54 protein-coding genes and 2 tRNA genes (2 of these 56 running past the window's edge) are annotated in these 57,671 nt (G+C 47.6%); 25 read left to right on the plus strand and 31 right to left on the minus strand.

Annotated elements, in window-relative coordinates; all coding sequences use genetic code 11:
* The 3 genes in view from C943_RS03765 to C943_RS03775 are tightly spaced (at most 49 nt apart) and all read right to left on the minus strand, a layout consistent with a single transcriptional unit that may run on beyond the window.
* On the minus strand, positions 1-850 hold the 5' portion of the coding sequence (locus C943_RS03765; RefSeq protein ID WP_008624404.1) for a polysaccharide deacetylase family protein. It extends 89 nt beyond the left edge of the window; the window shows 850 of its 939 coding nt (coding positions 1-850); it begins with the start codon at positions 848-850; its stop codon lies off the left edge, out of view.
* A 3-nt stretch (positions 851-853) separates the two neighbouring features.
* Positions 854-1,906, minus strand: a complete 1,053-nt coding sequence (locus C943_RS03770; protein WP_008624406.1) for a CotH kinase family protein — start codon at positions 1,904-1,906, stop codon at positions 854-856.
* A 49-nt stretch (positions 1,907-1,955) separates the two neighbouring features.
* Positions 1,956-2,516 (minus strand): hypothetical protein, encoded by a 561-nt coding sequence (locus C943_RS03775; protein WP_008624409.1) that lies wholly within the window; start codon positions 2,514-2,516, stop codon positions 1,956-1,958.
* Between the two features lie 83 nt (positions 2,517-2,599).
* On the opposite strand from C943_RS03775, the gene C943_RS03780 reads away from it, so the two are divergent.
* The 3 genes from C943_RS03780 (at position 2,600) to C943_RS03790 (ending at position 6,566) form a co-directional block, all read left to right on the plus strand.
* On the plus strand, positions 2,600-4,027 hold the full coding sequence (locus tag C943_RS03780; RefSeq protein ID WP_040478898.1) for a DASH family cryptochrome: 1,428 nt from the start codon (positions 2,600-2,602) through the stop codon (positions 4,025-4,027).
* 119 nt (positions 4,028-4,146) lie between these two features.
* Complete coding sequence (locus C943_RS03785; RefSeq protein ID WP_008624425.1) at positions 4,147-5,115, plus strand: NAD(P)-dependent alcohol dehydrogenase; 969 nt, start codon at positions 4,147-4,149, stop codon at positions 5,113-5,115.
* A gap of 101 nt (positions 5,116-5,216) precedes the next feature.
* Positions 5,217-6,566, plus strand: a complete 1,350-nt coding sequence (locus C943_RS03790; protein ID WP_008624426.1) for a VOC family protein — start codon at positions 5,217-5,219, stop codon at positions 6,564-6,566.
* Positions 6,567-6,582: 16 nt separating this feature from the next.
* Here the strand turns inward: C943_RS03790 and C943_RS03795 are convergent, their stop codons facing one another.
* The 4 genes from C943_RS03795 to dxs form a co-directional block, all read right to left on the minus strand.
* Entirely contained in the window at positions 6,583-7,350 is a 768-nt protein-coding gene (locus tag C943_RS03795; protein ID WP_008624427.1) for an alpha/beta fold hydrolase, read from the minus strand.
* A gap of 258 nt (positions 7,351-7,608) precedes the next feature.
* Entirely contained in the window at positions 7,609-7,842 is a 234-nt protein-coding gene (locus C943_RS03800; protein ID WP_040478900.1) for a DUF2442 domain-containing protein, read from the minus strand.
* Positions 7,820-8,056, minus strand: a complete 237-nt coding sequence (locus C943_RS03805) for a DUF4160 domain-containing protein (RefSeq protein ID WP_008624428.1) — start codon at positions 8,054-8,056, stop codon at positions 7,820-7,822. The genes C943_RS03800 and C943_RS03805 overlap by 23 nt, the downstream gene beginning before the upstream one ends.
* A gap of 8 nt (positions 8,057-8,064) precedes the next feature.
* On the minus strand, positions 8,065-9,975 hold the full coding sequence (dxs, locus tag C943_RS03810) for a 1-deoxy-D-xylulose-5-phosphate synthase (RefSeq protein ID WP_008624430.1): 1,911 nt from the start codon (positions 9,973-9,975) through the stop codon (positions 8,065-8,067).
* 184 nt (positions 9,976-10,159) lie between these two features.
* On the opposite strand from dxs, the gene C943_RS03815 reads away from it, so the two are divergent.
* The 3 genes from C943_RS03815 to C943_RS03825 are packed head-to-tail and all read left to right on the plus strand — an operon-like array spanning position 10,160 to position 14,459.
* Positions 10,160-10,909, plus strand: coding sequence for a segregation and condensation protein A (locus tag C943_RS03815; RefSeq protein ID WP_008624432.1), 750 nt, complete (start codon positions 10,160-10,162; stop codon positions 10,907-10,909).
* A 2-nt stretch (positions 10,910-10,911) separates the two neighbouring features.
* Positions 10,912-11,967 carry a lysylphosphatidylglycerol synthase transmembrane domain-containing protein gene (locus tag C943_RS03820; RefSeq protein ID WP_008624433.1) on the plus strand — a complete coding sequence of 352 codons (1,056 nt, stop codon included), beginning with the start codon at positions 10,912-10,914 and terminating at the stop codon, positions 11,965-11,967.
* A 23-nt stretch (positions 11,968-11,990) separates the two neighbouring features.
* Positions 11,991-14,459, plus strand: a complete 2,469-nt coding sequence (locus C943_RS03825) for a bifunctional UDP-N-acetylmuramoyl-tripeptide:D-alanyl-D-alanine ligase/alanine racemase (protein WP_008624435.1) — start codon at positions 11,991-11,993, stop codon at positions 14,457-14,459.
* A 62-nt stretch (positions 14,460-14,521) separates the two neighbouring features.
* Here the strand turns inward: C943_RS03825 and C943_RS21265 are convergent, their stop codons facing one another.
* The 3 genes from C943_RS21265 to C943_RS03840 form a co-directional block, all read right to left on the minus strand.
* Positions 14,522-15,280, minus strand: a complete 759-nt coding sequence (locus tag C943_RS21265; protein ID WP_008624437.1) for an energy transducer TonB — start codon at positions 15,278-15,280, stop codon at positions 14,522-14,524.
* A 62-nt stretch (positions 15,281-15,342) separates the two neighbouring features.
* Positions 15,343-15,930, minus strand: a complete 588-nt coding sequence (locus C943_RS03835; protein ID WP_040478902.1) for a hypothetical protein — start codon at positions 15,928-15,930, stop codon at positions 15,343-15,345.
* A 135-nt stretch (positions 15,931-16,065) separates the two neighbouring features.
* Positions 16,066-17,289, minus strand: coding sequence for an MFS transporter (locus C943_RS03840; RefSeq protein ID WP_008624441.1), 1,224 nt, complete (start codon positions 17,287-17,289; stop codon positions 16,066-16,068).
* Between the two features lie 214 nt (positions 17,290-17,503).
* Here C943_RS03840 and C943_RS03845 point away from each other — a divergent pair, with 214 nt between their 5' ends.
* The 4 genes from C943_RS03845 (at position 17,504) to C943_RS03860 (ending at position 20,753) form a co-directional block, all read left to right on the plus strand.
* A complete protein-coding gene (locus C943_RS03845) occupies positions 17,504-18,436 on the plus strand; it encodes an aldo/keto reductase (protein ID WP_008624442.1) in 933 nt (310 codons plus the stop codon).
* 74 nt (positions 18,437-18,510) lie between these two features.
* Positions 18,511-19,539, plus strand: coding sequence for a zinc-binding alcohol dehydrogenase family protein (locus tag C943_RS03850; protein WP_008624444.1), 1,029 nt, complete (start codon positions 18,511-18,513; stop codon positions 19,537-19,539).
* Positions 19,536-20,351, plus strand: coding sequence for a sugar phosphate isomerase/epimerase family protein (locus tag C943_RS03855; RefSeq protein ID WP_008624446.1), 816 nt, complete (start codon positions 19,536-19,538; stop codon positions 20,349-20,351). The genes C943_RS03850 and C943_RS03855 overlap by 4 nt, the downstream gene beginning before the upstream one ends.
* A 60-nt stretch (positions 20,352-20,411) precedes the next feature.
* Positions 20,412-20,753: an L-rhamnose mutarotase gene (locus C943_RS03860; RefSeq protein ID WP_008624448.1), complete on the plus strand. Its 342-nt coding sequence runs from the start codon at positions 20,412-20,414 to the stop codon at positions 20,751-20,753.
* Between the two features lie 46 nt (positions 20,754-20,799).
* On the opposite strand, the gene C943_RS03865 is transcribed toward C943_RS03860, so the two are convergent.
* From C943_RS03865 to C943_RS03875, 3 genes are all read right to left on the minus strand, one after another.
* Positions 20,800-21,915, minus strand: coding sequence for a Gfo/Idh/MocA family protein (locus tag C943_RS03865; protein WP_008624450.1), 1,116 nt, complete (start codon positions 21,913-21,915; stop codon positions 20,800-20,802).
* A 236-nt stretch (positions 21,916-22,151) separates the two neighbouring features.
* Complete coding sequence (locus C943_RS03870; protein WP_008624452.1) at positions 22,152-23,015, minus strand: sugar phosphate isomerase/epimerase family protein; 864 nt, start codon at positions 23,013-23,015, stop codon at positions 22,152-22,154.
* Complete coding sequence (locus tag C943_RS03875; RefSeq protein WP_008624453.1) at positions 23,015-26,515, minus strand: PVC-type heme-binding CxxCH protein; 3,501 nt, start codon at positions 26,513-26,515, stop codon at positions 23,015-23,017. The genes C943_RS03870 and C943_RS03875 overlap by 1 nt, the downstream gene beginning before the upstream one ends.
* A 149-nt stretch (positions 26,516-26,664) precedes the next feature.
* Between C943_RS03875 and C943_RS03880 the strand changes: the two genes are divergently transcribed.
* Positions 26,665-27,540: an AraC family transcriptional regulator gene (locus C943_RS03880; protein WP_040478945.1), complete on the plus strand. Its 876-nt coding sequence runs from the start codon at positions 26,665-26,667 to the stop codon at positions 27,538-27,540.
* Between the two features lie 32 nt (positions 27,541-27,572).
* Here C943_RS03880 and C943_RS03885 read toward each other — a convergent pair.
* The 4 genes from C943_RS03885 to mutS all read right to left on the minus strand — a co-directional run bounded on the left by C943_RS03885 (position 27,573) and on the right by mutS (position 31,483).
* Positions 27,573-27,657 (minus strand) — tRNA-Leu (locus tag C943_RS03885).
* Between the two features lie 173 nt (positions 27,658-27,830).
* Positions 27,831-27,903 (minus strand) — tRNA-Gly (locus tag C943_RS03890).
* Positions 27,904-28,005: 102 nt separating this feature from the next.
* Entirely contained in the window at positions 28,006-28,806 is an 801-nt protein-coding gene (locus C943_RS03895) for a helix-turn-helix domain-containing protein (RefSeq protein ID WP_008624457.1), read from the minus strand.
* Between the two features lie 64 nt (positions 28,807-28,870).
* Positions 28,871-31,483: a DNA mismatch repair protein MutS gene (gene mutS / locus C943_RS03900; protein ID WP_008624459.1), complete on the minus strand. Its 2,613-nt coding sequence runs from the start codon at positions 31,481-31,483 to the stop codon at positions 28,871-28,873.
* 82 nt (positions 31,484-31,565) lie between these two features.
* On the opposite strand from mutS, the gene C943_RS03905 reads away from it, so the two are divergent.
* A complete protein-coding gene (locus C943_RS03905) occupies positions 31,566-32,105 on the plus strand; it encodes an RNA methyltransferase (protein WP_157198417.1) in 540 nt (179 codons plus the stop codon).
* A 58-nt stretch (positions 32,106-32,163) separates the two neighbouring features.
* Here C943_RS03905 and C943_RS03910 read toward each other — a convergent pair whose 3' ends face one another.
* The gene (locus C943_RS03910) at positions 32,164-32,508 is read right to left on the minus strand and encodes a hypothetical protein (protein WP_081610444.1); all 345 of its coding nucleotides are present in this window, start codon (positions 32,506-32,508) and stop codon (positions 32,164-32,166) included.
* Positions 32,509-32,583: 75 nt separating this feature from the next.
* On the opposite strand from C943_RS03910, the gene C943_RS03915 reads away from it, so the two are divergent.
* Positions 32,584-32,919 carry a tRNA-binding protein gene (locus C943_RS03915; protein WP_008624463.1) on the plus strand — a complete coding sequence of 112 codons (336 nt, stop codon included), beginning with the start codon at positions 32,584-32,586 and terminating at the stop codon, positions 32,917-32,919.
* On the opposite strand, the gene C943_RS03920 is transcribed toward C943_RS03915, so the two are convergent.
* Positions 32,913-33,242 carry a Rieske (2Fe-2S) protein gene (locus C943_RS03920; protein WP_040478905.1) on the minus strand — a complete coding sequence of 110 codons (330 nt, stop codon included), beginning with the start codon at positions 33,240-33,242 and terminating at the stop codon, positions 32,913-32,915. The genes C943_RS03915 and C943_RS03920 overlap by 7 nt on opposite strands.
* A 53-nt stretch (positions 33,243-33,295) precedes the next feature.
* Here C943_RS03920 and C943_RS03925 point away from each other — a divergent pair, with 53 nt between their 5' ends.
* Positions 33,296-34,039, plus strand: a complete 744-nt coding sequence (locus C943_RS03925; RefSeq protein ID WP_008624465.1) for a hypothetical protein — start codon at positions 33,296-33,298, stop codon at positions 34,037-34,039.
* Positions 34,040-34,086: 47 nt separating this feature from the next.
* Here the strand turns inward: C943_RS03925 and C943_RS03930 are convergent, their stop codons facing one another.
* Both C943_RS03930 and C943_RS03935 read right to left on the minus strand, forming a co-directional pair.
* Positions 34,087-35,190 carry a Gfo/Idh/MocA family protein gene (locus C943_RS03930; protein WP_008624466.1) on the minus strand — a complete coding sequence of 368 codons (1,104 nt, stop codon included), beginning with the start codon at positions 35,188-35,190 and terminating at the stop codon, positions 34,087-34,089.
* A gap of 358 nt (positions 35,191-35,548) precedes the next feature.
* The gene (locus tag C943_RS03935; protein WP_008624467.1) at positions 35,549-37,183 is read right to left on the minus strand and encodes a carboxylesterase/lipase family protein; all 1,635 of its coding nucleotides are present in this window, start codon (positions 37,181-37,183) and stop codon (positions 35,549-35,551) included.
* Between the two features lie 99 nt (positions 37,184-37,282).
* Between C943_RS03935 and C943_RS03940 the strand changes: the two genes are divergently transcribed.
* From C943_RS03940 to C943_RS03965, 6 genes are all read left to right on the plus strand, one after another.
* Entirely contained in the window at positions 37,283-37,984 is a 702-nt protein-coding gene (locus C943_RS03940; RefSeq protein WP_008624476.1) for an NUDIX hydrolase, read from the plus strand.
* Positions 37,985-38,187: 203 nt separating this feature from the next.
* A complete protein-coding gene (locus tag C943_RS03945) occupies positions 38,188-38,763 on the plus strand; it encodes a YceI family protein (protein WP_245545504.1) in 576 nt (191 codons plus the stop codon).
* A 570-nt stretch (positions 38,764-39,333) separates the two neighbouring features.
* A complete protein-coding gene (locus C943_RS03950; protein WP_157198418.1) occupies positions 39,334-40,128 on the plus strand; it encodes a TolB family protein in 795 nt (264 codons plus the stop codon).
* Between the two features lie 149 nt (positions 40,129-40,277).
* The gene (gene recJ / locus C943_RS03955) at positions 40,278-42,002 is read left to right on the plus strand and encodes a single-stranded-DNA-specific exonuclease RecJ (RefSeq protein ID WP_008624484.1); all 1,725 of its coding nucleotides are present in this window, start codon (positions 40,278-40,280) and stop codon (positions 42,000-42,002) included.
* 3 nt (positions 42,003-42,005) lie between these two features.
* On the plus strand, positions 42,006-42,743 hold the full coding sequence (gene lptB / locus C943_RS03960) for an LPS export ABC transporter ATP-binding protein (protein ID WP_008624485.1): 738 nt from the start codon (positions 42,006-42,008) through the stop codon (positions 42,741-42,743).
* Positions 42,743-44,260: a GH3 auxin-responsive promoter family protein gene (locus C943_RS03965; RefSeq protein ID WP_008624486.1), complete on the plus strand. Its 1,518-nt coding sequence runs from the start codon at positions 42,743-42,745 to the stop codon at positions 44,258-44,260. Before lptB ends, C943_RS03965 begins: the two co-directional genes overlap by 1 nt.
* Before the next feature lie 47 nt (positions 44,261-44,307).
* Here C943_RS03965 and C943_RS03970 read toward each other — a convergent pair whose 3' ends face one another.
* The 7 genes from C943_RS03970 to C943_RS04000 all read right to left on the minus strand — a co-directional run bounded on the left by C943_RS03970 (position 44,308) and on the right by C943_RS04000 (position 51,695).
* On the minus strand, positions 44,308-45,015 hold the full coding sequence (locus tag C943_RS03970) for an endonuclease/exonuclease/phosphatase family protein (RefSeq protein ID WP_008624487.1): 708 nt from the start codon (positions 45,013-45,015) through the stop codon (positions 44,308-44,310).
* A gap of 56 nt (positions 45,016-45,071) precedes the next feature.
* Positions 45,072-45,668 carry a hypothetical protein gene (locus C943_RS03975; protein WP_157198419.1) on the minus strand — a complete coding sequence of 199 codons (597 nt, stop codon included), beginning with the start codon at positions 45,666-45,668 and terminating at the stop codon, positions 45,072-45,074.
* Positions 45,669-45,851: 183 nt separating this feature from the next.
* Positions 45,852-46,256: a hypothetical protein gene (locus C943_RS03980; RefSeq protein ID WP_008624489.1), complete on the minus strand. Its 405-nt coding sequence runs from the start codon at positions 46,254-46,256 to the stop codon at positions 45,852-45,854.
* A gap of 210 nt (positions 46,257-46,466) precedes the next feature.
* Positions 46,467-47,162: a monofunctional biosynthetic peptidoglycan transglycosylase gene (gene mtgA / locus C943_RS03985; protein ID WP_008624490.1), complete on the minus strand. Its 696-nt coding sequence runs from the start codon at positions 47,160-47,162 to the stop codon at positions 46,467-46,469.
* A gap of 5 nt (positions 47,163-47,167) precedes the next feature.
* Positions 47,168-47,986 carry a class I SAM-dependent methyltransferase gene (locus tag C943_RS03990; RefSeq protein WP_008624491.1) on the minus strand — a complete coding sequence of 273 codons (819 nt, stop codon included), beginning with the start codon at positions 47,984-47,986 and terminating at the stop codon, positions 47,168-47,170.
* A 68-nt stretch (positions 47,987-48,054) separates the two neighbouring features.
* Positions 48,055-49,986, minus strand: a complete 1,932-nt coding sequence (locus C943_RS03995) for a DUF3857 domain-containing protein (protein WP_008624492.1) — start codon at positions 49,984-49,986, stop codon at positions 48,055-48,057.
* The gene (locus C943_RS04000; protein WP_169334601.1) at positions 49,983-51,695 is read right to left on the minus strand and encodes a transglutaminase-like domain-containing protein; all 1,713 of its coding nucleotides are present in this window, start codon (positions 51,693-51,695) and stop codon (positions 49,983-49,985) included. The genes C943_RS03995 and C943_RS04000 overlap by 4 nt, the downstream gene beginning before the upstream one ends.
* Before the next feature lie 306 nt (positions 51,696-52,001).
* On the opposite strand from C943_RS04000, the gene C943_RS04005 reads away from it, so the two are divergent.
* The 4 genes from C943_RS04005 to C943_RS04020 all read left to right on the plus strand — a co-directional run bounded on the left by C943_RS04005 (position 52,002) and on the right by C943_RS04020 (position 54,928).
* Entirely contained in the window at positions 52,002-52,469 is a 468-nt protein-coding gene (locus tag C943_RS04005) for a MaoC family dehydratase (protein ID WP_008624496.1), read from the plus strand.
* An 80-nt stretch (positions 52,470-52,549) separates the two neighbouring features.
* Entirely contained in the window at positions 52,550-53,311 is a 762-nt protein-coding gene (locus tag C943_RS04010; protein WP_008624498.1) for an SDR family NAD(P)-dependent oxidoreductase, read from the plus strand.
* A 4-nt stretch (positions 53,312-53,315) separates the two neighbouring features.
* Positions 53,316-54,068, plus strand: coding sequence for a M15 family metallopeptidase (locus C943_RS04015; protein WP_008624501.1), 753 nt, complete (start codon positions 53,316-53,318; stop codon positions 54,066-54,068).
* A 107-nt stretch (positions 54,069-54,175) separates the two neighbouring features.
* Positions 54,176-54,928, plus strand: coding sequence for a ThuA domain-containing protein (locus tag C943_RS04020; RefSeq protein WP_008624509.1), 753 nt, complete (start codon positions 54,176-54,178; stop codon positions 54,926-54,928).
* A gap of 59 nt (positions 54,929-54,987) precedes the next feature.
* On the opposite strand, the gene C943_RS04025 is transcribed toward C943_RS04020, so the two are convergent.
* From C943_RS04025 to C943_RS04035, 3 genes are all read right to left on the minus strand, one after another.
* Positions 54,988-55,752: a hypothetical protein gene (locus C943_RS04025; protein ID WP_008624510.1), complete on the minus strand. Its 765-nt coding sequence runs from the start codon at positions 55,750-55,752 to the stop codon at positions 54,988-54,990.
* The gene (locus C943_RS04030) at positions 55,749-56,189 is read right to left on the minus strand and encodes an ABA4-like family protein (RefSeq protein WP_008624511.1); all 441 of its coding nucleotides are present in this window, start codon (positions 56,187-56,189) and stop codon (positions 55,749-55,751) included. Before C943_RS04030 ends, C943_RS04025 begins: the two co-directional genes overlap by 4 nt.
* 81 nt (positions 56,190-56,270) lie before the next feature.
* On the minus strand, positions 56,271-57,467 hold the full coding sequence (locus C943_RS04035; RefSeq protein WP_008624512.1) for an RsmB/NOP family class I SAM-dependent RNA methyltransferase: 1,197 nt from the start codon (positions 57,465-57,467) through the stop codon (positions 56,271-56,273).
* Positions 57,468-57,574: 107 nt separating this feature from the next.
* Here C943_RS04035 and prfA point away from each other — a divergent pair, with 107 nt between their 5' ends.
* Positions 57,575-57,671, plus strand: partial view of a peptide chain release factor 1 gene (prfA, locus tag C943_RS04040; RefSeq protein WP_008624513.1) — the beginning only. The gene runs 977 nt beyond the window's last position; 97 of the gene's 1,074 nt are visible here — the first part of the coding sequence; the start codon lies at positions 57,575-57,577; its stop codon lies off the right edge, out of view.

The following is a 57,671-nucleotide window of genomic DNA, read 5'->3' on the forward strand; positions in this document are numbered from 1 at the left end:
CAAAGTCTTCCTGTCTCCAGCCGGCATGCCAATGGGTAAACTTGGTCGTCAGCGCCTGCATCTCGTCATCGTCAAAAGCAATATGGTTGAGCAGGACGGTGACGCCGGACGGTAGGTCCTTCAGCAATCGGGTGTAGTACTCATCCAAACCGATTTCATCATAGATCTTTTCGCTTGCGATAGCCACATGGTCAATGACCGGGATGTTGTCGATATCAATCCCCTTGAATAGGGCCGCATTGGGTCGGATGATGCCCTCCATCATTTGGGGATTGACCATGGCCGGAATGCCGTATTCCTTGGCAAGCTTGAGGTAGGACACCAAATACTCAGGCCTGCCATAAAACACACAGCCCATATGGGAATCCAAATGCGTCGGCTTGATGCCGATTTTCAACGCAGCTTCGATTTGGGCGCGCATTTCCTTCTCGACCTCCTCGGGACTGGCATTCTTGGCGACAGACGCACAATCCTTGTACATAAATCCATCCGGCCCCACCAATCCCGGCACTTCAGACTTGGAAGCAACAGGTCCCCATTTGTAAGTATGCCACTCATTGGTCAGGGTGATATGGACGCCGATGTCCAGATTGGGCATATCCTTGATGAGCTCACCAACCTCTGTCGACCAGGCACAAGGCATCATGATGCTGGTCGAATTGACTACACCCGTCTTGATGGCATGGATGGTGGCGACATTTTCGGAATGCGCCATCCCGATATCATCGGCATGGATGATGAGCAATTTGTCGGTTTTTGAATAACCCAGTCTTTCCGCCAAACTGAGCGGCTGCTGGGCCAAGGAAGGAAGCGTCACCAAAAACGCAATCAGGTAAAGCAGGTTTTTCATGGTTTATTGTTTGAGGCCTTTGATAATCACATTGCCGGTGTTGCCGGGTTGGCAGGGATACTTGAGCAGGGTTTCGATTTTTTTGGGTTGATCAAGGAGCTTGAAAAACTCGTCCAAATATTGGATGCTGAATTTAATGTCTTTTTCGTCCAAAATCGAACTTCCATTGTAAAGTGCATAAAACGCATCCCTATGCCCACGAAAGGTATCGAGCGTAGGCGCAAAATCGGCCATATTTTCCACACAAAAGCCCCGGTACCGCCGTTCTGTAACCGCAGACATCTCCAACTCCGGCGCGGGCTTGGCATAGGGCGCATTGACCATTCCTGCATGGTCAAAATCATAGGGAATCGGGATGGGGCGGTCATTTTCGGATTTCCTGAGCAAATAGATGTTTTGCCTGTACTCGATGGACCAATCCGTGTTGCCGATCATGAGTTGAAAAATGGACATCCGCAGATAAGCTTCCAAGTCTGTCTGATGCGGGCGAATCAAATCCCGCTCGACGAGTTCCAGTCCCGTCCTGTTGACCACTGCCCCCTCTTCTTCCAACAGAAAACCCGTCAAGGTCTCGATTTTCTCCTTTTTCCCTCCTGTATCCTCAAGGGTAAGCTTTACCAAGCGAACCCGAAGTCCATCCCGATTGAGGATTTGATAGGCTTTGTAGACGTAGTATTCCCGCAGCAGGTACCGCTCGCCCTTACAAGGCATGACGAGTTTCAGTTTGTCATAACCGTGGAAAATCCCGGGATTTTCCCCCTTTTCGGGAAAATTGAGCAACAAGGGCGGATAGCTGCATATACCCATTTCCCTACGAAAATGTCCCCGGGTGCGGACTTTGATTGGAAAGGCCTCGTTTCCGGAAGCTTGGTTTTCCAACAAAAGCTCAAAAGGAAGGTATTCGGGCTTGCCACTCAGGTCTTTGAAAAGTGTATTCACGTCGCCCTTTAAGCGGATCTCCAATACTGCTTCCGAATCAAACAACCCCTGCGCATGGATGGGAACAATACTCCAAACGACCAATGGGACAAGAAAAAAAAGGAAAGGGAAACGCATGTCTGTCCGATTTACATTCACAATTGGCTCAATTTTTTCAAAAATCCTGTTACCATCCCCATGGCCTCCCGGGATTCTCCACAGGCTTGGTCAAGTCGAACTTTACAGCTACCCATCTATCTGTACCGATTCTTCGGAGATTGTAGGTGAAACTGGTATCATCCACCGTAATCCACCACACGTTGTGCGCCGCATGGGGGATCAAATTGGCGGTCTCTTGGTCAGCTGGAAACATCTGGGTCGTCGCCGAACCCGTATTGCTGGCCAATCCACCGTATTGTGTCACCTTATCCGGCGATCCATCTTCGTGCCTGTGGTCATGCTTGAGTTGGATCAATTCGTTTTTCATCGTCAAAACCCAAGTTCTGGACTTGTCTTCGCCCACATAAAATGGGATGTGGAGGAAATCAGGCCCGCATTCCATGATGTACATAGTCAGCCTTTTGCCCAAAAATGGATCATTTTCCGCAGGGGGACTGATGAGTTGCCCTTCGAAGGCCTGCCCACAACGCGCACTTAAATTTTCCCAAAAAACCTTGTTGGGAGCCATTTCCTGAGCACATATGCCCAGCGAAATGGAAAAAAGAACCGCGGCAAAGATCGTTTTCATAAATAAATCTTGGGATAATGATTTACGAATTATTCCTGAGAAGCCCAAACACTTTTCTTGGACAGCCTGTTAGCCGATTGATTATGAAGTACAGGCGCATTATCGTTTGGTTTAGAAATGACCTCCGCATCCATGACAATGTCACGCTTTCCATGGCCTGCGAAAAAGCGGAAGAAGTAATACCCGTGTATTGCTTCGACCCGAGGCATTTTGGGGAGATTGATTTGGGGATGGAAAAGATGGGTAACTTGAGGGCGAAGTTCCTTAAGGAAACTGTTTCTGAACTGCGCCAAAATCTCCAAAAATTGGGGGCCGATCTAGTCGTGCTGCAGGGATTTCCAGAAAAGGAAATCCCCAATTTGGCCGTAAGCTTGCAAGCTGAAGCGATCTTTTTCTCAGAAGAAGTCACAGACGAAGAAAAACAGGTCGATGATGCACTCGAATCCACGGCTTGGAAAAAGGGGATCAAAACCCGCTCCTTTTGGCAGCATACGCTTTTTCATATTGACGACTTACCCTTCCCAATTGGGCAGACGCCGGAGGTTTTTACCCAATTCAGAAAAGAGTGCGAAAAATTCTGCAAAGTCCGGCTGCATGCTTCCACGCCGAATGCAATCAATTTTCCTAAGATAGAAATAGAAAAAGGGCAGATTCCTGCATTGTCGGAATTTGGTTTGGAGGAGCCTGAGGACACGGGAAGAGGCGTGTTGATGTTTAAAGGTGGTGAACAAGAAGGCCTCAGGCGACTTCAGACCTATTTTTGGAACCTTGATTGCCTCAAGGACTACAAGAATACACGCAATGGCTTGCTCGGAGCAAACTACAGCAGCAAATTCTCGCCCTGGTTGGCCCTCGGTTGCCTTTCCCCAAGGCAGATTTATTGGGAAGTGAAGCGCTATGAGAAGGAACGTGTCAAAAACGACTCGACCTATTGGCTGGTCTTTGAGCTGATTTGGCGGGACTATTTCCGCTTTATTGCCAAAAAACACGGCAACAAAATCTTCCAGCTCAAGGGAATCAAACCATTTGCAGACCGCTGGAGACGGGACGAAAGCCTGTTTTGGAAATGGGCAAACGGCCACACGGGCATTCCCTTCGTGGACGCCAATATGCGGGAACTCAACGGAACGGGCTTTATGTCCAACCGCGGCAGGCAAAACGTAGCCTCTTTTTTGGTCAATGACCTTGGCATCGACTGGCGCTGGGGCGCAGCCTATTTTGAAAGCAAATTGATCGATTACGATGTGTGCAGCAACTGGTGCAATTGGATGTATGTGGCTGGCGTAGGCAACGACCCGCGCGAAAACCGATACTTCAATATCCTCAAGCAGGGCAGCAACTATGACAAAAAAGGCGATTATGTGCGGCATTGGATCCCGGAACTGGGGAAGGTACCGGGCTTTGATATTCATAGGCCTTTTGAATTGAACGCCTCCGAACTCAAACGATACGGGGTGAGTCTCGGTGGAAACTATCCCCACCCAATCGTGTCGATGAAGGTTTTTACTTAGGCAACTGATCCCAAAAAACCTGCATTCAAGCCTCAAAAAAGGAGTCCACCATTTCCAAAAACAGGAAATGGTTTTTTTATGCTTATCTAGTATTGTTTTTTCATGAAAAATCCCAACCTATGAAAGCCGCTGTGTACAGGTCCTATGGTCCGCCGGAGGTGGTCCAAATCCAAGACATCCCAAATCCAAGCCCGAAAGCGGATGAGGTATTTATCAAGGTTTTTGCCAGCACGGTCAATCGGACGGATTGCGGATTCAGGAGTGCGGAATACTTCATCTCCCGGTTTTGGAGTGGACTTTTCCGTCCAAACGAGCCTGTATTGGGTTGTGAATTTGCGGGAGAAGTGGTGTCGGTGGGCGAAAAAGTCAAAAAATTCCAAATCGGTGATCGGGTATATGGCTTCGACGATGCCCGTTTTGGAGGCCACGCCCAATTCAAAACCATCTCTGAAAACGCAGGCATTGCCAAGATACCGAATGGCATTGATTATCCAACCGCGGCCATGTTGACTGAAGGTTCCCATTACGCACTCGGCAATATCCGTGCTGCAAAGACCCAGGCAGGACAGCAAGTGATGGTCTATGGCGCGACCGGCGCGATCGGTTCGGCAGCCGTACAACTGCTCAAATACTTCGGTGCGCATGTGACCGCGGTCTGTCCTTCCCCAAAGGTGGATTTGGTGAAATCGCTTGGAGCGGATGTGGTGATCGACTACACCCAGGAAGATATCTCCAACTTGGCGACGAGGTTTGACCTGATTTTCGATGCGGTGGGCAAAAGCTCTTGGGGCGCATGCAAACCGTTGTTGAAACCACAGGGAAAATACATGTCGACCGAATTGGGCAAAAATGGTGAAAACGTCTGGAAAGCGATCTTGCAGAGTAAATCCAAGGGAAAGCGACTGCTGTTCCCAATTCCCACCACTGAACAAGAGGATATCCGTTTCTTGGGGGAATTGGCGGCGAAGGGGTACTTCAAACCGGTATTGGACCGAACCTATGATTTGGAAAATATCGTCGAAGCCTATCGCTACGTCGAGACGGGACAAAAAACCGGAAACGTGGTCATTAACATTCCACAGAACTGATAGATTTTTTCGGTTGCCGGGATTTTTCGGATGGTATTTTGGCTTGGTTGATTTTGGCCTATATTGACGCTGTTTGGATATTTGCCAATTCAGCTTCACGTATGAAAAATCCCTGTTTCAAAACCATCCTAAGATCTTGGATGCTTGTTCAGCCATTGGTTGTTTTATTGATTTTTTCCTGCCAAAACAAAGACCAAACCCAACAAGCCGAACATTTGGGACAAATGGAAGCATTTGCCGAAATGGTCGCTGCAGGCGTCAAACCGATTGCCTTGAGTGCGCCACTCGCTCCCGAAGAGGCGAATGGTCTCTTTGAAAAAGCGGAGGAAATCGCCAAAAAGCATGGTGTATCCATCTACCGGGAAGCTGATTTGGTACAAACGCAATTGTTCCCAGCAGATGTCGCCAAAGGAAAGGAAGTGCTGATTTTCTATTCGGGCAACAGCTTGGACGCTTATCTTGACCTGAAAAAGACCCTGAGCGATGGAACCTCGGGAGAGGCAGAAGCACGCAGGTTCGGTCGGCTACTGGGCTACCCCGTCACGCATATCAATCGACTTTTGGCAAAAAATTCGGACTTCCGGACTTTGGCGGATTTTGGGATTTCCGCGACCAACCTTTTTTTGTACTATAAGGACTTGCCGCGGGCTAGGGATTTTTACCACCGTCTATTAGGGCTGGAGATCGTGTCGGATTATGGTTTTGCTGTGACGCTTCGGATTTCGCAGGACGCTTTCGTGACCTTGGTCGATGCTGCGGTGGGTCGACACAAGGCTGAGGAACCCAAAACCGTCGCAATTGCCCTCCTGACCGACCAATTGCCGGAATGGTACACCTACCTGCAGACCCACAATGTACAAATCAAATACGAGTACAAGCCAAAAACCAACAATGCCCACGACGGCTTTGTAGCTGTGGATCCTGAAGGCTACCTGCTGGAATTTGAGACATTCAAACAACATCCCGAAAATGAACGCCTGATGCCGCAGCTCCGGCGCTTTGCCGCCTTGCCAACGCAAAGTGACAGTGTGGCGGCTGGAATGGGATTTTATGGGGCAGTCACCTGGCTGTATTACCAGGATATGCAGGCTGCGCAACTTTTCTATGAGGAAAAAATGGGTTTTGAACTCATCGTGGACCAAGGCTGGGCCAAGGTGTACAGGGTTTCCGAAACGGGATATGTGGGATTGGTGGATGAGCGGCGCGGCATGCACCGGTACACCGAACTGAAAGGAACGAGTATATCATTCATTGTGAAAGACTGGGAAGGCTGGCATGGATATGCGCAAGCCAATCAGCCCCTGCCAATTATCAAGGAAAGATATACCGGAAAAGATGGGCGCTACGAAGCCTTTGTCGGCGAAGATCCCGGGAAGTATTTCTTGGAGTTCAACCAATTTTTGGAGCATCCAGACAATAAACGGCTGTTGGAGGTTTTGGGGGAAAAATAGCTGTCTGTCAGTGATATCAGGAAAGCGTCAATGAATCCAAAAACTCCCTGATCGCCTCCAAACTCTTTTCGGGCTCCTCAAACATCCCCATGTGCGCAGCGTCTTCCAATTCGAGGTAAATGTCCGCGAATGGCTGGAGCTGACGGCTGTTTTCAATTTTCACGGCTGTGTCCAAACGTCCAGAGATCAACAATTTTTTGCCCAAAAAATGCTTCCAAACATCCAACCTATCCTTCCTGTCCCGCATGGCCGCGGTATAAGCGATCAATGCGGCGGTACTGCTGCGCTTTCCTTCTTGGATCAACCATTGAATCCTGCTTTCGAGATGCACAGCCTTTGACGGAGCGAAAAGCCCTGGAACAAAGGATTCCAAAAACGGGTCAATGCCGTTCTTTTCCAAGAAAGCAATCACCTTATTGCGGGTGTGTTTTTTCTCCGCATCATCCGGCAAAGCCGTTGAGTGGAAAAGGCCGATCCCCTTCAATCTTGGTCCCAAAAGCTCCGCCAACGCGAGGGTCACATAACCGCCCAAGGAATGTCCAATCACAATAGGCGACTCGATCCGCTCTTTCTCCATCCAATCGGCCATGTCAGCGGCCAAACTTTCCATCGAGATTTCCTTTTTGGGTAGGGGATTGTCCCCAAAACCCGGCAGGTCAATGGCAAAAACGGTATGCGTGGCCGCCAAGGCTTCTGCCATTTCAAACCAGATTTCTTTGGATTCGCAGAATCCATGGATCAGGATCAGAGGCTGTCCTTGGCCGGTTTTGGTGAAGTGGGGCATAAAAACAATTTTTCTTTCAAGGCACTTTAATAACCCAAAAGTAACGATGAAGTATTGGTTATATAAAATGCATCGTCAATTTGATCGGTGATTTTAAAGGAGCTTTCAACCCCAAATGATGAACCTTTGATTTCTTAAAGTCAATGACCAAAATCGGCTCAACTCAAACAACATTAGTAGAACTTATCCGCTGATAGCTTAAGCTCGAGAAATATTACCTAGCTGCTACCCTAATCGTTAGACCAAAATTTGTTCTCCCTATAATAGGTTTGTTACTAAAATGTCTTCATCCAAGGACTCCCAATGAATACCTTCTCCTCCACCAATGAAACGAAAATTCAAAAGTGCATCTTGGTTTGCATCTCGTAGCTTTGGGAACCACTCCAAAGGAATACTAAGTTCCCGTCCATCCTCTAAAGAAATATACATTCTGGCCTCATCGAACCTGACGTCTATTGCTAAGGGTGATTTACTTATTGTCAAAATACTCATTCCAAGATCTTTCTAGTGTCAACTGATAAAGCTCAATAAATTTACGAATTTCTTTAAGGTCCTTTGCTCCAAATCCTTTCGATTTTACCAATTCAATAGGCCTGAGAAGAAATTTTGCCGTGGCATTTCCCTTTTCAACGTGGATATGCGGGGGATCATGGTCGTTAGAATAGAAAAAGAAGCGATACCCAAAGACATTCAGAACCGTCGGCATAGGCCCTACTAAACCTCAACCTCCACCATTTCCCGTACTGCGTTGGCAATTCCCTCGGGGTCGAAGCCACATTCGCGGTGAAGCTCGATCTGTTCGCCGTGCTCCACAATGCGGTCCGGAATCCCCAAGCGCCTTACCTGAGCGGCGTAACCGTGGTCTGACATCCACTCGATCACGGCAGAACCAAATCCACCCATGATACAGCCATCCTCCACAGTCAGGACTTTCTTGAATTTCCCAAAAACTTCCTGCAATAACTCCCTGTCAAGCGGCTTCACAAATCGCATGTCGTAGTGTGCGGGCTTCAATCCTTCTTTCGCAAGCATTGCACAAGCCTCGACGGCATAGTTCCCAATGTGTCCGATTGTCAAAATAGCCACTTCCTCACCTTCCTGCACGATGCGTCCCTGGCCGATCGGAATTTCTCGCATAGGCGTTCTCCATTCAGGCATCACGCCTTGGCCTCTAGGATAACGGATCGAGAACGGCCCTTCGAACTGCGTAGCTGTGAACATCAGGTTGCGGAGCTCCTCCTCATTCATGGGTGCGGAAACGACCATGTTGGGGATGCAACGGAAATAGGCCAAATCATAAGCCCCATGGTGCGTCGGCCCATCCGCTCCGGCAAAGCCGGCGCGATCCAGACAAAAAACTACCTGGAGATTTTGCAGCGCCACATCGTGCACAACCTGGTCGTAGGCACGCTGCATGAAGGATGAATAGATATTGCAGAAAGGAATTAGCCCTTGCGTGGCCAAGCCGGCAGAAAACGTGACAGCATGCTGCTCGGCAATACCCACGTCAAATGCACGGTCAGGCATTTCCTTCATCATGATATTCATGGAAGAACCGGAGGGCATCGCAGGTGTCACCCCCATGATCTTGGGATTCTGTTTTGCCAATTCCACAATGGTATGGCCAAACACATCCTGGTACTTGGGAGCCTGGGGTGCACTTGGGACCTTTTTGAAAATTTCTCCAGTGACCTTGTCGAATAGCCCCGGTGCGTGCCAAGTAGTCTTGTTGCCGTTTTCGGCAGGGCCATAGCCTTTGCCTTTGACGGTCACGCAGTGGAGTATTTTTGGACCTGGAATATCGCGAAGGTCGGAGATGATCTCTACCAAGTGGTTGACATCATGACCGTCGACAGGGCCAAAATAGCGCAGATTGAGCGATTCGAAGAGGTTGCTTTGCTTCAAAATCGCGGACTTGATGGCTCCTTCGATTTTGGAGATGATCTCTTGGGCTGATGAGCCAAATTTGGATATTTTACCCAAAAGGCTCCACACTTCGTCCTTTACCTTGTTGTAGGTATGGGAAGTGGTGATATCTGTGAGGTAGTCCTTGAGTGCCCCCACGTTGGGGTCGATGGACATGCAATTGTCGTTGAGAATAATGAGCAAGTTGGTATCGGAAACACCCGCATGGTTCATCGCCTCAAAGGCCATCCCACCAGTCATGGACCCGTCGCCGATGACGGCCACGTGCTGTTTGTTTTTTTCTCCCTTGTACTTGGAAGCAACTGCCATGCCCAAAGCGGCAGAAATGGAGGTGCTTGAATGGCCCACGCCAAATGTGTCAAACTCGCTCTCTTTCCTTTTCGGAAATCCCGAAAGACCGCCATATACCCTGTTGGTATGGAAATTATCCCTACGTCCTGTCAGTATTTTGTGTCCATAAGCTTGGTGCCCAACATCCCACACGAGCTGGTCTTCGGGCGTATTGAGCACATAGTGCAGGGCTACGGTCAGCTCCACTACGCCTAAGCTCGCGCCGAAATGTCCGCCATAAACCGACACGATATCCACGATGTACTGTCTCAGTTCATCACAAATTTGGACCAGTTGGTCTTTCGAAAATTTTTTGAGATCGTCGGGTGAGTCGATCTGTGCGAGCAATTTTCCAGGTTTGATGGTCATCAGCAATGTGTTACATGATAAAGGTAATAAACATCAGCATCCGCATAATGTTTTGAAAAAGATAATTTCGGGAGTGGTTTTCGATACAGGCTTGAATTTACCTGTAGGGTGTTTAATTTACCATTAAATGGATATCTTTGAAATCCGTTCGGGCGCAAAAATAATATAAATAATATAGTTTCCAGTGAGTTTCGAAATCAAATTGCCTCTCTTTGAGGGACCTTTCGACCTGATGCTCTTTTTCATCGAAAGAGATGAGCTGGATATCTATGACATTCCGATCGCCAAAATCACCCAGGACTTTTTGGAGTATATCCACCATTTGGAGAAGATGGAGATCGAGGTGGCGAGCGAATTTATCCTCTTTGCAGCCACACTGATGAAGATCAAATCACGTATGTTGCTGCCACGCCCAGAATTGGATGAGGAAGGAAAGGAAATCGATCCGCGGGAGGAATTGATCCGACACCTATTGGAGTACAAAAAATACAAATCGGTGATCCTCGAACTGGCAAGCCTCGAAGAGCAAAGACTCTCCAAGGAAAAAAGGGGCAATATCCAATGGGAATTGGAGCAGCTTTCCAAGGCTGAGGATGTGGATGCAGAGATGCAGGATTTGGACTTGTTCAAGCTTTTGAAGGTCTTCCAAAGGGTCATGTCCAAATATGCCAACCGGACTGACGAAACCAAACACACGGTTGTGCAGTATCCATATACCATTGAGCAACAAAAGGATTTTGTCTTGGAAAAAATCAGCTTTCGTGACCGGGTTCCCTTCACGGAGTTTGTGCAATACAAACCCGACAAAATATTCGTTATTTATACATTTTTGGCCATTTTGGACCTCCTGCAGCTTTCACTCGTGACAATCACGATCGGAGAAGGTTTCAACAATTTTTGGGTTGAGAAAAAAGAACCTGTTGCCGCTGCATAAGTATGAAGTTGGACAACAAGAAGATTTTCCAGACACTCAACCCCAATAAAGTATGGGTTCCAATCCTCATTGGTTTGGCGATCGTTTTTTACATGTTTTACACGGATCCCTCGATCAATGCCAATACCCTCAAAGGGGTTTTTGACGCATCTGTATGGTGGATATTGTTGGCTATTCTGGTCATTTTGGGACGAGATGTCGGCTATATTTTCAGGATAAGGGAAATCACGGATAGACAACTTACCTGGACACGTGCTCTGTATGTCATCATCCTTTGGGAGTTTGCGTCTGCTGTGACGCCATCTGTGGTCGGCGGTTCGGCAGTTGCCATTTTTATCCTAAACAGGGAAGGAATCAAACTTGGAAAGGCAATCGCTTACGTGATGGTCACAGCGATCCTAGATAACCTGTTTTTTGTCATTGGCGCCCCCATCATCCTGTATTTTGCCCAAGGGAACATTTTCCCTTCCGGAAGGATCATGGAAATGCGATTTGGTAGGAGTATCGAGGTCCTGTTTTGGATTTCCTATGGACTGTATGCCTCGTACTCACTCGTGATGGCATTGGCGCTTTTTTACAAGCCCCGGGTTTTCAAATGGGTGTTGTTAAAAATATATTCCATCAAATGGCTTCGGAAATGGAAGCATTCAGCCAACGAGTACGGCAACCAAATCATCGAAGCCTCGAAGGAACTCATAGGTAAAAACGCCAAATATTGGGTGACGATAATTGTTGCGACGATATTCATTTGGAGTTCCAGGTACTTGATGCTCAATGCACTAATTGGAGCTTATGCTGATTTGGATATCTATGAGCACATCACGATTTTTGCCCGACAGGTTATCATGTGGATCGTGATGATGATATCGCCAACCCCGGGCAGCAGTGGCACGGCAGAGTTTTTCTTTGCCCAGTTCTTTGCCGAGTTCCTCAATGGCTACACCTTCGTGACGAGTATCTTGTGGAGGTTGCTGACGTACTATCCCTATTTGTTTTTGGGTGCGATATTCTTACCTCGTTGGATCAAGCAAGTATTTTTTAAAAAGAAAGAGCATTGATCGACAATTGCTATTTTTAGGTTATGATCCAATCGCTCACGCCCCGACAGATTACCGATATTGTCCAAGGGCAATTGCTCGGACCCTCAGAGGACGCGCTTATCTCGATGGTATCCATCGATTCGAGGAGCATTCTGCAGCCAGAGTCCACGCTTTTTGTGGCGCTCAAAGGCGCCAAATTTGACGGTCACACGTTCGTTCCTTCTTTGTTGGATTTGGGAGTGAGCTGTTTTTTGGTGAAAAATGATTTCCCCGACGCTGCGTCTATTTCCCATCGGGCAAGTTTCATCCTGGTTGACAATACACATACCGCACTCCACCAACTGGCGGCATACCAGCGCAGTCTGTTTAAAAACCCACTCGTCGGCATCACCGGGAGCAACGGGAAGACCATCGTGAAGGAATGGTTGGGGCAGGTTTTGGGAAGAAAATTCCCCGTCGCCAAAAGCCCCAAGAGCTACAATAGTCAAGTCGGCGTACCACTTTCCGTATTTGGCATCCACGCCACCGACAAAGCCGCCATCATGGAAGCAGGTATCTCCAAACAGGGAGAAATGTCCAAATTGGAAGCGATCCTCAAACCCGAAATCGGGATTTTCACCAATATCGGTACCGCCCACGAGGAAGGTTTTCCTTCGATGGAGGATAAACTGAAGGAAAAAGCGCTGCTGTTTGACCACAGCAAATTTGTCATTTGCCGAAAAGAACATGCGGCAATCCACCAGCATTTATTGGACAAATTGGGAGAAGAGCGTCTGATTGTCTGGTCGGACGATGTCGGCTGCGACTATACCCTGACCGTTCGCAAGGATCCGGATCATGCCAAAATCCTGCTGATGCGGCCGGATTTGAGCATTTTTACCTTTTCGGTTCCCTTCTTGGACGAGGCATCGCTCGAAAACATTCGCCATGTAATTGTGGCCTCACTCACCTTGGGTTTGGAGCCGACAGATATCCAGGAAGGCATCAGCCACCTGAAAGCTGTGGAAATGCGGCTAACCTTGAAGCCAGGTATCAACGACTGCCTATTGATCGATGATACGTACAACAACGACTTGGCAGGGCTTAGGCTAGCATTAGACTTTATGAGCGCGCAGCGGCCCAAAGACAGGAAAGTGGTGATCCTCTCAGACATGTTGCAGGTGGGAAAGCCCCAGGAGGTTTACCAAAAAATCGCCGAGCTCCTCCAATACCACCGGGTTGACTTTCTGGTGGCGGTTGGACAGCATATTCGACAGGCACTTTCCCATTTTCAAGGCGAATCGCGCCATTTTGCGGACACCAAGTCATTGGTTGCCGGTATCTCCGATCTCAATTTCGAAAACGACCTGATCCTCATCACGGGTGCAAGGGAATTCCGCTTCGAGCAAGTCGTCGATCGGCTGCAGCAGCGGATACATGGTACCACCCTGGAGATCAACCTCAATGCGCTGACCCACAATTACAATTTTTACAAATCAAAAATCCTTCCCCATACCAAGATTATGGTCATGGTCAAAGCCTTCGCCTATGGAGGTGGGGCCGCCGAAATCGCCAATCACCTGCAGCAAATGGGGGCCGACTATCTCGCCGTCGCCTACACCGATGAAGGCGTCGCACTGCGGGAAGCAGGTATCAAGCTTCCGATTATGGTACTCAATCCGGTACAGGAGTCCTTCATCCACCTGCAGCAGTTCCACTTGGAACCTGTTGTGTATGGCCTGGATTTTTTCAAACAACTGGGAAAATACTGTCGCCACCAAGGCACCGACATGCATATCCACCTCGACTTTGACACGGGCATGCATCGCCTTGGTTTCGAAATGGAGCATTTGCAGGATTTGAAAACGCTGATCATTGATTTTCCCGAACTCAGAATAGCCAGTATGTACACCCACCTCGTAGGTGCCGACGAGGAGGCGCACCATGATTTCTCGATCCGCCAATTGGAGGATTTTCTGAAAATGTGCAGCACCTTGGAATCAGCGCTTAGCTACCGCCCACTCCGCCACGCACTCAACTCGGCAGGCATCGTCAGGTACCCCGAATACCAAATGGACATGGTGCGCTTGGGAATCGGGCTCTACGGCGTAGAGGTCAGTGGACTGTATGAGGGACACCTGAAACCAATCAGCAGCCTGAAAACCACTGTCTCCCAGGTAAAACACCTAAAAGCAGGAGAAACCATTGGCTACAGCAGAAAGGGAAAAATGGACCAAGACGGCCAAATCGCCACCATCGCAATCGGCTATGCGGACGGTTATGACAGGCGGTTCAGCAATGGCAGGGGCTTCGTGCTCATCCATGGACACCGTGCACCCGTGATCGGCAATGTCTGCATGGATATGACCATGCTGGACGTGACGGGCTTGGAGGTGCGTGAAGGCGATGAAGTTTTGATCTATGGACCCGGCATTTCGCTGAAGGAACTCGCCGAACGCATCGGGACCATTCCCTATGAACTGCTAACCAATATCAGCAGCCGGGTCAAGCGGGTGTATTATTTGGATTAAACTGTACGATTACTTCTAGGAGATGAAATTGCCGACTTCTGACTAACTTGGATCTGATGAGATCAAAGTTTGAAACGAATAGGCAGATACATTTCCGTCTTCACCGGGTTGCCGTTTTCGACTTTGGGAGAGAAATTTTTCTGATACTTTTTCATCACCCTCAAGGCTTCATTGGCCAACGCTGGATGCACGTCTTCGGGATTCATTACTTCAATCTCGGAAATTCTTCCTTCCTCGTCCAATTGGAACGCTAGATATACCATGCCCTCGGCTCGGTCGGACCGCGCTTCAGAGGGGTAATTCAGGTTACTAGCCAAGAAGTTGTCCCAGGCCTCCGGCCCGCCAACAATGGAAGCCTCTCGAAAGAGCCCGAGGTCTAAAGGATTGCCCGAGTTATCCCATCTTTTTTCCTCAACCAGTTGCCAATTCGCAGTTCTTTTGAGAGCCGCAAGTATCCCATTAGAATGAAACACAGAATCAACAGTAGACTTACTGGAATTATCTACTCGATAAACTCTGATAACGGCCCGGGAATTTTGATCAAAATCCTTTAACGAATATTGTAATACATTCCCTTTTTTCCCTAGATACTCGACCTTCTCTTGTACCAAAACACTGTCCAAGTTATAAGTCTTCGCAACTCGAATATTTGACTTGCTTTCCTCCGTAGTTTGGAAATAACGCGGCTCATACTTTGTTACATCCTTAATCGGACGCTTGTACTTATTGAGAAAAATAGTTCCCTGGGCAAAGCAGACCTGATGAAATATGCCAATAGAAAACAAAAGCATCAAAAGAAGATAAGACCGTTGATTTTTCATTTGACGGGTTTTGATTACGATGTGATTATTGCAGAGGAGAAATTTTGATCAATTGCTAACCCTTACTTTTTCTTCTTCAACGGCTTGCATTCTTTGCAAAAGTCAGGGTACTGCTCGAGCTCGAGAAGCACTTCCTTGTGCATGCGATCGAGCACTTCCCGGTTCATCCCGAGATCGGCTTCTTCCATGGATTGGGTGCTCCTATCGTTCCAATCCTTATTCACGCTTTCAAAGAAGGCCCCGAGCTTGTTGGGGTCAGAAAAAGCTTCCTTTTCGTCGTATATCTTTTTTCTGAACTTGCGCGCATACAACTCCGCCAAATCAAACTGAAAATCTGCCATGGCGACCATATTGTTGGCCATTTCCAAATTGGGGGCCTTGATGGTCGAGGCCGTTGGCTGAAATACGACGGTGACCTTTGAGTTAAAGTTTTTGGTAAACATGTACTCGTAGTTACTCATCGCGTAGTTGAAATCCATTTTGATCCCGGCGCCAAGGTAATATGAGCTAAGGGAAGGATCGATCTTGGTACCCTTGGATTTGAAGTCTTCCAAGGTAACTTCGTATTCGGGTGTCCACTCGATGGATTCTTGGGAAAATGCTTCAAAACACAAAAACGCGGCAAAACAGGTTAGTAGAAATTTACGCATAAGGATATAGATTAGGCGTCGAAAAATATCCAAAAAATCCCAACCAAAAATCGAACATCAAAAATAAATTTAGACATCTGACTATTTTGTTTCTTGATCCGCGAATGAATCCTTTGGTTTAACCATGGGTGGAAATCAAGCTTTGAACCGATGAAGTTTAGGCACTCTCATCCTAACCAAAATGACCCCTGCCGAAAGAATTGTCAACAAGCCAACCACCCAAATTGAAACGTTCATCCCAAAGGCATCCGCAAGAAATCCCGTCAATATTGCTCCGATGGCGTAACCCAAATCCCGCCAAAGCCTGAAAATTCCGATGCTCTTGGCCCGATCTCCCGGGTGGGTATTTTCAGCCACAGTTGCCAAAAATGTCGGATAAACCAAGGCCGTCCCAAATCCCAATACGGCGGATAAAGCGAGGTATTCCCACATTTCCTTAGCAACCACAAATACAAGCAGCGCCACACCCTGTAGCAACATTCCCCAAAACAGAAGCCACTTTTTCGGAAAAACGTCCGCTAACAATCCGGTAAACAACTGTCCTATTCCCCAAACCGCCGGATACACCGCGGTAACAATTCCTATCTGCGCCAAATCGAAGCCTTTACCAGACAAAAGAATGGGGAAAATCCCCCAAACCATGCCGTCATTCAGGTTATTTACCAAGCCCGCCTGTGTCACTGACCCAAGGTTGGGATTCCGCCAGGAAGTTTCCCAAAAAGGCTTGTGGAGACGCGGAACTTCCGAGACAGATTGCTCCTTTGCCACGTGGTGTTTTGTGTCTTTCACAAAGAACATCGAACCCAACAAACCCAAAACCGCCATCCCGATCCCGATGTAGAAAGGGTAAGGTCTAAGTCCATAGGCCGAGGCTATATATCCTGTCAAAAACGCCACCACAGCGACTGCCAAGTAGCCAGCAAACTCGTTGAGGCCCATCGCAAAGCCTCGCTGCTTTTCGCCGACCAAGTCGATCTTCATGACCACGGTGCTACTCCAAGCCAAACCTTGGTTGATGCCAAGCAGCACATTGGCCGCTACAATCCAATTCCAATCAGAGGCAAACATCAGGATGAACGGAACCGGCAAGCCAAAAAGCCAACCAAACACCAGCAGGTTTTTTCTCCCCACCCGATTGGCAAAAGCACCAGCAAAGTAATTTGTCAGCGCTTTGACGATACCAAAAACGAAGATAAAGGAGAGAATCGCGGTTTTTGCGGCAATTCCAAACTCTTCCTCCGCGATTTGGGGTAGGATGCTCCGCTCGAGCCCGACCATCCCGCCCACAAAAGCATTGACGATGACCAACAGGCTGAATTGCCTCCAATTTTCCTTGAGGCCAAGGTGGACGTTTTGCATAATGCAAAAATAGAACGACCCTAACGGCAGGTAAGTGATGATTATTACAAGAATATCATCGCAATGGGACTAGCAAGAGATTTCAACCAATACTTCCCCAAATTCAGTTGCTAAACAACATATTCCTTGATTTCTTCCATAGGCGGATCAAGGATTTTTCCCATTTTGCCCTATCTTGGGTCTTAGCTAATCTTAACGCGCTCCACCAAAAAACATGCAATTCAGAACCCTTGGCAAAACCGGATTAAATGTCTCCGTACTCGGCTTTGGCGCATCCCCGATGGGAAATGTCTTTGATCCAGTGGATGAAAATGAAGCCGTCAGCTCGGTGCACAAGGCCATCGATCGGGGCATTAATTTTTTCGATGTTTCGCCTTTTTACGGATTGACGCTTGCAGAATCCAGACTCGGAAAGGCACTCGGGGGCAAGCGGCAGGGAATTATCCTCGCCAGCAAGTGCGGCAGGTATGGATTGCAGGATTTTGATTTTTCCAGAAAAAAAATCCTCGCGAGCATCGATGAATCCTTGATGCGGCTGAAGACGGATTACCTGGATTTGTTCCAACTGCATGACATCGAGTTTGTGGACAAGCAGATTATCATAGAAGAAGCAGTGCCTGCAATAAAGGAAGTAGTCCAATCCGGAAAAGCGCGGTTTTGGGGAATCACAGGACTTCCCGTCCGGTATCTGGCGCATATAGCACGGGAGACCCAGCCCGATACGGTCTTGTCGTGGGCCCATTACAACCTGCTTGAGGACCAGATCAATGATGAACTGGTACCGCTTCCCAAGGAAAAGGGTTTCGGTTTGATGAATGCGGCACCACTGCTACAGCGGATTCTTTCTGAGGAGAAATTACCCCCGTGGCACCGTTCTCCGGAAGCCGTCAAGGCCACGCAGCCAAAATTGTCGGCGCTTTGTAAGCGATATGGTCTGCGCCTGAGTGATGTCGCTATTCGCTATGCTGTCGACCATGAAGCGATCGCTACGACGATCGTGGGCATGTGCGAAACACATATTGTTGACAAGAACATCGATGCTTTGGAAGTAAAAATCCCAAACGAGCTTATGCAGGAAATCCAGCAACTCGTCGCCCCAGTCAAGAACCAGATGTGGTATGAAGGAAGGCCCGAAAACAATATTTGATTGAAATGAAGCTGTTTGATTTCCTTCCCAAAAATATTGATTAGAAAAAGGAAAAAACGCCCAAAATGAATTAAATGAAAGCACTGTTTCTTACCGAAGTCGGAAAAACGGAAGTCCGGGAAATCGAAAAACCTACACCCAAGGCCGGTGAAGTCCTGCTCGAGGTAGGCATGGTTGGATTTTGCGGGGGAGACTTGAATGGTTTCAAAGGCCTTTTCCCGCTGCAGGAATACCCCAATGTCCTAGGACATGAAGTTGGAGCCACGATCGTGGAAATTGGCGCTAATGTCCCCTCCGAGGTTCGTCCTGGAGAAAAAGTAACGCTTTACCCCTATCTCGCCTGCGGGATATGTGTCGCCTGTCGCAAAGGCCGGCCCAATGCCTGCAAATTCAACAAGACGATGGGCGTCCGCCGTCCAGGGGCGATGACGAGGTACGTCACGGCACCTTGGCAGGATGTTTTTCCCTCCAAGAAACTCAGTCTCCGCGAACTCGCCTTGGTGGAGCCACTGACGGTGGGATTCCATGCCGTGAGCCGCGGACGGGTAGGTGCAGAGGACCGCGTTGCCGTGATCGGCTGCGGAATTGTGGGCCTGGGCGCTGTTGCATCTGCGGTGAATAAAGGTGCCAAAGTGATTGCCATCGATCTCGACGATTCCAAGCTGGAGATTGCGCACAAAATCGGTGTGGCTCACGCGATCAATCCGTCCAAAGTAGATTTACATCAAGCGCTGCACGAAATTACCGGAGGAGACGGGCCCGACGTAATCATCGAAGCAGTCGGCAGTCCAGCTACCTACCAAGCAGCTGTGGACGAAGTGGCGTTTCTCGGTCGGGTAGTTTGCATCGGCTATGCAAAGGCGCCGGTTTCCTTCAATACATCTTTGTTTGTCCAAAAGGAAATCGAAATCCTCGGCTCGCGCAATTGTGTGGGCAGGACGGATTTCCCGGAAGTGATTTCGTATCTGGAAGCAGGGAAATTTCCAATAGAGGCCGTAGTCAGCAAAGTCATCTCTATCGACCAAGGGCCTGAAACGATGGCGGCTTGGGCGGCAAATCCGCAGGGAATCATCAAAATCATGCTTAATCTGGAAGACCAATGATCAAATCCGCTGTCACCATAGCCTTGGTCCCGCAGATCAAAACCGGTCCTTGGATTTTTTGGAATGATCTGGAAATGGGCATGAAACAAGCGTCCGAGTTGGGATTTGATGGCGTGGAGCTGTTTACGGCTTCTGCTGACAGCATCGATCCCAGTAAATTGGAGAAACTTCTGGCAAAATATCGACTCAGCTTGGCTGCATTAGGCACCGGTGCGGGTAAAGTGCTGCATGGCCTCACATTGACAGATCCTGATCCCACGATGCGTGCCAAGGCGCAGGCCTTCGTTTCGGATATGATCGCTTTTGGCGCAAGATTCGGTGCACCCGCGATTATTGGCTCTATGCAAGGCAATGTCCAGCCGGGGGCAGATCGGCAGCAGACGATCGAATGGTTCAAAGAGAGTCTAGAAATCCTAGCAGACAAAGCGTCATCCCTTGGCGTGCATTTGATCTATGAACCGCTGAATCGCTATGAAACCAAACTTTTCAATACCTTGGAAAGCAGCGTCTCTTTGTTGGAATCATTGAAAGCCAATCAAGTCAAACTCTTGGCGGATCTTTTCCATATGAACATTGAGGAAACAGCGTTGGCACAAAGCATTCGGGAATTCGGAAATTATATAGGTCATGTGCACTTTGCAGATTCGAACCGAAAACCCATGGGATTCGGACATACGGGTATGGCACCAATTGCCGAGGCTTTGAGGGAAATCAGCTATGAAGGTTACGTTTCCGCGGAAGCCTTTCCCTGGCCGGATTCGAACGCAGCCGCCAAGCAAACCATCCAACAATTCCGAAAGTTCTTCAGATAGCCACGACACTTCTCCAAACCTTAAAATATCCCAACTTTCAAACCTTCAAACCTCCCCGCCATGAAACGCTTTTGCCTCGCCCTTGACCTGATTGACGATCCAGACTCTATCCGGGAATATGAAAAATACCATGCCCCTGGTGCCGCTTGGCCGGAAGTGACGCAGCATGATATTGACTGTGGTATCCTGAACATCGAGATTTTCAGGACCAGCAACCGGATGTTTATGATTCTGGAAACCGTGGATGATTTTTCCTTTGAGCAGAAAGCCAAAATGGACGCTGCCAATCCCGTAGTTGCCAAATGGGAGGCGCTGATGTGGGGCTTTCAGCAACCGCTTCCATGGGCAAAACCCGGAGAAAAATGGGTCTTAATGGACCGGATTTTTAAGTCGGGGCTGTGAGGTCCAGATAGAAAAAAAGCCCTCCGGTTATCAGAGGGCTTTCAAGTCATTTTTTCAAGGTGAACTCCGGCAAAGGAATAATCTTTCCACCAGCCATCGCAGACTCATGTGCCAAAATACCCACGCAGGTGATGTTGGCGGATTGGCGGTGGTCCGGATAAGGTGATTTCTTTTCTGCCAATGCCGTCAAAAACGCATGTGCCAAATGCGGATGCGAACCTCCATGACCAGCACCTTGGATAAAGGATAGGTGTTGGTTGTCATCGGAATCATACACACCCGCGGTCGTAAAGGAAGCAATTTCCTTAGGCAAAAGGTGTGCATAATCAGGTACCTCCACCAAGGAAGGCTCTTCTCCGGTATGTATGACGTGCGGCTTGTGCTCAATGAGGGTCCATTCGAAGGATTTCTTGGAACCATACACATCGAAGCTTTCCCGATACTGTCGCGCAGTATTGAAAAGCGAACGGGTCACTTCAGCAGATAAATCCGAATCCTTCAATTTGATATGGCAGGTTTCGATGGCGAACGGAGAACCATATTTTGGAATCAGGTTTTCATCGATCCGCCCCGAACCGAAGCAGGAAACGTACTCGGCCTGTGCGCCCGGCAAAGCCAAAACCGGCCCCACACAGTGTGTAGCATAGTGCATTGGCGGCAGCCCTTCCCAGTAGCCCGGCCAGCCGGCCATTTCCTGCTGATGGCTTGCCCGCAGAAACTGGATTTTTCCCAACTCCCCTTTCTCATACATTTCCTTGACAAACAAGAATTCGCGGGAATAGACGACTGTCTCCATCATCATGTACGTCAGGCCGGTTTCCTCACAGGCCTCGACGATTTGGCGGCATTCCTCCACCGTGGTTGCCATGGGCACGGTACAGGCCACGTGCTTTCCAGCCCTCAGGGCTTTCAAAGATTGCTCCGCATGTGACTGAATCGGCGTGTTGATGTGGACGGCATCGATGTTGGGATCCTTGAGCAATTCATCATAGTCCGTGTACCTGACTGTCACGCCGAACGCATCCCCAATTTCGTTGAGCTTTTGTTCATTCCTTTGGCAGATCGCGTACATATTGGCGAGGGGGTGCTTCTGATAGATGGGGATAAATTCCGCCCCAAAGCCCAGTCCGATGATAGCGATATTGATTTTCTTTTGGGTCATGATGGTAGAGTTAGAAAGTTGATAGTTATTGGTTATTGCGGTGTTCCGAGTCGATAGTCCATAGTAACTAGACCATGGAAGACGGTGGGTAGAGCAAATCGTTATTCATTATTAAGCGTTCGTCACTCGATGTTGATTTTTGAGGGATCAGGAACACTAAACTCTGAATTTCGAATCCTGAAGTCTCCTCAGGTTCCGAAAGCCATTCGGCATATATCATTCATCATTTTACATTCTTAATTCCTCCCCGCCCACTCTTTCAAAAACTTCAGGCCTTGTTCGGCAAATCCATCTTGGCTTGGGGCAAGCGGCTTCCAAATACAAACGGCTCCTGCCAGTTCCTGCACGTTTGGCGTGAAGCTTTCGATCGAAACCACGCCTCGGTACCCGACCGCTTCCAAGCCACGCCTGAACGATTCCCAGTTTGTTTGCCCTGTTCCGGGAATACCGCGATGATTTTCCGAAACTTGGACGTGAATAAGTTTGTCACCCACAGTTCTCACCGCTTCCTCGAGATTGGCCTCTTCGATGCTCAAGTGGAAGCCATCCAAAAGCACCTTGGCTGCCGGATGGTTGATGTCTGCCACCATTTTCATCAAGTCTTTGGCGGTATTGACAAGATCGGTCTCAAAGCGGTTCAGGGTCTCCAAAGCGATCTCTTGGCCAAAACTTTCCGCCATTTGACAAACCTTGTACAGGTTGTTGACAGCACGGTCCCATTCGATTTTCCTTTGTTCGTCGGAAACCAAACGGGCCTTGCCGACAGCCGAATACATCGGGCCCGACACAAAACGAGCCCCCAAGACAGCGCTGATCTCGAAACAGGCGCGCAGGTAATCAAAGCAAATCTGATGGAACTTCGGGTCATCATGGGTCAGATCCCTTGTCGGGCCAAAAGCACCACAAATGATGGGTTTCAGTCCATTGTCCGCCAAGGCTGCCTTGACTTCCTTCACATCAACCAATGCAGGATCTTCGACAGGAATCTCCACCGCATCGAATCCCATCTTTTTGATTTTGGGAAAAAGCTCCAGGGTTTTGGTATTGAAAGGCGAGGTCCAAAGCCAGGTACTCACACCAAAAGTTACGTCCAAAGCCATTATTCCACGATCATTTTTCCGTTCATGATTCTCCAGTGACCTGGCACAGTACAGACAAATGGATATTCACCCGGCTGGCTTGGTGCATAAAACATCAGCGTTTCCACACTTTCCGGATTGACCAATTTGGAGGAAATGATGATCTCAGGCATATCAGGGATATAGTTTTTCTCCATGCCTTTGGGATCCCGCGCCATGTCGTCCGCTGCTTTTCCAACCTTCTCCAAACTGCCCGGAGTGGCAATGATCAAGTTGTGCTGCATAAAATCCTTGTTTTCAAAGTCCAGAATCACCGCCTGCCCGGCTTTGACTTTAAAGCTGGTAACGTTGTATTTCATTTCGTGTGGAATGACACCAACTTTCACAACCAGTGCTGTTTCACGGGAGAATTTAGGCTTGGACCCTCCGCGAATCGCCGCCACCATGTCCCCGGTATCCCATTTTGGATTCTTGAAGCTGATAGAGCTCTCGTTGGACATTCGGCCACGCAGCCAATTATCGTCTTCATAGTCGCCAACTTGGTTTTCACCATTCCAGTCGTCACCGATCCGTATGTTCGCAGGCTCGAGGTTTTCAGTAAATAATCCATTCGCTTTTTGCTTACCGACCAATTCTCCATCGATGTACAGGCTCATGCTTCCATCTTCCAGCAAATTGGCATACACCGAAAATAGGTTATCAGGTATTTTCTTTGGGCTCGTGATTTTGAAAGACTTGCCGTTTTGCTTGACCACCCAGCTCAGTTTGTCATCGAAGACGTACATAGTGTAGCCGTTGGTTTTGTTTCCTTGCGCTACAATTGCACCGACGAGGCCACCATTTCCTTTCGCCAATTCAGTTCGGATATGGATTTCCTTGTCCTTGACATCCGGTGGGAAAGCAATCGGTGCCCTCCTATCCAAGTTGTATTCTTCCTCCACGAAGCTCTTGGCAATTCTGTCTGTCAAGGTGTAAAGCGTGTCGGCTTTTTCTCCCGGCAAGAGCGTCATGATGTTGGATTCAAAATACGCAGGATGTGCCAATACGCCCGCAAAGATCACCTGTGGAAGATATTTGTCCTTGGCATTTTCCTCGTCCAAACTCGCACGGTAGAGGAAATTGCCGACGTTGGGATCTTCAGGAACATGTACGATTGCCTGGAATGCTGCTTTTCTTACATTGAAATCAGCATCTTCAAAAAGCTTGGCCGCTTGAAGTTTGGTGAAAAGATTGGTATCCTTGGGCAATACCATAATCGCATTTCTCCTTACGGAAGCTGACGGATGGCTGAGCGCTTTGGTAACAACTTGCAAAGCATTGGCATCACTTCCATCCAACAGCCCAAGGCCATGGAGTGTCCACAGGGCATGCACTGCAGGCGCATTGAGACCAATCTCATCCACAGAACGATCACCTATCAGTTTATAAAGATCCCCTGCGATGTCCTTTTTCTGGTTCTCCACAATCAAGCGTTGCGCCGTAATCCTCCAAAACATGTTGTCGCTCTTCAGCCCTTTGATTAAGTCCTTATTGGAACTAGGATCAATTTGGAGGGTTTTGTAATCGTCATTGCCCTTGTAGACAATCCTGTAAATGCGGCCATGCTTGTTGTCCCGCAGGGGATTGATGTAGGCATTTCCAGCTCCATTTTCAAATCCCCGCGGCGTAGGATTGTGTTGGATGATAAAATTGTACCAGTCCGCAACCCACAAAGCCCCGTCAGGGCCGACTTCGGCATGAACCGGCGAGAACCATTCATCTGAGCTGGCGAGGATGTTGAAACCATTTTTTTCTATAAACCCTGAACCGTCCTTTTCGATGATTGCGTTGTGCAGTACTCTGCCGGTTGGCTCTGCCACGAAAGCGATGCGGTTCCAGTATTTTTTCGGGAAATTTCGGGCCGTGTAAAAATTGTGTCCCGCTGCTGCAGTATAGCCACCATGGTAATCCACTTGGCGCAGGGCCGGCGTCAGGTGAGGCATATCTGAGTGGGTTTCGATACCAAACACCGTATTGTTGACGCCACCGGAGATCGGCCGTTTGACAAACTCCCTCGTCATGGCCATATAGGCGCTGTGCTGACCGTTTGCAGTCGAGATGAAAACGTTAAAATCTTCAGAGAACCCAAGGCCCCAGGTATTGTTGCTGGTCGAACCAAGGAACTCCAAGGCTGACGCATCTCTTTCGAAACGATAAACACCTTGACCGAAATTGAATTCTTCTCCTCCGACGGTACCTCTAAAACCTGCATATCCCAAAACTCCCCAAATCTTGTTATCAAATCCATATTTGAGATTGGACGGCCCGGCGTGGGTATCGCTTTTACCCCAACCTGTCATGATGACTTCACGCACATCGGCCTTGTCGTCGCCGTCTGTATCTTTCAAAAAAATGAAATCCGGTGCCATGGAAATCAAGATGCCCCCATTCATGGCCATGATGCTGGTTGGGATGTTCAGCCCGTCAGCAAACACCGTGACTTTGTCAGCTTTTCCGTCTCCGTCGGTATCTTCCAAAATCTTGATCTGGTCATTTCCGCCTTCTGTGCGCACTTCATTGGGGTAATCTTTGGTTTCGATGACATAAAGCCTTCCTTTCTCATCCCAACACATGGCCATCGGATTTACGATATCCGGCTCGGAGGCAAACAACTGTAACTCAAAACCAACGGGAACCTGAACCAGTTTCATGGACTCCTCTGGACTCAATGGCAACTGAAACTTAGGTGCTGGGTCGCGGTTTTCGTAGTTTGGAATGTCAGCATCCCGAAAAGTAGGCTGCGGGATTTCGAATGAAGCTACCTGTCCGGCGACTTTATCGCCGATCGCCCACAGAACCCCATTGGCTACCAATTGGTGGAATTGCGGCTTGGACCAAGTTCTTTCATCATGTCCATAGGCTGTGTAGAAAACACGTCCCTTACCTTGTTCACGAATCCAAGTCCATGGCTCGCGATGCCCGTTTTCTTCCCGTTCCATGAGCACGGTCATATCGGGATTGATGCTTGTATGGAGATATGTCTCATCCCAAGTCTCAAAAACCTCCACGCCTGCCATAATCGGATGCTCCGGCCTGACGATATCTACTGTAAAATCCCCTGTGCCGTGGGATTTGAATTGCCCTCCGACCGCAGAGACATACCAGTCGGAATTTCTGAAGCAGTAAGATGCACTGTGGATGGGAATGAAACCCTTGCCGCTTTCCACATAGGCCTTCAGCGCGGCTTCTTGGGCAGGGGTAATTTCGTCATGATTGGCATAAATCATGATCCCATCGTACATGTTGAGCGTTTCCTCGTTGAGGTCGTTGGGATCCGAAGTGTAGGTAAAATTGATTCCTTTTGGAAAAAGCGCCCTCGCCAATATAGGCATCAGCTTTTCCGAATCGTGGTGTTTGCTGTCATGTCCCAAAAACAGGATTTCGGCCCTACGGGGACCATCACTGAGTGGCTGGAATTTTTGCTTTTGGCCGCATGACCATAAAAAGATCAGAAGAAGCAGGATGGGGGAATATGCCTTCATGGAATATCGATTTTGGGTTTACGCATATGTTGAGAAGTTAAAATTCGAAATAAAATCCCGCTTAATCTTCCTGCATTTTGATGATTTCTGACAGTATTTTGTCCAAAAAATTGGAATCGAGAAGATTTTATGATATAATCAGGCAAGTTATGAAACAAGCGCTCCAAAAATCCAGGATTCCTGAAAACAAGGCCTTCGTAGCCAAAGAACTCATCGCGCCCCATTTTGACAAGGCTTGGCATTTCCATCAGGAGTATCAGTTGTTTTTGGTTTTGGAGGGGCGGGGGACCCGCTTCATCGGGGACCAAATGAAGCCCTTTCGGGAATTTGACATGGTTTTTACGGGACCCAATCTGCCCCACCTTTGGCGCAACGATGCCGAATATTTCGAAAAGGAGAGCCTTCTTTCCACGCATGGAATCGTGGTTTATTTTGGAGAAGATTTTTTGGGAAGTTCCTACGCACAAAAAGAGGAATTTTTGGCGATCAAAAACCTTTTCGAAAAATCCTACAGGGGATTGGAAATCACGGGTGAGACCAACCAAAAGTTGCGGCCGATGCTAAGGGATTTGCCGCACAAGAAGGGTCTTGAGAGTCTACTCTTGCTACTCCAAATTCTTGGAATACTTGCCGAATCGCAGGAATGCACGCCGATCACCCACGAGCATTATACCAACAACAACAAGGAGTCTGAAAAGGACCGGATGCGGAAGGTGTACGAGTTTGTGATGGAGAATTTTCAAGAGAAAATCCAGCTTTCGGAAGTCGCCGCATTGGCCAATATGACAGAAAGCGCCTTTTCGCGGTACTTCAAATCAAGGATGAACAGGACATTCTCGGAGTTTTTGATGGATGTGCGGCTGGCCCAAGCCTGCAAGCTGCTGCATGAGATGGACCGCAACATCAGCGAGATCGCCATGGAATGCGGCTTCCAAACACTTTCCCACTTCAATCGGCAGTTTAAAGAGAAAATGGGCCTTACCCCAATTCAGTACAAAAAGGATTTTTGGAGGAGTTTCGGGTAAAAAAACAAAACCCCGCTTCCCAGCGGGGCTTGTACCAGGAACGGGAATCGAACCCGTACGGCCTAAGCGGCCACAAGATTTTAAGTCTTGCGTGTCTACCAGTTCCACCATCCCGGCTTCATCTATACCCTTGCGGTGTAGATGTAATCATAGATGCTTGTCTACTTCAGTTCGATATTCACTCTTCGAAGTTCTTTATTCATCATTCAATGAAAAAAATGTCGAATGTCGAATCGAGAAATATTCGATCTTCCCTGAAACGACAAAGCCCTTTTTCAAGGGCTTTTTTGAGCGAGAGACGAGATTCGAACTCGCGACCCCGACCTTGGCAAGGTCGTGCTCTACCAACTGAGCTACTCTCGCTTTTTGAATGTGTTTTGACCTGACCTTATGTCCTCTCAAAATGTGTGTGCAAAGGTAAGGTATTTTTGAAATACACAAAAAGCAAGTCGAAATTTTTTTCTCTTACATGAGATCTTGCATGGTGAGTAATTTCGCCAATTCCACGGAGCTTTTGGCATTCAGCTTTTTAAGTAATTTTTTCCGGTGGACAAAAACGGTATTTACTGAAATATGCATTTTATCTGCAATCTCATTTGAATCCAATCCTTCTAAAAGCCACCTAGCGACCTCCTTTTCTTTCCTGGTCAGGTAGAGTAATGTAGTATCCAGATTCTCCTTTTTAAAGGTGATTTTTCGGCCGCTGTCTTTGGTGTAGGAAAAACTCCAATCGTATTCCTTAAGCGACTCGTTGTTGGTTATTTTGAGCCCAATATGAAGATCGAGGATATAATTCCCATCCTCATCGATGAAATACGGCTTTGCCTTTACAAAAAACCAAATCTCTTCCTTGGTGTATTTGTGAAGCCACCGTAGTGTATAGGAAGCCTCAAAAGTCCTTTTTTCCGAAAGGCTGGCTTTTTCAAATTCCCTCAGAATCCGATTGTTAAATTCCGCATGCTCTTTGGCATCTTGAGGGTGTAGGGCGGAAATGACGCCGACCAGACCATTTTGTCGCAGAAAATCTGCCGAATAACCACTCAACTGCTCGATATTCTCGGTAAAAAAAGCCAAGCTCATGTCACGGTAATCGAAACATCCCAAAATGAGCCCATCTCTCATGCCCAAGCCATCCGCAATCTTGCGAAGGTCTGCAATTAGTTGCTTTTCGCCTGGATATGAAACAAATTCCCTCCCCTTCCAAAGAGAAAAAAACTCGGAGATCTTGTTTTGCTTCTTTAATTCTTCCAAAAGACCCAACTCCATACTTATCGCTTGCTAAAAGTTCCCTGCAATTTCCAATTTGAATTTACGTAATTTTCCGAGACCTTCAATTTTCGAGTTTCTTCTTGATTTCATGCAATTTGAGTAGCGCTTCTATGGGTGAAATCGTATTGATGTCGATGTTTTTGATCATTTCCTGGGTTTCCTTGAATTTTGGATCCATGTCAAAAAGACTCAATTGGTAATTGTTTTTGGGCAATTGCTTGATTTTTTCCTGGGGAGATTTCAGGGCTTTGTCTTTTTCAAGATGAACCATAATTTCTGATGCTCTGAAAACAACCGGATTGGGCATTCCGGCCATTTGGGCTACGTGGATACCGAAGCTGTGTTCGCTACCGCCTTCTTTCAATTTGCGCATAAAGATTACCTTATTTCCGACCTCCTTCACTGACACATTGAAATTTTTGACTTTTGGCAAATCCTCTGCAAGTTGGTTCAGTTCGTGGTAATGCGTCGCAAAAAGTGTCTTTGCGCGGAATTTTGGATGGTTGTGTAAATATTCAACGATCGACCAGGCGATAGAAATCCCATCGTAGGTTGAGGTCCCGCGTCCGATTTCATCCATCAATACCAGGCTTCGGTCGGATAAGTTGTTGAGAATGCTAGCCGTCTCGGTCATTTCGACCATGAATGTGGATTCCCCTTTTGAGAGGTTATCCGAAGCTCCGACCCGGGTAAACACCTTGTCGATGATCCCAATCCGTGCATAGGATGCAGGCACAAAACTCCCCATCTGCGCCATCAGGACGATCAAGGCAGTTTGCCGCAGCAAAGCTGACTTCCCAGCCATATTCGGGCCAGTGATGATGATGATCTGTTGGTTTTCGTTGTCGAGGTAAATGTCGTTTGGCACGTAGCTCTCCCCAAGGGGAAGTTGCTTTTCGATCACCGGGTGTCGCCCATCCTTGATTTCCAATGAATCCGTATCGGCGATCTTCGGTTTGGCATATTGATTGGCATTTGCTACCCTAGCAAAAGACAACAAGCAATCAATCGTTGCCAACACTTTGGCGTTTTGCTGTATTTGGATGACATATTCTGAGGCATACTGAACCAGCGCGTTGAAATACCGCATCTCGATCGCTAGCATGCGCTCTTCTGCATGCAGGATTTTTTCTTCATAATCCTTCAACTCGGGCGTGATATACCGCTCGGCATTGACCAAAGTCTGTTTCCTGATCCATTCCGTCGGCACTTTATCCTTGTGTGCATGGGTGACCTCTAGGTAATAGCCAAATACCTTATTATAGGCAACCTTGAGTGAGGAAATACCCGTGATTTGGACCTCCCGCTGCTGCAAGGCGATCAAGTAGTCCTTGCCTGTATTGGCCAAAGACCGGTATTCATCCAATTCCGCATCTACGCCACTTTTTATGATCCCACCTTGGTGAACCAACATCGGAGCATCTTCCTGAAGCTCTCTCTCGATTTTCTCCAACAAATATCCGCAGGGGTTGATTTGGTCGGCAAGTTTGTTCAATGCATCAGAGTTTGCCTGCTTCAGTATCTCCTGAAGGGGAATTGTATTCTTCAGCGCCCTTTTGAGCTGATTCATTTCCCGGGGATTGATCCGGCCAACAGAAACTTTTGAGATGAGCCTTTCGAGATCGCCAATATGCTTTAAGTGGGAAAGGATTTCCTCTCCCAAATCCGAATTTTCGACAAAAAACTCGACCACCTTCAGTCGGTCTTCTATCGGTTCCCTTTCCTTTAGCGGCAGCACCATCCACTTGCGCATCATGCGGCTGCCCATAGGTGTCACTGTTTGGTCCAAAATCTGGATCAAAGGAACTCCCCCCTCTTGCTGTGAGTATACAAGCTCGAGGTTTCTGATGGTGAACTTGTCGAGCCAGACATATTTTTCCTCCGCAATTCTGGAAATGGAAGTGATATGCTTGACTTCCTTGTGTTCGGTTTCCTCCAAATAGAAAAGTATCGCACCGGCAGCCACTATCCCGTGGGTCAATGTTTCTATTCCAAAGCCCTTTAGATTTTGTGTAGAAAAATGTTTGGTGAGCCGCTCATAGGTATAATCAAACTGAAAAACCCAATCCTCGCAATGAAACGTGGCATACTGATCCTTCAGCATCTCCTGTGCCCGTGTCCTGTCGGCTTTGGAGTAGATGACCTCCGAGGGCGAAAAACTCTGGACAAGTTTCTCGATGTAGGCTTGTGTCCCCTCGGCGCACATAAACTCACCGGTAGACAGGTCCAAAAAAGCGATACCCAACTGTTCCTTTCCAAAATAAATCGATCCAAGGTAGTTGTTCTTCCTTTTGTCAAGTACATTGTCATTGAAGGATAGGCCCGGCGTTACGAGTTCGGTCACCCCACGTTTGACGATACCTTTGACTTCCTTTGGGTCTTCGAGTTGATCGCAGATAGCTACACGGTTGCCGGCACGGACGAGCTTGGGCAGATAAGTATCTAAGGAATGGTGGGGAAATCCAGCCAATTCGATATGGGACGCGGCACCATTAGCCCGCTTTGTCAACACGATGTCGAGGACTTTGCTGGCGATGACGGCATCTTCTCCAAAAGTCTCATAAAAATCACCAACCCTGAAAAGCAAAAGCGCACCGGGATGCTTTGCTTTGATGGCATTATATTGTTTCATCAAAGGTGTTTCTTTCCCGTCCGCTTCCTTCACTTTGGCCATGATTCCGATTTGATTTCTTTCCTTAATTTTGGTTTCCCCTAGGCGCCGAAATTAAAATATATCAAAAGGGAAACAAAGCCGTATGAGAAAATTAAGCATGGAGGAATTGGATAGGCTGTCCGTAGAAGAATTCAAAAAAGAATCCAAATCCCCGCTCACAATTGTGCTTGACAATGTCAGAAGCCTCAACAATGTCGGGTCTGTTTTTCGAACGGCAGATGCCTTCTTGGTCGAGAAGATTTACCTATGTGGAATCACCGGTACGCCTCCCCACAAAGAAATCCAGAAGACAGCTCTTGGTGCGACCGAATCCGTCGATTGGGAACACGTCCCTAATACTTTGGACGCAGTGGAAAGACTCAAAACCCAAGGTTTCATCATTTGCTCTTTTGAGCAAGCCGACAAAAGTAAGATGCTGCATGAGTTTACGCCAGAAAATGGAAAGAAATATGCGTTGGTGTTTGGAAACGAGGTATTTGGAGTGGAACAGGATGTACTGAAGGCCTCGGACTACGTAATCGAAATCCCTCAATTGGGCACAAAGCATTCGCTTAACATTGCAGTAAGCGCGGGAATTGCAGTTTGGGATTTTGTATCCAAAATGTCTGTTTTGAAGAATTAAGCACAAAAAAAAAGAGGCCACGCAGCCTCTTTTTTCATAAATATGATTGGTATTTGCATTAATCCTCTTTGAATTTGTCCACAATGTACAGGAAAAGATTGAAGGACAAAGTGGAGATTTCCTCTTTCTTGGCGTCTTTCTCCCCCCCTTGTTTAAAAATTGGGTTTTCTTTTTTAGTGGGAACCCCAGGCGTCTTTGCTGTGGCGCTTGTCTTGTTCACACCATCAATTGACCCATCTGGGCTGTCAAACTGCTGGACAGATTCCACGTTCTTGGGTCCGTCTGGCATAATCCGATCTTTCTCTCCTTGAGCGAAAGCCGCGAAACCAAATAACAGACAGAAAAACATTGTCAGACTGAACGTCATGCAATTTTCCAGCAAATAGTTGGCTGTTTGAAACATTATATGTTGGAGGTTTGAGTAGATTGAACAGCTTTTCTTTCGAAAAGTTTCCAAATTTAAGAAAATAAAAATTCTATGCAAACGATTGACTACACTGATTTTCTAAGAATTGAGCTTAAGATCGGGACGATTATCCGAGCAGAAAATTTTGAAAAAGCGAGGAAGCCTGCCTATAAAATTTGGGTGGATTTGGGTGAACTTGGCGTGAAGAAATCTTCCGCCCAAATCACGGATCACTACACGCTGGAATCCCTTATTGGCAAGCAGGTCATGTGCGTTTGCAATTTTCCTCCAAAGCAAATCGCAGATTTTATCTCGGAAGTCTTGGTGACTGGGTTTTCCGACTCCGAAGGCAAGATTGTACTCGCTTCAGTCGACCAAGCCGTACCTAACGGGGCAAGACTTCACTGATCTGGTAGAAGAATCCTAAGGCCTACATCTGTCAGCTCAGTAGAAAAAACCTGCAAATCCCGACAATCTCCAGACCTGACCGAGCCCGTTTTTATGTCGAATCTGTATTGGTGTAGCGGGCAAACTACCTCCCTGAATGGCGTGAGGAAGCCTTGGGCCAAGGAAACGCGACGATGTGGACAAAAAGCTTCAAAGCCGTACACAGTCTCTCCCTTCCTTGTCAGGCAGATTTTCTCTTCTCCTAACTGAACGAGTCTGATCGAATTTTCCGGAACCAACCGTAAAACCTCTTCTTTAGAGTGTCCAAGGATAAATGTTTTCATTCCACGGGCATTATTGATAATTTGGAATTCGATAAACCAAATATAATCAGACCATGAAAGGATATCTTCTTTTACCTCTTTTACTCCTTGCCTTTTTTGTGCAAGGTCAACAAATCGACGGAGCCTGGAAACTCACCCAGCAAAACGGCAAGGCTGTAACCGATAAGGAATACATCAAAATCTACCAAGATGGCTACTTTGCATTTGGGGCAAAGGAAGTAGGAACTAATAAGTTTATCAGCGCAGGTGGCGGCAATTTTTCCCTCGACGGAAAAGCCTATCACGAGATCCTTGATTTTTATACCCCAAATCCAGAGTGGGTCGGCAAAACCACCAAATTCGCGGTGGATATCAAGGGCAATAAGATGACGATTACCCTCAACGAAGGCACAAACAAAATGGAAGAAACCTGGGAACGGGTGGGTGACAGAAAGGATGCGCTGACGGCAAATTGGGTGATCACAGGCAGAAAGCAGGAAAACGAAATCAGGCGAAGCACTCCAGGTGCGAGACGAACCATCAAAATCCTCAGTGGCGGCAGATTCCAATGGGTCGCATTCAACTCAGAGACCAAGGAGTTCATGGGCACTGGGGGTGGGACCTACACCGCAGAAAACGGTAAATACACCGAGAGCATCGAATTCTTCTCTCGGGACGATAGCAGGGTCGGCGCCAAGTTGTCTTTCGATTTTCAAGTAATCGACGGCGAATGGCACCACAGTGGGCTCAGCTCCACAGGCAACCCCATCTATGAAATCTGGTCCAAATACAGCATCGCCTACAAACCCATCAAATAAGGCAGCAATTCAAATGCGGCGAAAAAATGGGAAAAAGGGTGGTCATCTCAAATGACCACCCTTTTTCCTGAAGCTGCGGATTCCAATATCGCTTCCACGATCCTGATATCCCTCAATCCCTCTTCTCCCGGCACAGGCATCGGTTTCCCAGCCAAGATCGCGAGGCTATCCATATCCATTTGATTGGCTTGCTGCCATGGTACCTGATAGGGAAAATTAATTTCGCCGAGCGGGCTTTTGCCCTTATTACCGGCATAGCCTTGGAACGGAGACATTTCTATCATCCCCTTCTCGCAGCTGATCTTGAGGTGATTGATGTTTTCAAAAAAGGATGTCTTGACTTTGCCGTTTACGCCTCCCGGGAATTCGAGTTCAGCTTCGACCACTTCGCCCAAGCCGTTTTTGTAGATTTCGGGACGCTCCGCCCAAACTTTCGCTGATTTGACTGCAATTGGCTCCAAATTGGAACCAAGGCGTGCGCCCTGAATGGAATAGACGCCCATGTCATAGATCACACCGCCGCCCATTTCCTTTTTTTGTTTCCAGTGGTCGGTCCTTCCTTCACGATAACCTGCCGCACAATCCACCGAAAGCACCTTGCCCAAGGAGCCTTCCTTTACGATCTTTTGATAGGCAAGGGTGTTTGGTTCATGCTGACAGCGATAGCCGATAGATAATGTCACCTTGTTGGCCTTACAGGCATCGATCATGGCTTGGCATTCGGCCACGGTGACCGCCATGGGCTTTTCACACCAAACATGCTTCTTGGCTTTGGCTGCGCGTATGACATACTCCTTGTGCATGGATGGAGGCAGAACCACATAAATCACATCGATATCCGGGTTATCAGCAATCTTGTCAAAGGTCTCGTAGTTGTAGATATTCTTGTCTGGAATCTTGTATTTGGCTTTCCATGCCTCGGCCTTGGCAGGAGTCCCAGTGACGATCCCAGCCAAATAGCAATGTTGGGTTTGCTGCAGTGCCGGCGCCAGAAGGTCTGTGGAATAGTACCCCAAGCCGACGAGCGCAACCCCCAGTTTCTCCTTTTTTGGAGCATTGCTGCAAGACAAAATGGAAAGTGGTGACAATAGGCTAATGCCTGCACCGAGCGTGAGGGATTTGATCGTTTCCCTTCGTGTGATATTTTTCATGGTTCATTAGGTTTAAGAAAAAGGCGTACTTGATTGTCAAAGCTTTAAGGTAGGATTTTTTGCGTTAGGCTTCAACTGAAATTAGAGCATTGGTAAGGTTGGCACATCAAAAAACCGCTTCCCCTTAACGGGAGACAAACAAACAAAAAGTAATGTCTTGGTTTTTCCCACCGAGAAGAAAAAACTTTCTTCTGAACGTGAACAAATCCCAGAATTATAGATCCTTTTCATAGCATACCTTCTTCCAGGTTTGAAAATTGAGTCGGCCGGCCATCGTAAGTTCTATTAATTGGTCGGTTTATCTAGTAAAAGCTCACAAAAAAAGGGGCGGAAGCCCCTCTGTTTTTCTCACCAACAACTATTTGTCGTTCCCGAAAAACCGGTCGTGAAACTTGTACCGCGCATCGTCCAATGCTTTGATGGACTTCGACTCTGTATCAATGAGCATCACCGGCGGCTTCGGATCGCTAGCAGTTGCTTTGGGCCATTCGGGAAGATTCGGTCCGTTTGGATTTCCGGTTTTGACAAAATTCGTGAAGTACTCAAACATCGTATCCGAGGTTTTGTAATCATCCGCCGTCCAAGCAAATTCCTTGATTCGCTCCAAGTTGCCCATGGCATATTCTATCTCTGCGGCATGGGGTGCGCCAAGGTCTTTTGGTCGGGGAGGGGCATTGGAAGGCCGCTTGGAAGTACCGCCTGCGAGCCCGGCCTCCATGCTTTCGTCGACCAATGGCGGACGGATTTTGGCATACAAGTATCGGTAGACCGGCTGACTGGAATTTCTCAAATGCAGATCAAACCACTTCCAAGTACTGTAGGAAATGAACCTGTCTCCCGCCAAAGCCATGGCAGAATAGGCAACTTGCTCTTCCGTGTCGTGAGGATACAATTTCAATACCTCTTCGAAGTCCTTTGGATAGGCCTGCTTTACCTTAGCGATAAAATTCTCCTTGGTATTGGGCAGTCCCTGCATAAATGCCGCTCCCGGGTTCTCTTGGGTATTCCATCCTAGCAAAAGGGGAACTTGGGCCTGCTCGCGGGCATTGAATATCTCCACCAAGGACTTGGGTAATAGATAGCCATCCAAAACCACCGGGAATCCAAACCTCCCCGACTCGTTGTACATTTCGTAGATCTCGCGGGTGCTGAGCTTTCGCGCCTCGGCAATGTTTTTTACTCCAAATTTCTTAAAAAACTCCTCACCGATCTTTTCTGCTTCCGCCAGCGGAACCGGTGCCAATGCCGAAACACCTGAACCACTTTCACCAATGGCGCCTGCGATCATATTTCTGGAAAGCGGTGATGCCATCTGATAGCTTACCGATATCGAGCCGGCGGATTCACCAGCAATTGTGATCTTCTTCGGATCACCGCCAAATGCCGCGATGTTGTCATAAACCCACTTCAAACCCAAGGATTGGTCCAAAAGACCATAGTTGCCGGATGCTTTGTAAGTGGATTCTGCGCTCAGCTCGGGATGGGCCAGGAAGCCGAAGATGTTCAGGCGATAGTTGACCGTAACCACGACAACGCCTTTTTTGGCCATATTTTCTCCATCATAGCGCGGTTCGGAAGCATCTCCCGCCACGAATCCGCCGCCAAAGAAGTAGACCAACACAGGCAAATCCTTGGTATTCCGACTTGCCGGCGTCCACACATTCAGGTACAAACAATCCTCGTTGACGCCATTGGACCGGGAGTTCATATCGCCCCAGATAAGCTTCTGTACCGGTCTCGGCCCAAAATCCTTGGTCTTCAATACGCCAGTCCAGTTATCCATCGGCTGCGGCGCTTTCCATCGGAGTTCCCCGATTGGCGGCTTCGCAAAAGGAATCCCAAAATACTTTTGAACACCGGTACGGGTATCCAGATTTCCTTCCACTACACCATTTTTTGTTGCAATTTGGACAGGAAATCCGTCCCTCCCTTGCGCCCACGCGATGCTCGCGAGGCCAAAGACCAAAAGGCTGGTTATAAACATTTTTTTCATGAATGGGCTAGATTTGAGTCTATTGTTTCACTGTGAGACAATATAAATTGTTTTCAAACAAAAATCCTATTTATTTGCTACCAAATCGCCTTGCCTTTCATGCCGCTTCCCGAAGCCAATTCCTATTTGTCCCACATTGCCTACGATTCCGTAGTGTTTGGTTTTTCCAAAGGAAAATTGAAAATCCTGCTTATGGAATACCATGCTACCGGTTGGTTTGCGCTGCCGGGAGGATTTGTCCTGCGGGACGAAAACCTCGACGATGCCGTCCTGCGTGGCCTGCGGGAAAGGACAGGAATAGCCGAGATTTACCTCGAGCAATTCCATACGTTTGGGAGTGTGGCCCGATTCCAACCGGCCGTGATGAAGACGATTTTGGAAGCCAATGGCTACACCCTTCCTGAGGACTATTGGCTTTTGGACAGGTTCGTGACGGTGGCGTATTATGCATTGATAGACTACGAAAAGGTAACTTTGAATCCTGATTCCCTATCCGATTCGATGGCTTGGTATGATGTCAATGCGCTGCCCGAATTGATTTTGGACCATCGGCAAATCGTGGAAAAAGCACTCCAAACCTTGCGCTTCAACTTGGATAGAAAACTGATCGGGGGAAATCTTTTGCCGGAAAAATTCACGATGAACGAGCTGCAGGCAGTCTATGAAGCGATTTTGGGCGAAAAACTCCGCAGGACAAGTTTCCAAAGGAAAATGCTCAGCATGGAGATTCTCGAACGCCACGAAAAACGCTTCAGCGGCAAAAACCACAAGGCACCCTACCTATACAGCTTCAAGCAATAGGGAACACTTCTCGTTAATTTTTCTATTAGGCAGCTTTTTGACCAAACATGTAGCGGCGCTGCAGCGTTTAGCCTTTGTTGGCATGGTTTTTTCAATACGAAAAAAATAATCCCAAACACATTAAACCCTATCGGATAAGTGAAGTCTAACCCGCGTTTATAAAACCAAACACATTCATCTAAACTAATTCAATTACTATGAAAATGCTGATTTCCCTCTCCCTCGTCCTGATTTCCTGGATGTTTACCGAAGCCATAGCTCCTGTCACCGTCAGTACCACTGAAAGTACGATTACCTGGAAGGCCGCCAAAGTTACCGGCGAGCATTATGGCAAAGTGAAGCTTTCCGATGCCAAGATGGACTATGCCAACGGTAAGATCACCGGCGGTTCCTTCGAAATGGACATGACCAGCATCACAGTCGAAGACATCACCGATGCCAACTCCAACAAGAGACTGACAGACCACTTGAAGTCTGATGATTTCTTTTCTGTAGAAAAATTCAACAAATCCAGCTTCAAGATCAAAGAGGCGAAATCCAGCAACGGCAAAGACTACCAAATCACCGGTGACCTGACCATCAAAGGCATCACAAATCCCGTGACATTCCCTGCTAAGGTTGAGGTCGTAGGCGGCAAGATCACCGCGACAGCAAAAATCACCTTTGACAGGACTAAATTCGACATCAAATACCGTTCTGGAAGCTACTTCGAAAACCTCGCCGACAAGCTCATCTATGATGAAGTCAGCTTGGACGTGAAGTTGGTTGCCAACAGCTAAGAAACCAAACTATCCGACTATTGAGACCCAGCGCCAAAAGCGTTGGGTTTTTTTGCATTTTCCCGGCTCGAGTCAGGCTCATTATCAAAGGCCTTTTATTAAAATTCCTCCCTAACATCGGCATTCCGTTCGATATTGTTTTTCAACTCTGAGTTTCCTGTTGATGTTCGGATTTATCCTTCGAAGAATTAATTGACGCTGTCATAAGCGGTAAAATCACCTATGAGTTAAGAATTTGTTAACTTCTGAAATCTGATCCGGGGACACTTGGAAAAATCGCCTAACACCATTACTTTAGATAAAAATCTAATTTTGCTGTTATGGCAAGTATACTAGTCCCCCCCCCCCCCGCAAAAAAAGTTTAAATTGAGAAGGATTCTCCCAATATTGACCCTGCTTGTCGTTTCCAATGCATGCGATCGCGACAGATACCCTCAAGGAATATTTCCGGAAAATCCTATCAACCTGTCAGATGTAAACTCGCCCTTTGACGATATCAATTCAGATATTCCTTTTGTTGGCCACTCTGTTTACTTGGTATTTTCGACAAATCGTGCAAATTCTCAAACAATGGATTTCAACCTGACGCTGTTCCCTGTTGATTTCACTTGGGATAAAACGGATGGAATATTATCAGTTTCCCGTTCAAATACGCTGTTTGATGATACTTATACGTCTTTTTTAAACTTGGTAAGGAGGACTGAATCCACGGCGCACGAAAAGGGTCCCTACACTTTCTTGGAAAACCAAAAGAACAGTATCCTCATCTTTAGCCGAGAGATAAATGGGAAGTACAGTCTTTTTACGGAACAAGAAGTAGCCATCCCCAATGCTAAAGTCACGAACCAGCATCAGATAATGGACGAGGTATCCAATGAAATGTATCCAAGCTTTTATGGAAGAAATTTCAAGAAGGGGGCTGAGCAATCTACCCAAGGAAAGCCCGAAAAACTGATTTTTTCCTCAGATCGTGACGGTTCATTCGATATTTACGAGGTAGACATTCCCTCCGGTGACACTCCAATGCAATTTTTGACCGACGAGCGCCCCAAAGCTATCAGGAAGCTAGGTATTAACACCGCTAGCAACGATCATATGCCTTTTATGTTCGGGGACTTGTTGGTTTTTTCTTCCGACAGGCCTGGGGGATTTGGTGGATATGACCTCTATTATTCGATCAAAACAGAAACAGGCTGGGCTGAACCCGTAAATATGGGGCCACGTGTCAACTCGGAATATGATGAATACCGCCCAATAGTCTCAGAACATGCTAACTTCACCAACCGACTCATGATCTTCTCATCGAACCGTCCAGGCGGTCTCGGAGGTTTTGATCTATATTTTGTCGGAATTCCTAAACCTTGACTCTAAGGCATCAACGCTATAATCCCAAACAATGGATTGAGACTACAAAAGCCCAGCGCCAAAAGCGTTGGGTTTTTTGTTTAACAAACATTTGCAATAATTAGAAACCATAGGCAGGGATAGACGAGCGGTTTTAGTAATTTAGCCCCATGGAGTACAAATGGATCATTCGCGAAAAAGCAAACGCCAAAGCCGTCGAATCCCTTGGAAAAGAGATCAACGTCAATCCGATCTTGGCCAATATGCTGGTCAATCGGGCCGTGGATAGCTTCCAGAAGGCGAAGGATTTTTTCCGTCCGGATTTGGATAAGCTCCATGACCCCTTCCTGATGAAGGATATGGATAAGGCCGTCCATCGCCTCCACTACGCCATCCAAAACGATGAAAAAATCCTGGTCTACGGGGACTATGACGTGGACGGGACGACTTCCGTGGCCATGGTGTACGATTACCTGCGCCGGTTTTACGACAAAGTTGATTTTTATATCCCCGATCGCTACAAGGAAGGCTATGGCATCTCCGAGCGTGGTGTCCGCTGGGCGGCGGAAAACGGCTTCAACTTGGTCATTTCGCTGGACTGCGGCATCAAGGCCATTGAAAAAGTCCAGCTCGCCAAAGACCTGGGCGTAGACTTTATCATCTGCGACCACCATACGCCCGGCGATATCCTCCCGCCTGCGATCGCGATTTTGGATCCGAAGCGGCAGGACTGCGAATACCCCTACAAGGAGCTCAGTGGCTGCGGCGTGGGATTCAAGCTTTTGGAAGCCCTGTCCGCCTATCGAAAGGAAGATCCTGCCCGTGTGATGGCTTACTTGGATTTGCTTGCCGTGAGTATTGCCGCGGATATCGTGCCGATCACGGGCGAAAACAGGATCTTCACCTTCTACGGCATCGAGCGGATCAACAACAACCCAAGACCGGGAATCAAGGCCCTGATCTTGCGCAGCAAAATCGAAAAGGACATCGGGATATCCGACATCGTGTTCAAAATTGGCCCGAGAATCAACGCCTCCGGTCGCCTCGAGCACGCCAAAGCCTCGGTCGAATTGCTCATTTCCCAAGATCTTGAAGACGCGCTTGAGCGTGCAGAGCTTGTGGACACGGTGAATGCGGCAAGGAAAAATTTTGACGAAAACATCACGAAAGAAGCCCTCTCCATGATCCAAAGCATGGAGGAAGTATACCAACGGAAAACCACCGTGCTTTTTAAGGAAGATTGGCACAAAGGCGTGATCGGAATCGTGGCCTCCCGCTGCATCGAGAAATTTTACCGCCCGACGATCATCCTCACCGAGTCCAACAGCAAGGCTACAGGGAGCGCGAGATCGGTGTTTGATTTCGACATCTACGAGGCCATCAGCGAATGCAGTGATCTGCTGGAGCAGTTTGGCGGACACAAGTACGCAGCGGGCCTCACCTTGTCGGTGGACAAGGTGCCTGCGTTCCAGGCGAAGTTTGAGGAAGTCGTCAGCGCGCGGATCGATGAAATCCACCGCATGCCCGTCCTCGAAATCGACGACGAAATCCTTCTCGACCAGATCAATTACAAATTCTACAATATCCTGAAGCAAATGGCACCATTCGGTCCCGGCAACCCGGAGCCGATCTTTTGTGTCAAACAGGTCTATGCCGAAGACGTGAAAATCCTCAAAGAAAAACACCTCCGATTCAACGTCGTGCAGGATGGGCAGCAAACCAAACCTGTCTGTATCGCCTTTGGGATGGCTGACCAAAGCATCTACCCCGACGAAATCATCATCAAGATGCTCAATCGGAAGATGCGCTTCGACCTTGCTTTTGAAATCAGGGAAAATACCTTCAGGAATACCAGTTCCCTCCAACTATACGTGAAAGACATCAAATTTGACTAGTGCATGAAGCTACGGGCAGATCACCTGATCAAGATTTACAAAGGAAGAAAAGTCGTCAACAACCTGTCCATCGAGGTGGAACAGGGCGAAATCGTCGGTCTCTTGGGACCAAACGGTGCAGGAAAGACGACTTCATTTTACATGATCGTGGGACTCATCAAACCCGACGAAGGCGTCATCCACCTGGAAGACCAAGACATCACCAAGCTCCCGATGTACAAGCGTGCCAAGCTGGGAATCGGCTATTTGGCGCAGGAAGCATCGGTATTTAGAAAATTGTCCGTAGAGGAAAATATCCTCGCCGTGCTGGAAATGACCAACAAAACCAAAGCCGAGCGCAAGGAAAAGGTAGAGACCTTGTTGGAGGAATTCAGCCTCACGCATGTGCGCAAAAACCTCGGCATGGTGCTATCCGGAGGCGAGCGCCGTAGGACCGAAATCGCGCGTGCTTTGGCCGTAGACCCCAAGTTCGTATTGCTGGACGAACCTTTTGCTGGCGTGGACCCGATTGCGGTCGAGGAAATCCAAACCATCGTCGCCAAGCTCAAGACCAAAAACATCGGCATCCTCATCACCGACCACAACGTCAACGAAACGCTGTCGATTACCGACCGGGCGTACCTGATGTTTGAAGGAAAACTGCTGAAAGCCGGGACGGCAGAGGAACTCGCAGCCGACGAACAGGTACGCAGGGTCTACCTTGGCCAACATTTTGAACTCAAAAGAAAAGTCTTCACCTGATGGAAGTGATCAACACTTTTATGACCTGGGTCTTCAAGAACCGCATCGGTCAGATCGAGAATTTCATGCACCATCCGATCGCCGTGCAGACGCAGGTATTCGAAGACTTGATCGAAAAGGCCAAGCGCACAGAAATTGGGAGAAAGTTCCATTTTTCCGACATTAAAAATCACAGGGATTTCGCTTCCCAAGTACCCATCCACGACTACGAGCAGATCAAACCCTACATCGAAAAGACCATGCGGGGCGAGCAAAATGTACTATGGCCCACGGATATCTATTGGTTTTCGAAATCCTCGGGTACCACGGGCAGCCGCTCCAAGTACATTCCCGTCTCCCAGGAATCACTGGAAGATTGCCATTTCAAGGGCGGAAAGGACATGCTCTCGCTCTATGTCAACAACTATCCCGACACCAAACTCTTCACGGGAAAAAGCCTCAGCATTGGCGGCAGCCTTGCCAATAATCCGCTGGATGCCGAAAACGACAGCCAAGTCGGGGATATCTCTGCGGTTATCATGCACAATTTGCCTCTGTGGGCACAGTTTGCGCGGACACCGAGTCTGGACGTGGCGCTCATGAGCGAGTGGGAGTCCAAAATCGAGCGCATGGCCTACGAAGTCATGGACGAAAATGTCGTCAGCATCTCCGGCGTGCCTACTTGGACGGTGGTCTTGATTAGGCGGATTTTGGAAATCAAAAAGGCAAAGAACATCCTCGAGGTCTGGCCCAATTTGGAAGTGTTTTTTCACGGTGCCGTGGCTTTTGGACCTTACAGGAATCTCTTTGCGGAGCTGATTCCCTCGCCCAAAATGCACTATGTCGAGACCTACAACGCCTCCGAGGGATTCTTCGGCATCCAGGACCAAAAGGATTCCGACGAACTGCTGTTGATGTTGGATTATGGGATTTTCTACGAATTCATTCCCATGGAAGAATGGGAAAAGGAAAACCCGAAGGTAATCACGCTCGGAGATGTGGAGATCGGGAAAAACTACGCCATGGTCATCAGTACCAACGGCGGACTTTGGCGGTACAAGATCGGTGATACGGTCAAATTCACCCATACCAGCCCTTACCGGTTCAGGATTTCGGGCCGGACCAAGCATTTCATCAATGCATTTGGCGAGGAAGTCATTGTCGAAAATGCCGAGCAGGCGATCCAAAAAGCCGCCGAATCCACCGGGGCGATTATCCTCAACTTCACGGCAGCACCCGTCTATTTCGGAGATTCCAAAAGCAAGGCCGCCCACGAGTGGGTGATCGAGTTTGGCAGGATGCCATCGGACAGAGCAGTTTTTTCAACAATACTTGACGATACACTCCGAGCTGTCAACTCGGACTATGATGCCAAGCGGTACAAGGACTTAGCCTTGGTCGCGCCCAAAATCCACTTTGCCGAAGAGGGCTTATTCGAAAAATGGCTCAAGTCCAAAGGCAAACTCGGCGGCCAAAACAAGGTTCCCCGCCTTTCCAACAACCGTGAGTATATCGAGGAGGTGTTGGGGATGATGTAAGTCCAATGACATTAGGGCTTTCGTCATAAAATTCCAATTTTGCCAGTTTATTTGAATTCACACACAATAGGCATGTGATCGCTCAAGTCTAGCCAACTATCGATGTGACCAATCTCGATACTTTTCAAATCTTCAGAAAATGGTTTTGAGGCAAAAACATAGTCGATATGATAAGCCTTCACGGGATTTTTTTGAAAAAACAAGGTTGGCTTGGTTTCAGACCCTTGAAGTTCGCCGGTATACTTATGATAGAGGCTTTCAATTCCCAAGCTGCCGAGCTCATTTACCACATCCGAATGGTTCCACCACCGATCCCACTGATCCCAAATCTTGTTGCTATTGAAATCACCTGCAATGATTATTGATTTGAAGTTTTCTTTATTGACCTGCAGGTACTTCCAGAATTGGCCCATATATCCAAAATTGGGAGAATTGTTGCGGTGAGTCCAAACAGCAAGTAGGTCAAATACACCTTTCACATGACAAGGTAAAAAGTGTTTCACGAAGTGGTCCCGATATTGACTCGTCCAATCCAACTTGTTCAAAACGATATCTGGTTTTGCGAACACACCGAGGCCTTTGCTTTTTGAATCGCCAATCCAAAGGAAATTCTCCGCCCAATCAATATACTCCCTATTTGCACTTTCGGCGGGGTTCTCACATTCCTGGATCACATAAATATCCGCATCGAGGCTTGATACGTTCTCAAATTTTTTCCTAAATCCTCCGTTGCAATTCCAGGTTACAATTTTCAATGTCAGGCCGGTGTTTGAATTTTGAAGAACGGTTCTCTGGTCTGAGCAGGCGGGCTTTAAAGCTCTTTTCCTGTCAGCCAAGACCAAAGTTTGTTTAATGGTTTATCCTTTAAATTAGCACTACCCGCCCCCTTGCTTATTGCAGATGTTGTGGGTAGTGGTTTTTCCTTTTCGGTTGTTAATGTTTGTCTGAATTCGTCGACTTCTTTGCCGTTTACATATTTGTCAATCCATTTTCTTGCTTCGTTTTTAAGAACGTCTTGTATATTATTTAGGTCCGCTCCATCAAAGTAATAGTTCACTCCAATTTTTTCAAGTTCGTCCCATCCGTGATAAATGAGATAGAAATTCATAAGTCCCGGATCATAGTCGTTGTCTATACAAAGTTGATATAAGGACCGTAAGTTCTTTCTTATTTCTTTGTCGTCTAGAATTTCACTCAAATGGTAATGTGCGTTAGCAATCACAGCACTATTGTAGTCAAGCTCTTCAAGTCCGAAGTCGTTTAGAACATTTGTTACATATGGGCTAATTTCAAATCTGTCAATCGGTTCAGAAAATGAAGCAAGCATTAGCACATTGTCTGTCTCTTTTCCTTGTCGGATTAAATCAATTGCCCAATCAACCGCCTTTGAATAGTCGAAACGTTCCAATTGTTTATGGCTTTGAATTAGCCTTATTATTTGTTGCTCGTCTGTCATTTTACATTACCCACAACGGTTTGCGGCTTGGCGCAGGCAGGATATTCCACTAATCAGCCCGCGAAGCCTAACACTTTAAATATACAAATAAACTTGATTTAGAATTACTTCAGACCCGCTTGCGCTAAGGCGATGTTAGGTGCTGGTTTTAATTCTTTCATTTGCGTAATTAACCAATTTGGCAAGCTCAATTTCTTCGACTTCCAAGGGAGAAATTAATGTCCTGACATAGAACTCGATGTTATCATATTTAATAAGAGTTTCTTTTTCCTGTGTGGTTAATTCATCTACTCTCATTCTTAGGGTTCTTCCGATCGCGCTATCAAATTCAAATTTATAATTCTGACGTTGTTCAAGTCTGAGGTATCCCAGTTTGACAGATTCGTTCCAAAATTCTTCATTCAAACGTTTATAGATTTCAGCAATAATTGGACTTGCCGCGAATTCCCTGAATTCATAAAAGTCTAAGTCGCTTTGAAATTTCACTTTTCCTAGTAACTTATTCAAAGCATTTATTTCTTTATAGTCGTTGATTTCCATTTCTTACTTGCACCTAACTTGTAAATACCCGAAACAAAACTTCACCTCCAGCTCTGAATTCTGTCGGCTAAGCGAAGTTTTACCTCGCGTTTCCACTATCTCCTAAGATAATAGATTTTGATCAATGGATGAAAAAATCACAGTCAGCAGCAGCCTTAAAAATCCGGAAACCAACAATCCATTTACTTTCATCTGCAAAAATTCTCCCCATCAATTCCCCATCCCTACCGGTGCGAGGTTGTTCATTTGGCGCATGATCCAGGATTGGCGCCCACGGATATAGCCGGTCGGTCGGGATGGATTCCAGCGGCGGGGATTGGGTAGGACGGCGGCGATGACGGCCGCTTCGCTGCGGTTGAGCTTGGCGGCGGGTTTTTTGAAATAGGTCTGGGCGGCGGCTTCGATGCCATAGATGCCATCGCCCATTTCGATCACATTGAGGTAGACTTCCATGATCCGCTCCTTGGACCACAGCAGTTCCATCAGAAGGGTAAAGTAGGCCTCCAATCCTTTTCTCACAAAATTCCTGTTGGGCCACAGAAAGACGTTTTTGGCAGTCTGTTGGGTGATGGTACTCGCGCCTTTGATCCGTTTGCCTCTTTTGTTGCCCTCCCAGGCCTTTTCCATCGCCTCCATATCAAATCCCCAATGGTCCAAAAACTTCTGGTCCTCGGCAGCCACGACGGCTTGGGGCATGTGTCTTGAAATCTTGGACATCGACACCCAATCCTTTGTCAGGCGTATATCCTTTTTCTCGTCCCAAGCCTGCTCCCAGAGCCGTATCACCATCAGCGGCGTAATGGGCACAGGCACAAAGCGATAAAGTATCGTAAACCCGATACTCAGGATAAAGAACCAAAGGATGATTTTGAAGATCAATCTGAAAAATCGGCGGATCAGCTTCATGGATATCAGGCAAAGGCGGTGGCTTGGATAAATCTATAATAAAAAACCGAATCTGCCATTTCCTTCAGCTCATCTATGGCCGATTGCATGGCCTTCACCTGGGACTCGGTCACTTTTCCTTCCTGTACCAAGAGCGGTGCACCGCTACTCATGAGGTTTTTCCAATATTCGAAGACCGTCCTTTTTTCCTCAGGCTCCCGTCCGTCCAAATGGAAACCACCCGAGCGCAGGCTGATGTGGGAATAACCCGCCTCGCGCAGCATTTCTCCCAAGCGGGCACCTACTTGTGGGTCTCCGCCGATTTCGACCTGGTATTGGTTGTAGGTCTCCCAATAATCCATGACCTCGGCACGATAGGGATAGGTATAGAAAGTCTTGTTGAAAACCTCCGTTATCGACACCATGGCGCCGGGCTTCAGGAAGGGTTTCATGCTGTGAAGTACTTCGATGGGATTGGGGATATGCTCCAGCACCCAGCAGAGGAAAGCCCCGTCGTAGCTGTCGGAAAGCTGCAGCCTTCTGGCATCTTGCTGGACAAAATGCACTTTGTCAGGGCCGTAGCCCAAGGCAGCCATATTTTCCAATGCCTTGGAGATCTGCTTTGTTTCGTACTCGACGCCTGTGATCTCCAGGTGCGGAAAGCGTCTGAGCAAAATCTCTGTTTGCGCACCCACACCACTGCCGATTTCGAGCAGTTTCTTCATGCCTGAAAAATCGATAAAATCATAAATCGGATTTTCGATGACCAGGGCCTGCTCGCGGAGCCTTTCCTGCTCTTCATCGAGGTAGCCATGGATGTACTTAGTTGTGGTTGATTCGCTCATGAGCGGTGCTATTTTCCGCAAAGAAATGTGTTTTTTGGGGCAAATTAAAGCTGTGGGCTCGCCCTGAATCAGGGATTGGCAACTTTCTTCAGCACAACCGGTTCTTGGAGTTTGGAGGTCAGAATCTCCATGAAATATTTCAAATCCGGATAGATGTCGGGGTAAATGAGGCTGGACTTCAGTGCGATTGTTACGTTGATATTTACTTGGTTGGAAAGGGGCGTAATGTCATAAGTGAAGACTGCACTGCCCGTCGGGATCGTGAGCTTGACAGCCTCGGGGTAATCATCCAACTCGTATCCTTCAGGGATTTGGATTTGGGCGGAATAATTGTCGCTAAATGTATATAGAAAATCTACTGGAAAAGTCCTTGTAGTGGATTGAAAGGGATTTTCATCCCAGCGCATAAAGGTAAAGGGTTTGATGAATTGTATATCGGCATCCATGGCCTCATCTTCCAACACAAACTTGGTATCGAGCTGTTTGCGCGGCTCACTTTTTTGGGAAAAGGTAAAATCCTTGACGAGTAGAGCAGCCTCCTTCCCGAGTAATTCTGCCTTCAGGGTATCCGCGACTGGTTTTTCTTCATTGATCCTTGTGAGTGCATCATAGTCTGTAAACCTGAGGTTGGTTTCGAAAACAAGACGGTTTTCAGCATTTGGCTTGATGCTGACGATTTGGGAAATGCCGGAGCGGTGGGAGATTTGAAGTGGGATCAAACCGCTGCCCTCTTCGAGCAAGATATACCCGTGGTTTGCATGGAATCTCAGGGGAAGATACCCAAATGGCCGCGCAGGATTGGTCACATCGAGGTAGTAGTCTTTTCCGTCAACTTTTGCGAATACGATCAATTGGTCAAACTGGTCCAAGAAAGGCGTGTCGACCAAGCGTGAATGCCCGTTTCCTTTGCTGCTGATCATCAGCGGATAGGCTGTAATCCCATTGGCTTTCAATGCTGCCATCAGCATCAAGTTCATATCCGGACGGGACCCCTTTTTTGTTTCGATGAGTGACTTCAATGTCTGGGAAGGGAAATTACCGTCCCTTTCGTTGTAAGAGATTGATTTTTGGACCCAAGCATAAATTTCCTTTGCCTTTTCCAGTTCGGCTTGGTCCTGTTTGATCGGAATTACGAAATAGTCTTTCTGCGAACCTTGGGGCTTCATGTACTGAGCAAATTTTTCCAAACCCACGATAAACTTGGTCAGGTCCTGCCAAGTGCCATAGGTATCCTTGTAGCCCGACTCTCCCCCGTAGGCACCAGAATTGATAAATGCGTATCCGGCCAACTGGAAGCTTATTTTTTCGAAGTAATCCGCATAGTTGGTCATCATAGGTTCTGGCTTGACCGAGTTCAGATCAGTCACAGTCCACTCATAGAGCCCGTCTCCTTTTACAAAATTGCAGGCAATAGTCTTTTCGCCCTGTGGCAGGTATCTGTAGTTGAAGTAGGACGGAATGCTGATTGTGTAAGTCGAGCGCAGCGTGGGTATATCATTGTGAAAAATCCAGGGATCCAGAAAACTAACACTTTTTGAGATTTTGGTGTACGAATATTCCAGGATGGAGCCTTGTTGCACGTTTTTCAACGAAAACCGGACTTCCTTCCAGCCATTGCCAAGATCAGCCTCAAAAAAATCCTCCTTTTCAAGTTTGGTAATCGACATATTCGAACCATCAAAATTGACTGTGTGGGCATTGAGTCTCACAATATCCTCGATCTTGTCTTTGGCATAAAACTGCAGCTTCACGTTCGCATTGTCTTTGCCCGACTCTTTCAAGATTTTTACCCTTCTATGTATATCCGATCCCAAGACTCCGCCGGTAAATGAGTTGAAACTCACTTCAGCTAGTACCACAGCATCAGCGCCGGGTTCGAAGTCTACTTCCCTAAGATCGATTTCTTCTTGGCTGAACTTTCCGAATTTGAGGTTTTGGGCGAATGATATGCTTGTAAAAAGGCTAAACAGCAGCAGCGAAAGAAATGGCTTGATTCTCATGGCATTTCGGATTTTTTCAGGATGATGGTTTTTTTGAACTGGTCGTTGATTTTGTTAACCAATAAGGCTTTGTCTTCTTTCCCGAGTGGCTCGGGACAGTGGACGATCAAATTACTTTTTACGATCAACTTGTTGTCCACAAGTTGAGAAGAAAGGTTATAGTCAAAAAGGTTGTCCTGATGTTTGAATTCACCGATTCCCGACTCGAGAGAAAGGTTTGGCAAAAGCGTGATTTCGAGGCTTTCTTCCCAGTTAAGGTTGCCTTCTCCCAAAAAATCCGCGTCCATTTTCTTCCAATGTGTCGGCAGTATCACCCGCTTGGCAGTCTGCTGTGCAAACCGCTGAACGATCCCTGAATAATCGATCGTGGTACGCGGGACTTCCCTGTTCGGGATATTTTCCATTGAAAAATTGGCGACAATAGCACCACTTCCCGCCGCTTGGGAATTCAGGTAACTCTTTTTTGTATTCTCATCCGCATACCGCTCCAATGCCCAAAAAGGAATAGCGGGAAAACCTCCATAGGTATTCGAACCTGAGAAGTTCGCATCGCCATTTGGCTGGAGCTCGAGGCTGTAGTTGTTTTTCACTTGATGGAACTTGGCCTCAGCATATTTGGGCGTGCGATCCAAAAATCCGCCATCTCCGGTAATCACAAAAACATCCCTATCCGCAGTAAAATCACCAGAAAAGCCGGCTGGCAGAAACTCGTTCGTACACTCAAGCCATATCACCTCGTCCTGCAATGGAATCCGGAGAAAGGCGTGATTGAAACTGTGTACGGGAAAGTCGGGTGCAAGCGGCCGCTTCTTTTTGTCGTCAGCAAACACCAAGGCATATTGTGCGTTGATACCGACCTCCCTTAGCATACCTTTCATCAAGGTCGAAAGGCCTTTGCATTCCCCGTATTTTGTTTCTAAGACATCTTCCGCCTTTCGTGGTTCCCAGCCGTCGATACCGAGGAAAATCACCAAGTAGCGAAAGTTCTTTTGGAGATAAGAATAAAGCCTACTGACTTTTTCGTAATCGTCGGTAGCCCCTTCCACCATTTTGTGTACTTCCGCTTTGAATTGCTTGGGTAGTTCGTCTTTTCCGGCAATCAACTGGGCATAAAATTTCCCAAATCCCTCCCAGGTCCGCATATCCGAGGAAATTCCATCCAGTGAAAACCGCGCCGGTGCAAATTGAACCCACGGATAATCCTCTCCAGGATTGGGTGCTTTGGGCTCCATCTGCTCAAAAACCCACTTCAATTGAATACTTCCTTCGCTCACTTCTTTGGCTGGACCTTTTTCGAAATTCATCTCCCTAAAACGCAATCCAACGCTCGGTGGATAGGAAGCAACCACCTCGGCCTTGACGACCTTTTGGTTCCAATATTCCTGTGGATCCCATGAATTGATAAAAAAATTGTCCAAACTGCTGTGTTCAGCGATTATTTCAATCTTGCAGGGAATTGGGAAGTTTCTTGCATCGAAGAATTTTTCCCTATCGTCTTGGTACAAACTGATGTCGCTAATCAAAGAACGCTCACCAAGGTCTTTCAATTTATACTTCTTGACTACCTTTCCTGTAATGAGGTCGGTCACCGTGGCATCAAATGCAAGCAACTTATTTCTTGAATTCTGATGGAATGAATAAGCTGCATGATCAAGGCCATTCGCATTTTTTATGATCAAGACGTGGTGCTTCCTATAAAGAACTGACATGTCATTTCCAAGGGTAATTTGATCATGCCTGGTTATTTCGGAGAAAGCTGCCACCTCTTCTTGGGCAGTTGCCTGAGAAAAAACACCGGAAATAAATAAAGCAACAAAACAAAGGGAAAAGATAGGACGCATACTGGCTGGGTAACTATCCAAATTTATCAATGTAGTTGAATTAAAAAAATAATCCTGTGGGAATTTTTTTCTTTTTTGATTAAGGTGCCAGAATGCTCCCCAGCTTAACAAAGGATTTGTGTGAGCCTCAAAAAAAATATTTTTTACCTTTATTTTTTCAAACAGGCTTTTGTCATGAGCATCATCACTATTGGAAGTTTTGAGGATTTCGAAAAATATGTAGGTCAGGAACTCGGAGTCTCCGATTACCATCGGATTACGCAAGAGCAGATCAACCAATTTGCCACGGCAACCCTGGACCATCAGTGGATTCACACGGATCCGGCGCGCGCCAAGTCCGAAGGTACTTTTGGGGATACGATTGCCCACGGTTACCTCACACTTTCTTTGGTTCCATACTTGTGGGACCAAATCATCCATGTCAACAACCTCAAGATGATGGTCAACTATGGTATCGAAAGCTTGAGATTTGCCCAAGCTGTCCTGGTCAACAATGAGGTTCGTCTCAATGCCAACCTCAAAAGCCTCGCAAATCTAAGGGGAACTATAAAGGCGGAGGTAAATGTCAAGTTGGAAATCAAAGACCAGAAAAAACCCGCATTTACTGGCGTACTCGTATTTCTATACCACTTCAATTCCTAGCAAAACACCTCGCCACTCTTCCCAATCCACCCATCAATTTTTGTATTTCTTTCTGTGGCAAATCTTCTTAGATTCAGACCATGGAGAGAAAAATTGCCTTGGTCACAGGAGCTACCTCGGGAATAGGGAAAGCCACAGCAATCGCACTTGCAGGACTTGGATACGACATCATCGCCACAGGAAGACGACAGGACCGATTATCCGCGCTATCCGATGAACTCCCCCAAGGAACCCGACTTTTGACCTTGCAATTTGACGTGCGGGACAAAGAAGCGGTTTTCGAAATTTTGGGCAATCTACCCGAAGAGTGGAAACAAATAGACGTCCTAATCAACAATGCCGGCAACGCCCACGGTTTTGACCCGATTCAAACGGGAAGCGTCGATGATTGGGACGCCATGATGGATATCAATGTGAAGGGCCTTTTGTATGTATCCAAGGCGATCATTCCCGGCATGACCCAAAGGAACCGCGGGACAATCGTGAATATTGGATCGATAGCGGGTAAAGAAGTCTATCTCAACGGCAATGTCTATTGTGCTTCCAAACACGCCGTCGACGCCCTGACCAAAGGCATGCGCATGGACCTCAATCCCCATGGGATCCGGGTGATTGGGGTACATCCTGGACTTGTCGAGACTGAGTTTTCCCTTGTCAGATTCAAGGGAGATGCGGAGAGAAGCAAGTCCGTGTACAAAGGCTATGAGCCTCTCACGGCGGTGGACATCGCAGATACGATCGCATTTGCAGTGAGTAGGCCTCCACATGTGGTCTTGGCTGATATTGTCATCCTGCCAACTGCCCAAGCTGCGGCTACTTTGGTCAAAAAGAACTTATCATGAGATAATGAAAAACCTGCTGCAAATCCTCTTTGTGCTGATTCTACTCGGCTGCGAGTCCAAAATGAACGAGCAGACCGCGACCGGCGTGGTCATGGATGATTTGGTGGAAGTCGGAGGGGAACAGTTCAAGATCATCTACGAAGTATCCGAGCTCGAGCAAAGTCTCATAGATGGAGGATTGGTTGATATCGCAGCGATCATTCCCGGAATATATGTGGACCTCAAGTATTCCACGACGGACAATTTCTTCGGAAAGGACGTCTATGGCGAGCTTACCCGATGCTATGTACAGCCGGTGGTGGCGGACATGCTCCAAAAGGCCCATTCAAAATTGAAAGAAGAGCATCCCGAGCTGACCTTTCTTGTCTATGACGGCGTGCGACCACTTCGGGTACAACAGCTGATGTGGGACAGCTTGGACAAGCCCGACAGCATCAAGCCACTCTATGTGGCCGACCCAAAGGTAGGCGGATTGCACAATTACGGTGTCGCGGTCGACTTGACCTTGGCGCTACAAGAAACGGGAGAAGCCTTGGATATGGGAACTCCCTTTGACTTCTTTGGATACGCAGCCTACCCTGACAGGGAAGCCCAAATGCTCCAAGAAGGAAGAATCACCGCCGAACATATCAAAAACCGCGAAATCCTCCGCAAAGTCATGGCACACGGAGGCTTCACTGGGATTGGTTCGGAATGGTGGCATTTCAATGCCTTTTCGAGAAAAGAAGCGGGCGAAAAGTTTGCTCTTATCCGTTGACGCTAAGTCTAGTTGAATCAATCGTTCCAAATATGTATTATATTGGAGTTACCCGAATGAAAATACTGAAACACACATCAATATCACCACCCAAAAAACACCGAAACATGCGCCCCATCCATTTCTTTTCCTTGCTCCTTTTCGCTATGCTATTGGTGGCAGTTGCTCCCATCGAATCAATGGCACAAGCCCAATTCAGGGCATTGGTATTCAGCAAAACCAAGGGCTTTCGCCATCAGTCTATCCCCGACGGTGTGGTTGCCTTGAAAAAACTGGCTCGCGACAATCAATTTGAAGTCTACACGACAGAGGATGAGACAATCTTCACCGATGAAAAACTTGCCCGCTACGATGTCATCATCCTGATGAGTACGACGGGGACGATTTTCAATGCCGAGCAAAAAGCGGCTTTTGAAAAATTCGTACGTAGTGGAAAAGGAATCGTCGGAATCCACTCGGCCACGGACACCGAATACGAATGGCCTTGGTATACCAAACTCATCGGGGCGCAGTTCAAAAATCACCCCCATATCCAATCCGTAAGGCTTAATGTCATCGACAGGAAACATCCTGCCACCTACCATCTTCCCGAAAAATGGCTTTGGACGGATGAGTTGTATGCTTTCAAAAACTTCAATCCCGACGTACGTGTATTGATCACCGCGGACGAGACTTCCTATGATGCCAAAGATGGCATGGGCGAATTTCACCCGATGGCATGGACGCATGAATATGACGGGGGTCGGATTTTCTACACGGCTTTGGGACATACCGATTGGGCATTTCTCAGCCACGATTTTATGCAACACATTTACGGAGGCATTTGGTATGCGGCCAAAGGATACCCAATTGAAAAATAGAATGGACAAACTCTAATCCAAAAGACCTGAGGGATTCAAAAACCCTTCAGGTCTTTTTTTTAACCCAAAAACCAAATTCCATTTCCTGCCAAAGCATTCCAAAGGGTAAGGGAGGAAAAAACAAAGTACACCAAACCGAATCCATACACCCAGTTGACCTTTTCCCTCGCCACAAACCAGGCAAAAAGCGGAATAACCTGCAAGGCATGCAATCCGAAAAAATGGGCAATCCGCAGATCCCCGTAGGCCTTGGCCCAGTTCAGAAAGAAAATCCCTTCCTGCCCATCCGGAGCACCAATGGTATGGCCAAGATTACCCACCATCATAAACCCTTCCAGACTTGCCAAGATAAAGATGAACATGCCGATCTGAAGCCCGCGCTTATAGGATAAGGGCAGGTTTTCAACGGGTCGCAGCAGCAACAGCGCCCATAAAACCATCACGGTATTAACAACGATCGCGATCCCCATCAGCTGGAAAAGAAATGCATTGCCGATGGTGGAGATATTGAAATGCGAAAGCTGACCCCGTGCGGCTTGTCCGATGATGACAATCTGCTCCAATACCAAAGCCAAAATGATGGTGATCTTGATTTTCTGGACCTTCCGGATTTGGGGCAGATAATCCAAATACCAGCCCATTGTCCACAGGAAGACACAAATTGAAATCGAAAACTTCATCGGCTTATGCCAGACGTTGGCTCCGCTGACAAGGCGATCATCGAAAAAGGACAAAGCCAACAATACCGCAAATGCAGTCAAATTGAGCATTCCTGCCCAAAAAAGCGACTTGCTCCTTTTCTTCAGTTCCGAAAAGAAATTCATGGATGGTAAGGGCTTTGATTCAGTTGCCGGGTGTTGGCAGCACGAACAAGCATATATGTCAAAAGCCCAACAGGCCCCATCATAAATGTCAAGATCAAACAGGGGAGGACCAGCCAACGACTGATATGTTTGTCCCAAGCATCCTTCGTGATCCACATCCCCACAAACAGGTCAAAGGCCAGATAATGGATCCAGCCGGCCAACAACGCCTCGTCGGATTGGAACAATGCCCTGACTTCAGCAAGTGAGTTGAATCCACCTTCGGGAGTACCCAACAGGGCAGGCAATACATAAAACATGTAAGTCAATCCCAACAACACCAAAACCCCGGTGAAGAGAGTTTGGTACAACCACTTTCGAGGGTAAAAAACAAACAGGGCAATCCAGGAAAAAAAGGCCAAGGTACTGGCCATCCCAAAAACAGCTTCCAAGGTCATAGCGGCGGGGGTTTGTTTACAGTGTAATTTATGCAAAAACAAGCCAAACAAAAAACCCCGGCCAGTAAACCAAATCCTGGGTTATATCGACGCCCTTTTCTTCAACTTTGCAATGTAAAAACCATCAAACCCGCTTTCCTGTGCCAATACCTTCTCGTCTTCGATCAATTCAAATTCCTTCCCGGCAGGAGACGCCAAAAAGGTGTTGACTTGGTCTTGGTTTTCGGAAGGCAAAATGCTGCAGGTTGCGTAGACCATAATGCCACCTGGTTTGAGCATGGTCGAATACCGCTGCAGAATGTCCTGCTGGATCGATTGGACCTTTTCGATGGATTCAGGGGAAAGCTTCCATTTGGTGTCGGGATTGCGTCTGAGTACACCCAATCCAGAACAGGGCACGTCCAAGAGCAGCCTGTCTGCGGATTCCCTGAGTCGCTTGATGGTTTTGGTACCTTCGATCGGACGGGGTTCGATGATGCTGATGCCATTTCGCCGTGCGCGCAACTTCGTTTGCTGCAGCTTCCAAGCCTCCGTGTCCATGGAAATCACTCTTCCCTTGTCTTCCATCAGTGCAGCCAAATGCAGGGACTTTCCTCCCGCACCCGCACAGGCATCGATAACACGCATGCCCGGCTCTGCGTCGAGGGCAGTGGCTACCTTTTGGGAAGAGGCATCCTGTACCTCAAAAAGTCCCTCTTTGAATGCCGGATGCTGGAAAATGTTTTGGCGCTTGGCCAATACCAAGGCATCCTTGTAGCCCCGAGGCAGGTAGGTGTCGATATCGTCTGCCGCGAGTCTTTGGCGCAAATCCTCACGGCTTATCTTAAGGGTATTTACCCGGAGGACGACTTCCGCCTGCTGGTTGAGCGTGTCGATTTCTTTTTCCCATTTTTCCCCCAATTGCTTACTACCCATCTCATCCAGCCAATCGGGGATGGATTGGAGAATGGCGCGGTTGTCAAGCTGCCTGTACTTCCGGGATATATGGTCAGGATGAAGACCTTTGAATTCCCTCCAATCCGGGAGCGTCCGGTCATGCATGAGCCAATACGTGCCAAAAAGATGGTACAAATCCCCGCTTGGACTCAGGTATTCGATCAGTCGCCTCCAGCGCACCATGTCATAGACCGTCTCCGCAATAAACCCGCGGTCTCGGGCGCCCCATTTTGGATTGGACTTCAATACTTTTTCGATCACCTTGTCGGCGTACCGGTTTTGATGGAAAATCTCATCGATAGCCTCGACCACCGCCCTGACCAAATTGGGGAAAAGCTTCATTTCGTTTCAAGTAAGCTGCAAAGATAAACAGAATTGAACGGCTGGAACGGAAAATCCCAAAACCGATATTTTTCCTAATTTTGCGGCATCCAATTTCACAGCCATTTATGCTTGACAAATTACAAGCTCTCAAGGACAGGTTTATCGAGGTAGGCCAGTTGATCATCCAACCGGACGCCATGTCGGACATGTCCAAGTACACCA

The organism is Mariniradius saccharolyticus AK6 (assembly GCF_000330725.2).
Classification (GTDB): domain Bacteria; phylum Bacteroidota; class Bacteroidia; order Cytophagales; family Cyclobacteriaceae; genus Mariniradius; species Mariniradius saccharolyticus.

Coding starts and splice junctions, on each gene's coding strand:
- C943_RS03770 (WP_008624406.1), bottom strand. CDS start 1,906: ATGCGTTTCCCTTTCCTTTTTTTTCTTGTCCCATTGGTCGTTTGGAGT.
- C943_RS03775 (WP_008624409.1), bottom strand. CDS start 2,516: ATGAAAACGATCTTTGCCGCGGTTCTTTTTTCCATTTCGCTGGGCATA.
- C943_RS03780 (WP_040478898.1), top strand. CDS start 2,600: ATGAAGTACAGGCGCATTATCGTTTGGTTTAGAAATGACCTCCGCATC.
- C943_RS03785 (WP_008624425.1), top strand. CDS start 4,147: ATGAAAGCCGCTGTGTACAGGTCCTATGGTCCGCCGGAGGTGGTCCAA.
- C943_RS03790 (WP_008624426.1), top strand. CDS start 5,217: ATGAAAAATCCCTGTTTCAAAACCATCCTAAGATCTTGGATGCTTGTT.
- C943_RS03795 (WP_008624427.1), bottom strand. CDS start 7,350: ATGCCCCACTTCACCAAAACCGGCCAAGGACAGCCTCTGATCCTGATC.
- C943_RS03800 (WP_040478900.1), bottom strand. CDS start 7,842: ATGAGTATTTTGACAATAAGTAAATCACCCTTAGCAATAGACGTCAGG.
- C943_RS03805 (WP_008624428.1), bottom strand. CDS start 8,056: ATGCCGACGGTTCTGAATGTCTTTGGGTATCGCTTCTTTTTCTATTCT.
- dxs (WP_008624430.1), bottom strand. CDS start 9,975: ATGACCATCAAACCTGGAAAATTGCTCGCACAGATCGACTCACCCGAC.
- C943_RS03820 (WP_008624433.1), top strand. CDS start 10,912: ATGAAGTTGGACAACAAGAAGATTTTCCAGACACTCAACCCCAATAAA.
- C943_RS03825 (WP_008624435.1), top strand. CDS start 11,991: ATGATCCAATCGCTCACGCCCCGACAGATTACCGATATTGTCCAAGGG.
- C943_RS21265 (WP_008624437.1), bottom strand. CDS start 15,280: ATGAAAAATCAACGGTCTTATCTTCTTTTGATGCTTTTGTTTTCTATT.
- C943_RS03835 (WP_040478902.1), bottom strand. CDS start 15,930: ATGCGTAAATTTCTACTAACCTGTTTTGCCGCGTTTTTGTGTTTTGAA.
- C943_RS03840 (WP_008624441.1), bottom strand. CDS start 17,289: ATGCAAAACGTCCACCTTGGCCTCAAGGAAAATTGGAGGCAATTCAGC.
- C943_RS03845 (WP_008624442.1), top strand. CDS start 17,504: ATGCAATTCAGAACCCTTGGCAAAACCGGATTAAATGTCTCCGTACTC.
- C943_RS03850 (WP_008624444.1), top strand. CDS start 18,511: ATGAAAGCACTGTTTCTTACCGAAGTCGGAAAAACGGAAGTCCGGGAA.
- C943_RS03855 (WP_008624446.1), top strand. CDS start 19,536: ATGATCAAATCCGCTGTCACCATAGCCTTGGTCCCGCAGATCAAAACC.
- C943_RS03860 (WP_008624448.1), top strand. CDS start 20,412: ATGAAACGCTTTTGCCTCGCCCTTGACCTGATTGACGATCCAGACTCT.
- C943_RS03865 (WP_008624450.1), bottom strand. CDS start 21,915: ATGACCCAAAAGAAAATCAATATCGCTATCATCGGACTGGGCTTTGGG.
- C943_RS03870 (WP_008624452.1), bottom strand. CDS start 23,015: ATGGCTTTGGACGTAACTTTTGGTGTGAGTACCTGGCTTTGGACCTCG.
- C943_RS03875 (WP_008624453.1), bottom strand. CDS start 26,515: ATGAAGGCATATTCCCCCATCCTGCTTCTTCTGATCTTTTTATGGTCA.
- C943_RS03880 (WP_040478945.1), top strand. CDS start 26,665: ATGAAACAAGCGCTCCAAAAATCCAGGATTCCTGAAAACAAGGCCTTC.
- C943_RS03895 (WP_008624457.1), bottom strand. CDS start 28,806: ATGGAGTTGGGTCTTTTGGAAGAATTAAAGAAGCAAAACAAGATCTCC.
- mutS (WP_008624459.1), bottom strand. CDS start 31,483: ATGGCCAAAGTGAAGGAAGCGGACGGGAAAGAAACACCTTTGATGAAA.
- C943_RS03905 (WP_157198417.1), top strand. CDS start 31,566: ATGAGAAAATTAAGCATGGAGGAATTGGATAGGCTGTCCGTAGAAGAA.
- C943_RS03910 (WP_081610444.1), bottom strand. CDS start 32,508: ATGTTTCAAACAGCCAACTATTTGCTGGAAAATTGCATGACGTTCAGT.
- C943_RS03915 (WP_008624463.1), top strand. CDS start 32,584: ATGCAAACGATTGACTACACTGATTTTCTAAGAATTGAGCTTAAGATC.
- C943_RS03920 (WP_040478905.1), bottom strand. CDS start 33,242: ATGAAAACATTTATCCTTGGACACTCTAAAGAAGAGGTTTTACGGTTG.
- C943_RS03925 (WP_008624465.1), top strand. CDS start 33,296: ATGAAAGGATATCTTCTTTTACCTCTTTTACTCCTTGCCTTTTTTGTG.
- C943_RS03930 (WP_008624466.1), bottom strand. CDS start 35,190: ATGAAAAATATCACACGAAGGGAAACGATCAAATCCCTCACGCTCGGT.
- C943_RS03935 (WP_008624467.1), bottom strand. CDS start 37,183: ATGAAAAAAATGTTTATAACCAGCCTTTTGGTCTTTGGCCTCGCGAGC.
- C943_RS03940 (WP_008624476.1), top strand. CDS start 37,283: ATGCCGCTTCCCGAAGCCAATTCCTATTTGTCCCACATTGCCTACGAT.
- C943_RS03945 (WP_245545504.1), top strand. CDS start 38,188: ATGCTGATTTCCCTCTCCCTCGTCCTGATTTCCTGGATGTTTACCGAA.
- C943_RS03950 (WP_157198418.1), top strand. CDS start 39,334: ATGGATTTCAACCTGACGCTGTTCCCTGTTGATTTCACTTGGGATAAA.
- recJ (WP_008624484.1), top strand. CDS start 40,278: ATGGAGTACAAATGGATCATTCGCGAAAAAGCAAACGCCAAAGCCGTC.
- lptB (WP_008624485.1), top strand. CDS start 42,006: ATGAAGCTACGGGCAGATCACCTGATCAAGATTTACAAAGGAAGAAAA.
- C943_RS03965 (WP_008624486.1), top strand. CDS start 42,743: ATGGAAGTGATCAACACTTTTATGACCTGGGTCTTCAAGAACCGCATC.
- C943_RS03980 (WP_008624489.1), bottom strand. CDS start 46,256: ATGGAAATCAACGACTATAAAGAAATAAATGCTTTGAATAAGTTACTA.
- mtgA (WP_008624490.1), bottom strand. CDS start 47,162: ATGAAGCTGATCCGCCGATTTTTCAGATTGATCTTCAAAATCATCCTT.
- C943_RS03990 (WP_008624491.1), bottom strand. CDS start 47,986: ATGAGCGAATCAACCACAACTAAGTACATCCATGGCTACCTCGATGAA.
- C943_RS03995 (WP_008624492.1), bottom strand. CDS start 49,986: ATGAGAATCAAGCCATTTCTTTCGCTGCTGCTGTTTAGCCTTTTTACA.
- C943_RS04000 (WP_169334601.1), bottom strand. CDS start 51,695: ATGTCAGTTCTTTATAGGAAGCACCACGTCTTGATCATAAAAAATGCG.
- C943_RS04005 (WP_008624496.1), top strand. CDS start 52,002: ATGAGCATCATCACTATTGGAAGTTTTGAGGATTTCGAAAAATATGTA.
- C943_RS04010 (WP_008624498.1), top strand. CDS start 52,550: ATGGAGAGAAAAATTGCCTTGGTCACAGGAGCTACCTCGGGAATAGGG.
- C943_RS04015 (WP_008624501.1), top strand. CDS start 53,316: ATGAAAAACCTGCTGCAAATCCTCTTTGTGCTGATTCTACTCGGCTGC.
- C943_RS04020 (WP_008624509.1), top strand. CDS start 54,176: ATGCGCCCCATCCATTTCTTTTCCTTGCTCCTTTTCGCTATGCTATTG.
- C943_RS04025 (WP_008624510.1), bottom strand. CDS start 55,752: ATGAATTTCTTTTCGGAACTGAAGAAAAGGAGCAAGTCGCTTTTTTGG.
- C943_RS04030 (WP_008624511.1), bottom strand. CDS start 56,189: ATGACCTTGGAAGCTGTTTTTGGGATGGCCAGTACCTTGGCCTTTTTT.
- C943_RS04035 (WP_008624512.1), bottom strand. CDS start 57,467: ATGAAGCTTTTCCCCAATTTGGTCAGGGCGGTGGTCGAGGCTATCGAT.